This is a genomic window from Pseudomonas sp. dw_358, assembly GCF_018449655.1.
Lineage (GTDB): Bacteria > Pseudomonadota > Gammaproteobacteria > Pseudomonadales > Pseudomonadaceae > Aquipseudomonas.
Genome location: NZ_JAAVUX010000013.1, coordinates 115343 through 158840 on the forward strand (window position 1 = coordinate 115343; position 43498 = coordinate 158840).

44 protein-coding genes (1 of these 44 only partly in view) are annotated in these 43498 nt (G+C 63.3%); 21 read left to right on the forward strand and 23 right to left on the reverse strand.

The features are described 5' to 3' along the window. The 3 genes from modB to HB675_RS18545 all read left to right on the forward strand — a co-directional run. A protein-coding gene (modB, locus tag HB675_RS18535; protein ID WP_213880186.1) for a molybdate ABC transporter permease subunit crosses the window boundary here: on the forward strand, nucleotides 1-356 show its 3' portion. 325 nt of this gene lie to the left of the window's left edge; only the last 356 of its 681 coding nucleotides appear in the window; its start codon lies off the left edge, out of view; it ends in the stop codon at nucleotides 354-356. 3 nt (nucleotides 357-359) lie between these two features. Further along, the gene (gene modC / locus HB675_RS18540) at nucleotides 360-1448 is read left to right on the forward strand and encodes a molybdenum ABC transporter ATP-binding protein (protein ID WP_213880187.1); all 1089 of its coding nucleotides are present in this window, start codon (nucleotides 360-362) and stop codon (nucleotides 1446-1448) included. A 119-nt stretch (nucleotides 1449-1567) separates the two neighbouring features. Further along, complete coding sequence (locus HB675_RS18545; protein WP_345945779.1) at nucleotides 1568-2638, forward strand: nitronate monooxygenase; 1071 nt, start codon at nucleotides 1568-1570, stop codon at nucleotides 2636-2638. A 14-nt stretch (nucleotides 2639-2652) separates the two neighbouring features. On the opposite strand, the gene HB675_RS18550 is transcribed toward HB675_RS18545, so the two are convergent. After that, entirely contained in the window at nucleotides 2653-3708 is a 1056-nt protein-coding gene (locus HB675_RS18550; protein WP_213880188.1) for a HoxN/HupN/NixA family nickel/cobalt transporter, read from the reverse strand. 213 nt (nucleotides 3709-3921) lie between these two features. Here HB675_RS18550 and HB675_RS18555 point away from each other — a divergent pair, with 213 nt between their 5' ends. From HB675_RS18555 to HB675_RS18565, 3 genes are all read left to right on the forward strand, one after another. Next, complete coding sequence (locus HB675_RS18555; RefSeq protein ID WP_213880189.1) at nucleotides 3922-4758, forward strand: aldo/keto reductase; 837 nt, start codon at nucleotides 3922-3924, stop codon at nucleotides 4756-4758. 162 nt (nucleotides 4759-4920) lie between these two features. Continuing rightward, the gene (locus HB675_RS18560) at nucleotides 4921-5397 is read left to right on the forward strand and encodes a heme-binding protein (RefSeq protein ID WP_213880190.1); all 477 of its coding nucleotides are present in this window, start codon (nucleotides 4921-4923) and stop codon (nucleotides 5395-5397) included. Nucleotides 5398-5462: 65 nt separating this feature from the next. Then, nucleotides 5463-6422 (forward strand): DoxX family protein, encoded by a 960-nt coding sequence (locus HB675_RS18565; protein WP_213880192.1) that lies wholly within the window; start codon nucleotides 5463-5465, stop codon nucleotides 6420-6422. On the opposite strand, the gene HB675_RS18570 is transcribed toward HB675_RS18565, so the two are convergent. The 8 genes from HB675_RS18570 to urtA form a co-directional block, all read right to left on the reverse strand. Next, nucleotides 6358-6606, reverse strand: a complete 249-nt coding sequence (locus HB675_RS18570; RefSeq protein ID WP_213880193.1) for a hypothetical protein — start codon at nucleotides 6604-6606, stop codon at nucleotides 6358-6360. The genes HB675_RS18565 and HB675_RS18570 overlap by 65 nt on opposite strands. 86 nt (nucleotides 6607-6692) lie before the next feature. Beyond that, nucleotides 6693-7040 (reverse strand): zinc ribbon domain-containing protein, encoded by a 348-nt coding sequence (locus tag HB675_RS18575; RefSeq protein ID WP_213880195.1) that lies wholly within the window; start codon nucleotides 7038-7040, stop codon nucleotides 6693-6695. Nucleotides 7041-7103: 63 nt separating this feature from the next. After that, nucleotides 7104-8333 (reverse strand): formamidase, encoded by a 1230-nt coding sequence (fmdA, locus tag HB675_RS18580; protein ID WP_213880197.1) that lies wholly within the window; start codon nucleotides 8331-8333, stop codon nucleotides 7104-7106. Nucleotides 8334-8384: 51 nt separating this feature from the next. Continuing rightward, nucleotides 8385-9074: an urea ABC transporter ATP-binding subunit UrtE gene (gene urtE / locus HB675_RS18585; protein ID WP_213880199.1), complete on the reverse strand. Its 690-nt coding sequence runs from the start codon at nucleotides 9072-9074 to the stop codon at nucleotides 8385-8387. A 15-nt stretch (nucleotides 9075-9089) separates the two neighbouring features. Continuing rightward, nucleotides 9090-9848: an urea ABC transporter ATP-binding protein UrtD gene (urtD, locus tag HB675_RS18590; RefSeq protein ID WP_213880201.1), complete on the reverse strand. Its 759-nt coding sequence runs from the start codon at nucleotides 9846-9848 to the stop codon at nucleotides 9090-9092. After that, nucleotides 9845-11020, reverse strand: a complete 1176-nt coding sequence (gene urtC, locus HB675_RS18595) for an urea ABC transporter permease subunit UrtC (RefSeq protein ID WP_213880203.1) — start codon at nucleotides 11018-11020, stop codon at nucleotides 9845-9847. The genes urtD and urtC overlap by 4 nt, the downstream gene beginning before the upstream one ends. Nucleotides 11021-11028: 8 nt before the next feature. Continuing rightward, nucleotides 11029-11946 carry an urea ABC transporter permease subunit UrtB gene (gene urtB, locus HB675_RS18600; RefSeq protein ID WP_213880205.1) on the reverse strand — a complete coding sequence of 306 codons (918 nt, stop codon included), beginning with the start codon at nucleotides 11944-11946 and terminating at the stop codon, nucleotides 11029-11031. Between the two features lie 114 nt (nucleotides 11947-12060). Next, entirely contained in the window at nucleotides 12061-13308 is a 1248-nt protein-coding gene (gene urtA / locus HB675_RS18605) for an urea ABC transporter substrate-binding protein (RefSeq protein ID WP_213880207.1), read from the reverse strand. A gap of 225 nt (nucleotides 13309-13533) precedes the next feature. Here urtA and HB675_RS18610 point away from each other — a divergent pair, with 225 nt between their 5' ends. From HB675_RS18610 to HB675_RS18620, 3 genes are all read left to right on the forward strand, one after another. Next, nucleotides 13534-16908: an ATP-binding protein gene (locus HB675_RS18610; RefSeq protein WP_345945780.1), complete on the forward strand. Its 3375-nt coding sequence runs from the start codon at nucleotides 13534-13536 to the stop codon at nucleotides 16906-16908. After that, the gene (locus HB675_RS18615) at nucleotides 16901-17560 is read left to right on the forward strand and encodes a response regulator (RefSeq protein ID WP_213880209.1); all 660 of its coding nucleotides are present in this window, start codon (nucleotides 16901-16903) and stop codon (nucleotides 17558-17560) included. Before HB675_RS18610 ends, HB675_RS18615 begins: the two co-directional genes overlap by 8 nt. 89 nt (nucleotides 17561-17649) lie before the next feature. Further along, nucleotides 17650-18630: an aldo/keto reductase gene (locus HB675_RS18620; RefSeq protein ID WP_213880211.1), complete on the forward strand. Its 981-nt coding sequence runs from the start codon at nucleotides 17650-17652 to the stop codon at nucleotides 18628-18630. Nucleotides 18631-18838: 208 nt separating this feature from the next. Here the strand turns inward: HB675_RS18620 and HB675_RS18625 are convergent, their stop codons facing one another. The 3 genes from HB675_RS18625 to HB675_RS18635 form a co-directional block, all read right to left on the reverse strand. Next, entirely contained in the window at nucleotides 18839-19612 is a 774-nt protein-coding gene (locus HB675_RS18625) for an ABC transporter permease subunit (RefSeq protein ID WP_213880213.1), read from the reverse strand. Then, nucleotides 19609-20535, reverse strand: coding sequence for an extracellular solute-binding protein (locus HB675_RS18630; RefSeq protein WP_345945781.1), 927 nt, complete (start codon nucleotides 20533-20535; stop codon nucleotides 19609-19611). The genes HB675_RS18625 and HB675_RS18630 overlap by 4 nt, the downstream gene beginning before the upstream one ends. A gap of 87 nt (nucleotides 20536-20622) precedes the next feature. Continuing rightward, complete coding sequence (locus tag HB675_RS18635) at nucleotides 20623-21369, reverse strand: TerC family protein (protein WP_213880215.1); 747 nt, start codon at nucleotides 21367-21369, stop codon at nucleotides 20623-20625. A gap of 113 nt (nucleotides 21370-21482) precedes the next feature. Between HB675_RS18635 and nhaR the strand changes: the two genes are divergently transcribed. Beyond that, complete coding sequence (nhaR, locus tag HB675_RS18640; RefSeq protein ID WP_213880217.1) at nucleotides 21483-22382, forward strand: transcriptional activator NhaR; 900 nt, start codon at nucleotides 21483-21485, stop codon at nucleotides 22380-22382. A gap of 69 nt (nucleotides 22383-22451) precedes the next feature. Here the strand turns inward: nhaR and HB675_RS18645 are convergent, their stop codons facing one another. Then, entirely contained in the window at nucleotides 22452-22961 is a 510-nt protein-coding gene (locus HB675_RS18645) for a DUF1993 domain-containing protein (RefSeq protein WP_213880219.1), read from the reverse strand. Between the two features lie 130 nt (nucleotides 22962-23091). Between HB675_RS18645 and HB675_RS18650 the strand changes: the two genes are divergently transcribed. Then, on the forward strand, nucleotides 23092-23736 hold the full coding sequence (locus tag HB675_RS18650; RefSeq protein WP_213880221.1) for a DUF480 domain-containing protein: 645 nt from the start codon (nucleotides 23092-23094) through the stop codon (nucleotides 23734-23736). Here the strand turns inward: HB675_RS18650 and HB675_RS18655 are convergent, their stop codons facing one another. Further along, nucleotides 23737-24552, reverse strand: a complete 816-nt coding sequence (locus HB675_RS18655) for a shikimate 5-dehydrogenase (RefSeq protein WP_213880223.1) — start codon at nucleotides 24550-24552, stop codon at nucleotides 23737-23739. Nucleotides 24553-24724: 172 nt separating this feature from the next. Between HB675_RS18655 and HB675_RS18660 the strand changes: the two genes are divergently transcribed. The 3 genes from HB675_RS18660 (at nucleotide 24725) to pbpG (ending at nucleotide 26618) form a co-directional block, all read left to right on the forward strand. Continuing rightward, a complete protein-coding gene (locus tag HB675_RS18660) occupies nucleotides 24725-25063 on the forward strand; it encodes a hypothetical protein (protein ID WP_213880224.1) in 339 nt (112 codons plus the stop codon). Between the two features lie 171 nt (nucleotides 25064-25234). Continuing rightward, a complete protein-coding gene (locus HB675_RS18665) occupies nucleotides 25235-25414 on the forward strand; it encodes a hypothetical protein (protein WP_213880226.1) in 180 nt (59 codons plus the stop codon). A gap of 271 nt (nucleotides 25415-25685) precedes the next feature. Next, complete coding sequence (pbpG, locus tag HB675_RS18670; RefSeq protein ID WP_213880228.1) at nucleotides 25686-26618, forward strand: D-alanyl-D-alanine endopeptidase; 933 nt, start codon at nucleotides 25686-25688, stop codon at nucleotides 26616-26618. A gap of 43 nt (nucleotides 26619-26661) precedes the next feature. Here pbpG and HB675_RS18675 read toward each other — a convergent pair whose 3' ends face one another. Next, nucleotides 26662-27156, reverse strand: a complete 495-nt coding sequence (locus HB675_RS18675; RefSeq protein ID WP_213880230.1) for a hypothetical protein — start codon at nucleotides 27154-27156, stop codon at nucleotides 26662-26664. A 149-nt stretch (nucleotides 27157-27305) separates the two neighbouring features. On the opposite strand from HB675_RS18675, the gene HB675_RS18680 reads away from it, so the two are divergent. After that, entirely contained in the window at nucleotides 27306-27962 is a 657-nt protein-coding gene (locus HB675_RS18680; protein ID WP_213880232.1) for an HAD-IA family hydrolase, read from the forward strand. A 31-nt stretch (nucleotides 27963-27993) separates the two neighbouring features. Here HB675_RS18680 and HB675_RS18685 read toward each other — a convergent pair whose 3' ends face one another. The 4 genes from HB675_RS18685 to eat form a co-directional block, all read right to left on the reverse strand. Beyond that, the gene (locus HB675_RS18685; RefSeq protein WP_213880234.1) at nucleotides 27994-29622 is read right to left on the reverse strand and encodes a methyl-accepting chemotaxis protein; all 1629 of its coding nucleotides are present in this window, start codon (nucleotides 29620-29622) and stop codon (nucleotides 27994-27996) included. 96 nt (nucleotides 29623-29718) lie between these two features. Beyond that, on the reverse strand, nucleotides 29719-30516 hold the full coding sequence (gene eutC / locus HB675_RS18690) for an ethanolamine ammonia-lyase subunit EutC (RefSeq protein WP_213880236.1): 798 nt from the start codon (nucleotides 30514-30516) through the stop codon (nucleotides 29719-29721). A gap of 9 nt (nucleotides 30517-30525) precedes the next feature. Further along, nucleotides 30526-31920: an ethanolamine ammonia-lyase subunit EutB gene (locus HB675_RS18695; RefSeq protein ID WP_213880238.1), complete on the reverse strand. Its 1395-nt coding sequence runs from the start codon at nucleotides 31918-31920 to the stop codon at nucleotides 30526-30528. A gap of 3 nt (nucleotides 31921-31923) precedes the next feature. After that, nucleotides 31924-33282 (reverse strand): ethanolamine permease, encoded by a 1359-nt coding sequence (gene eat / locus HB675_RS18700; RefSeq protein ID WP_213880241.1) that lies wholly within the window; start codon nucleotides 33280-33282, stop codon nucleotides 31924-31926. A gap of 392 nt (nucleotides 33283-33674) precedes the next feature. Here eat and HB675_RS18705 point away from each other — a divergent pair, with 392 nt between their 5' ends. Continuing rightward, nucleotides 33675-34730, forward strand: a complete 1056-nt coding sequence (locus tag HB675_RS18705) for an AraC family transcriptional regulator (protein ID WP_213880243.1) — start codon at nucleotides 33675-33677, stop codon at nucleotides 34728-34730. Here HB675_RS18705 and HB675_RS18710 read toward each other — a convergent pair. Both HB675_RS18710 and HB675_RS18715 read right to left on the reverse strand, forming a co-directional pair. Further along, entirely contained in the window at nucleotides 34727-35215 is a 489-nt protein-coding gene (locus HB675_RS18710) for a GFA family protein (RefSeq protein ID WP_213880245.1), read from the reverse strand. The two genes, HB675_RS18705 and HB675_RS18710, sit on opposite strands and share 4 nt — an antisense overlap. A 63-nt stretch (nucleotides 35216-35278) precedes the next feature. Then, nucleotides 35279-36430, reverse strand: a complete 1152-nt coding sequence (locus HB675_RS18715) for an MFS transporter (RefSeq protein WP_213880247.1) — start codon at nucleotides 36428-36430, stop codon at nucleotides 35279-35281. Nucleotides 36431-36623: 193 nt separating this feature from the next. Between HB675_RS18715 and HB675_RS18720 the strand changes: the two genes are divergently transcribed. Continuing rightward, nucleotides 36624-38651: a mechanosensitive ion channel domain-containing protein gene (locus tag HB675_RS18720; RefSeq protein WP_213880249.1), complete on the forward strand. Its 2028-nt coding sequence runs from the start codon at nucleotides 36624-36626 to the stop codon at nucleotides 38649-38651. 173 nt (nucleotides 38652-38824) lie between these two features. On the opposite strand, the gene HB675_RS18725 is transcribed toward HB675_RS18720, so the two are convergent. Together HB675_RS18725 and HB675_RS18730 are read right to left on the reverse strand one after the other, a co-directional pair. Further along, the gene (locus tag HB675_RS18725) at nucleotides 38825-39763 is read right to left on the reverse strand and encodes a hypothetical protein (RefSeq protein WP_213880251.1); all 939 of its coding nucleotides are present in this window, start codon (nucleotides 39761-39763) and stop codon (nucleotides 38825-38827) included. 176 nt (nucleotides 39764-39939) lie between these two features. Continuing rightward, complete coding sequence (locus tag HB675_RS18730) at nucleotides 39940-40272, reverse strand: hypothetical protein (RefSeq protein WP_213880253.1); 333 nt, start codon at nucleotides 40270-40272, stop codon at nucleotides 39940-39942. 103 nt (nucleotides 40273-40375) lie between these two features. On the opposite strand from HB675_RS18730, the gene HB675_RS18735 reads away from it, so the two are divergent. The 4 genes from HB675_RS18735 (at nucleotide 40376) to HB675_RS18750 (ending at nucleotide 43425) form a co-directional block, all read left to right on the forward strand. Then, on the forward strand, nucleotides 40376-40912 hold the full coding sequence (locus HB675_RS18735; protein ID WP_213880255.1) for a DUF1003 domain-containing protein: 537 nt from the start codon (nucleotides 40376-40378) through the stop codon (nucleotides 40910-40912). A 66-nt stretch (nucleotides 40913-40978) separates the two neighbouring features. Further along, complete coding sequence (gene aroQ / locus HB675_RS18740; protein WP_213880257.1) at nucleotides 40979-41416, forward strand: type II 3-dehydroquinate dehydratase; 438 nt, start codon at nucleotides 40979-40981, stop codon at nucleotides 41414-41416. A 4-nt stretch (nucleotides 41417-41420) separates the two neighbouring features. Then, a complete protein-coding gene (gene deoR, locus HB675_RS18745; RefSeq protein WP_213880259.1) occupies nucleotides 41421-42185 on the forward strand; it encodes a DNA-binding transcriptional repressor DeoR in 765 nt (254 codons plus the stop codon). A 145-nt stretch (nucleotides 42186-42330) separates the two neighbouring features. After that, nucleotides 42331-43425 carry an enoyl-CoA hydratase/isomerase family protein gene (locus HB675_RS18750; protein WP_213880261.1) on the forward strand — a complete coding sequence of 365 codons (1095 nt, stop codon included), beginning with the start codon at nucleotides 42331-42333 and terminating at the stop codon, nucleotides 43423-43425. Nucleotides 43426-43498: the final 73 nt, after the last annotated feature.

Consider the following 43498-nt stretch of genomic DNA (forward strand, 5'->3'; position numbering starts at 1 on the left):
AGCCTTTGCAGAACGCCTTCAGCGCCATCGGTGAGCGCCCATTGGAGGTGGCGGCGACCCTGCGGGCCTCACCTTGGGATTGCTTCTTCAGCGTGGTCCTGCCGCTGGCGCGCCCCGGTTTCATCACCGCCGCCATCCTCGGCTTTGCCCATACCGTGGGGGAGTTCGGCGTGGTGCTGATGATCGGCGGCAACATCCCGGAAAAGACCCGCGTGGTCTCGGTGCAGATCTACGACCACGTCGAAGCGCTCGAGTACCTGCAAGCCCACTGGCTGGCGGCGGCCATGCTGGTATTTTCCTTTATCGTGCTGCTGGCGTTGTATTCCAGCCGCAGCCACCGATCCGCCTGGAGCTGACGGGTGCCCGACTCGATCAATGCACGACTGCAACTGACCTACGAACGCTTCGCCCTCGACCTGGACCTGCGTCTGCCCGGCCGCGGCGTCAGCGCCCTGTTCGGGCCGTCGGGCTCGGGCAAGACCACGGTCCTGCGCTGCCTCGCCGGGCTGGTCAAGGCCCCCCAGGCGTATGTCCGGGTCAACGGCGAGATCTGGCAGGACTCCCGCATCGGTGTATTCGTGCCGCCCCATCGCCGCCCCATCGGCTACGTATTTCAGGAGGCCAGCCTGTTCTCCCACCTGTCAGTGCGCCGCAACCTCGAATACGGCTGGCGGCGCATTGCCGGCCGCGAGCGCCGGGTGCAGTTGGACAGCGCCTGCGAGCTGCTGGGCATCACCCACTTGCTTGACCGCCAACCGCTGCACCTGTCCGGCGGCGAGCGTCAGCGTGTCGGCATTGCCCGCGCCCTGCTGACCAGCCCCAGGCTGCTGCTGATGGATGAGCCGCTGGCCGCTCTCGACAGTCAGCGCAAGGCCGAGATCCTGCCCTATCTGGAACGCCTGCACGACGAACTGGATATCCCGGTGGTCTATGTCACCCACGCCCACGATGAAGTGGCGCGGCTGGCCGATCATCTGGTCATGCTGGAGGACGGCAAGCTGCTGGCCAGCGGCCCGGTGGGCGCCACGTTCGCCCGCCTCGACCTGCCCACCGCGCTGCAGGACGATGCCGGGGTGGTGGTCCAAGGGCGAGTCAGTGGGTACGACCCTGCCTATCAGCTGCTGACCCTGACGCTTCCCCAGTGCACCCTGTCAGTCAAGGTCGCCCACACGATGCTGCCCATGGGCACACCGGTGCGTTTCAAGGTCCAGGCCCGGGACGTCAGCCTGAGCCTGTCGGGAGATGACCCGAGCAGCATTCTCAACCGCCTGCCGGTCACGGTCACCGCCACCCTGCCCGCCCACCATCCAGCGCATGTCATCGTGTCCCTCGACGCGGCAGGTACGCCAATGCTGGCACGCATCACGCGCTATTCCAGCGACGCATTGGGCGTGCAGCCGGGCAAGGTGTTGTGGGCGCAGATCAAGTCGGTGGCGTTGCTGGCGTGAGGCCTCTCTTTGCAACACCTCCCGGCACGGTGGGCTGCACGGCTTGTCGAACTACACCTTGTTTTGAGCGTTGCGCCATGAAATAACGGGCACCCGTTCACCCCTTCAGGAGCCGCACCGTGACCGCCCCGAGCTTGCTGCAACGCCTGGCCGTCCAGCACCCGATCATCCAGGCGCCCATGGTCGGCGTTTCCACCCCCGAACTGGCGGCCGCCGTCTCCAACGCCGGCGCCCTGGGCTCCATCGGCCTGGGCGCCAGCACCGCCGAACTAGGTCGCGTGCTGATTCACAGGACCCGGCAACTGAGCGAGCGCCCCTTCAACGTCAACCTGTTCTGCCACGCCCCGGCCCGCTTCGATGAGGCACGCAACAACGCGTGGCTGGCGCACCTGACGCCGCTGTTCGAGGAGTTCGGCGGCGAGCCACCCCAGGTATTGAAAGAGATCTACACCTCGTTTGTCGCCGACCCGGCCATGTTGCAGATGTTGCTGGAAGAACGCCCTGCCGTGGTCAGCTTTCACTTTGGCGCACCGCAGGCAGACTGGATCGCGCAACTCAAGGCCGCTGGCATCCTCACCCTTGGCTGCGCCACCAGCCTGGCCGAAGCGCGGATACTGGCCGAGCGCGGCATCGATGCCATCGTCGCGCAAGGCGCCGAAGCCGGCGGCCATCGCGGGGTGTTCGACGACCGCCCCGGCCAGGACTCACAACTGGGGCTGATTCCCCTTTTGCGGCTGCTGGCTACCCAGCTGGACCTGCCCATCATCGCGGCCGGGGGCCTGATGGACGGCGCCAGCATCGCCGCTGCTCTGCTGATGGGTGCCAGCGCCGTGCAACTGGGCACGGCCTTCATCCTTTGCCCTGAATCCTCCGCCACCCCGGCACACCGCGCCGCCCTGCTCGGCGCGCGCGGCCACGACACCCGTATCACCCCGAGCATCTCCGGCCGCCCGGCACGGGGCTTGCCCAACCGCCTGTACCTGGGACACCTGGCCACCGGCGTCCCGGTGGCGGCCGAATACCCGCTGGCCTACGATGCGGCCAAGGCGCTGCATGCCTTGGCAGCCCGCAAGGGGAGAAATGATTTCGCCGCCGAATGGGCGGGGCAAGGGGCACCGCTGGCCAGGGCGATGCCGGCGGCGGTATTGGTGGCGACGCTGATCGAGGAATACGGGCGGGCAAGAGCCTGATTGCCTCCATTGCCTCACCGCTCCACCTCGACCGCATCAAACCCTCTCACCCGATACCACAGCACCGAACCCACCCAGCTCGCGACAAAGATCCCCACGATGATGTACCCCAGCGTGCCGAAGTGGTCATTGAGCCGCGCCACGAAATCCCACAGTGGCCCCTGCAGTTGCAAGCTGTCGCCCAGCAGCCCCAGCGCTTCGATGCTGCCGATCACCAGGGCGACCAGCACCGAGACCAGGGTCAGGGTCATGTTGTAATAGATCTTGCGGATGGGCTTGAGGTAAGCCCAGCCGTAGGCACCCAGCATCAGGTGCCCGTCGAGGGTGTCCACCAGTGACATGCCGGCGCTGAACAGCAGCGGGAAGACCATGATCGACCACGGCGACAGGCCGGCGCTGGCCTGGGTCGCGGAAATGCCCAGCAGGGCGATCTCGGTGGCCGTGTCAAACCCCAGGCCGAACAGGAACCCCAGTGGGTACAGGTGCCAACTGCGGGTCACCAGGGCAAACAGGGGGCGGAAGATTCGCGCCAGAAAACCGCGGCTGGCCAGCAGCAGGTCGAAGTCTTCGTCTACGTAGCGACCGCCTTTGCGCACCGTGCGCCAAGCGCGGTAGATAGAGCGCAGGATCACCAGGTTCATCAGGGCGATAAGTAACAGGAACAGGGCCGACACCGAGGTCCCGATCACCCCTCCGACGGTCTTGAACTGCTCGAACCGCCCCTGCATTGCCGACGTCGCCAGCGCCACTCCCAGTGACGCCACCACCACCACCGACGAATGCCCCATGGAGAAGAAAAAACCGACCGCCACCGGCCGCTTGTTCTCCTGCATCAGCTTTCGCGTCACGTTGTCGATGGCCGCGATGTGGTCGGCATCCACGGCATGGCGCAGGCCAAAACTGTAGGCCAGCAATGAGGTCCCCAGCAGCACGGGATGCTCGTGGAATGCCAGGAATGCCCAGAGCCATGCACCGAGGTTAAGCGCCAGCAACACCCCATAGATCCCGAAGAGCCGGGTGCGCACGCCCGTGCTCGAATCGCCGAACACCTTTGCCAATTGAACCAGCATCCCATCCTGCCTCGAAAACCCTGCCCTGAGCAGTCTATCCGCTGCCGGTCCGAGGGACTATAGGCCCGTCTCCCTTGGCCAATCCCCTGCCATTGACGCATTTACCGCAAAATTTGCGCACCTTTATGCCGGCCTGCCGGAACTCGATTGGCCACACTGGCTTCTGAAACCCGCCTATCTACCACCGCCTCCAATAAAAAGGACCCTTTGACCATGAGCATTCCTGCCCTCACCCTCAACGACGGCACGCAGATTCCGGCCGTCGGTTTCGGCACCTGCAAACTCAATGGCTCACCCGGTGTGGACGCCATGCTGCGGGCCATCGACAACGGTTATCGCCTGCTCGACAGCGCCTTCGCCTACGAGAACGAAGGCGCCGTGGGTGAAGCCGTGCGCCAGAGTCCGGTGCCTCGCGAGCAACTGCGCGTGACCTCGAAACTGCCCGGCCGGCATTACGCCTACGTTGATGCACTGGCCTGCATCGAAGAGTCGCTGTACCGCACCCGTCTGGAGTTCATTGATCTCTATCTGCTGCATTGGCCCAACCCGCAGCAAGGCCTGTACCTCGAAGCCTGGAGCGCGCTGCTTGAAGCCCGCGAGCGCGGCTGGATCAAATCGGTGGGGGTGTGCAACTTCCTGCCCGAGCACCTGGAAAAGCTGATCGGCGACAGCGGCGTGACCCCGGTGGTCAACCAGATCGAGCTGCATCCGTATTTCCCTCAGCCCGAACAGTTAGCCTGGGACAAGGCCCACAACATCGTCACTCAGGCCTGGAGCCCGATCGGCCGCGGCAACGACGTGCAACGCGATCCGGCGTTGCAGGCCATTGCCGACGAACAGGGCCGCAGCATCGTTCAGGTGATCCTGCGTTGGCAGTACCAGTTGGGCACCGTGGCGCTGCCCAAGGCCAGTTCGGCCCAGCGTCAGCAGGAGAACCTGGCGTTGTTCGACTTTGAATTATCCGCGCAAAACATGGCCAGCATCGCTCGCCTGGCCCGTGCGGACGGACGCATCCTGGGGCAGGACCCGGCGAGCTACGAAGAGCTCTGATCGAACACCGGAACGTGCGCCGCCCGCGAGGAGGTCCGTGACACGCTCATCGCGGACTTCGCACACCCATACCCAAGCGAAGAAAATCGTTTGACTGATAATCATTAGCGTAACGACTATTTTCATGGTAGCGTTACCATTCAATCAATCGATAGGTTCCCGATGAAGACGATCTCCCTGCTGTTCGCCTCCCTGACCCTGTGCTCAACGGCTTTCGCCGCCACAGCACCCGCCTCGGTGGTCCCGCAGAACAACGTTTCCACCGCCGCCGCCCTGCAATTGGCGCAAACGGCTACGCAAATGGCGACCCAGCGCAACCAGAAAATCTGCATCGCGGTCACCGACGCCGACGGCCATCTGCTGGCCTTCACCCGCATGCAGGGCGCCTACGCCGGCTGCGTGGACGCGTCCATCGCCAAAGCCACTTCGGCGGCACGCTTTGCGATCAACACCATCACCTTTTACGACCTGGCCCGTAAGGAAAACCTCGCCATTGGCACCATCCCAGGCATCCTCCCGGCCGTGGGCGGTGTCGTGCTCAAATTCAATGGCGGCGTGGTCGGCGCCGTCGGCATCAGCGGTGACACCGACCTGACCGAGCAACAATTGGCCCTGGATGTGGCCGCTTCTTTTCATTGATCGCACGGATCTGCATCACGGGCTGACCCGCCCGTGATGCCTCGCCCGCCGCGCAAGGCCTTCCCATGAACCCGCCTACCCTGCCGCGCTTGCAAGCGGATGTCGTCGATGGCCCGTTTGCCCGCGACTACCGAATTCTCCAACCCACCGTCATGCCCCAATGGCTGGCCGTGCTGGCCATCGCTGCGGCCCTGGCTGCCTCACTGTATTGCAGCCTGGTGGACAACAGCCTGCCGGATTTCGCCGCTTGGTCCAGCACCCTCTGGCTGGTAGTGTCACTGGCATCGGCGCTGTGGATCACGCCTCGAGCGTTCACGCCCGGGTTTCTGATTTCGCTGTTGCCTTACCTGATCGCTTGGCGCGTCGCCGCCATGAACGACGCGCCGGTGCTGATGTGGGTGGCCAGCCTGGGCGCCGTCGTTCTGGCGCTGCAATTGTTCGACTGCATCGCCAGCGATTGGCGGCGCAACCGCGATCGCCCCGGCGCCTGGCTGGGGACGATGCTGTGGCAGATGACCTTGGTACGGATGTACTTCGGTCTCAATGAACTGGGACACGCCACTGAGAAGATCTTTGCCGGACTCGGCTCCTTTCACACCCTGGTGCATGGCTTCGAAGGTTTCGGCCTGACCCACACCGCGCCGCTCTTCGTGGTGCTGGGCGGCCTGACCGAACTGGCGTCGGCCATCGGCGTGGGCCTGGGGCTGCTGGCCAGGCTCGGCGGGTTTGTCAGCCTGGGTTATTTCCTCGTGGCCACGCTCGGCTTTGGCGGCGAATGGGGTCGCGGCTACGCCTGGGCTACAGCGGGCGGCGGTGGATGGGAATACGTGATGTTGGTGGTGGTGGTGTTTGCCAGCGTGATGATGACCGGCGCCGGCAAGTTCTCGCTGGACGGCTGGCTGCTGCAGCGCAAGCTGCTGCCCCAGTGGATGACGGTGCTGGCGGTGAATGCCGAAGGGCTCAGGACTGCCAGCCCGGAATCACTTTCAACTCCACATGCGAGCCCTTTGCCCGCAGCTCGTTGACGGCATACAGCACGATCATCTGGAACTGCGCCCGGTTGTTCAACTCCGCCTCGGACAGGTCTCGCTCGACCGAGGCGGGCACACCCGGATCACTGAGGCACAACAACACCCTTGAGCCTTGGTGATGCAGTTCATGCTTGATGGGCGGGTCCAGGCTGTCCAGTGCTTGCTCCAATGTGGCCATGACCATTCCCTCACTCGCACGGATCCGCACGGCGCGTACCCTCAGGGGAGTTTAGCCCAGCGGGCAAAAATACCTGGCCGGCAGGACTAATGGCTGATCATCCACGGCCGCCCCGCCGCCTTGGCCTTGAGCCCCTGAGGGTTGGCCAGGGTCGGTGCCAAGGGTTTGCTCGGCCCGCAACAACCACAACCACTGGGGTGGCGACGGCTTTCGCGAAACTGCTCGACGGTCTTCGGTTGGTGGGAGGCGCGCTCGTTGATTTCCAGGCTTTTGCGCGTGTTGCCGGCCATCGTCGCCAAGCCCGGGGCGCTGAGGATGGTGCGCGCGGCCGGCAGGGTGCAGATCGGACAGGCGCAGGGATCGTTGCGCGCATCCATCTTGCGCAGGGCGGTGAAATCACCGCAGGTGAGGCAGTCGTATTCGTAGACGGGCATGGGCTATGTCCTTGGAAATGAGTTGAATCCATCGCGGGCAACCGCGATGGCATCACCAACCTCTTACAGATCCGGCGCAATCGGCAGGTCGACACTGCCATCCAGGTGCTTGATCGGCCCGCTGGCAGTGGGGTTGATGTCGAACTTGAAGATGTCGGTCGGCAACCACAGGGTCGCGCAGGCATTGGGAATGTCGACGATGCCGCTGATATGCCCCTGCACCGGCGCCGAGCCGAGCAACGCGTAGCCCTGGGCCGGCGAATAACCGAACTTGGTCAGGTAGTTGATGGCGTTGAGGCAGGCCTGACGGTAGGCGACGTTGACGTCCAGGTAATGCTGCTGGCCCTGCTCGTCCACCGAGATGCCCTCGAAGATCAGGAAATTGTTGTAGTTGGGCACGATGGGGCTGGGCTTGAACACCGGGTTCTTGATGCCGTACTTGGCCATGCCGCCCTTGATCAGCTCGACTTTCATGTGTACCCAGCCGGCCATTTCAATGGCCCCGCAAAAGGTGATCTCGCCATCACCCTGGCTGAAGTGCAAATCGCCCACCGAAAGACCCGCGCCGTTGACGTAGACGGGGAAGTAGATTTTCGAACCGCGGGACAGGTCCTTGATGTCGCAGTTACCGCCGTGCTCTCGGGGCGGCACCGTGCGTGCGCCTTCATTGGCCGCCTTGTCCCGGGCCTCACCCTTGAGCTTGCCCATGTGCGCCGTGGGGGCCATCGGCGGGTTGGCCAGCGGCGGCACGCGAGTGGGGTTGGTGTCGATCAGTTCCTGCTCGCGACGGTTCCACTCGGCAAGCATCACGGGGTCGGGCAGGCAGCCGATCAGGCCGGGGTGGATCAGCCCGGCGAATTCCACGCCGGGAATGTGCCGGGAGCGGGTGAACATGCCTTTGAAATCCCAGATGGCCTTTTGCGCCGAGGGGAAGTGGTCGGTGAGAAAACCGCCACCGTTCTGCTTCGAAAAAAAGCCGTTGAAGCCCCACTGGGATTCGGCCTTGGCGCCGATGTCCAGCAGGTCCACCACCAGCAGGTCACCGGGTTCGGCACCGTGCACGCCCACCGGCCCCGACAGGTAGTGCACGGTGGAGAGGTCGACATCACGCACATCGCTGGCATCGTCGTCGTTCTTGATCGCGCCGGCGGTCCAGTCATAGGTCTCCAGGATGAAGTCGTCCCCCGGCTTGACCCAGCAGGCCATGGGAATGTCCGGGTGCCAGCGGTTGTGCACCTGTTCGTTTTCGGTCACAGGCTGGTTGAGGTCGACTTTGATCAGTGTTTCAGTCATGGCGTTGCTCCCTAGCAGTAAACACAATGGCGCGGTGAAAAGAACGACCTGTCACACCGACAGGTAACGGCTGATGGTGGCTTCGTCGACGTTGGCGCGGGTTTCCTCGACCACGAAGCGGCCTTTCTCGATGACCAGGAAGCGGTCGGCGATGTCGAGGGTGAACGACAGCACCTGCTCGGAGACCACGATGGTCAGGTTGCGCAGGGTGCGGATGTCCTTCAGGGTGCGGGCGATGTCCTTGATGATCGACGGCTGGATGCCTTCGGTGGGCTCGTCCAGCAACAGCACCTTGGGATTGGTCGCCAGGGCGCGGGCGATGGCCAGCTGTTGCTGCTGGCCGCCGGAGAGGTTGCCGCCCTTGCGGGTGCGCATGTCGTAGAGCACCGGAAACAGGTCGTAGAGGTCCTGCGGCACCACGCCTCGGGCCGAGGCCGGCAAGCCGGTCTGGATATTTTCCAGCACGCTCATGGCCGCAAAGATCATCCGCCCCTGGGGCACGTAGGCCATGCCCTCACCGACCCGGGCATGGGTTTCCAGGGTGGACACCTCGACGCCGTCCACCTGGACCTGGCCGCGCCACTGCGGCAGCACGCCCATCAGGCTCTTGAACAGGGTGGTCTTGCCCATGCCGTTGCGGCCCATGATGGCGACGATTTCCTGCTTCGCCACGTTAAGGTTCAGGTCGTGCAGAATCTGACTCTGGGCATAACCACAGGACAGCTGTTGAACGTTGAACATGAAACTGCCCCCTTGTTAATGGCCCAGATAGACTTCGATGACTTTCGGGTTGCTCTGCACCGACTCCATGCTGCCCTCGGCCAGCACCTTGCCCTGATGCAGCACGGTGACCTTGTGGGCAATGCTCTTGACGAATTCCATGTCGTGCTCGATCACCAGCACCGAGCGGCCCTGGCTGATGCGGTTGAGCAGTTCGGCAGTCTGCACCCGCTCGCTGACGCTCATGCCGGCCACCGGTTCGTCGAGCATCAGCAGGTCCGGGTCCTGCATCAGCAACATGCCGATCTCCAGCCACTGCTTCTGGCCGTGGGACAAGAGCCCGGCCTGTTGCTGCAGCCACTCGCCGAGAAAGATCTCGGCGGCCACCTGCTCGACCCGCGCCACCACCTCGCTGGTGCGTTTGAAGAACAAGGCGCCTAGCACCTTGCGCCCGGCCGGGTAGGACATTTCCAGGTTCTCGAACACCGAGAGGTTTTCGTAGATCGACGGGTTCTGGAACTTGCGTCCCACGCCGGCGCGGACGATGTCGTACTCGTGCATCTTGGTCAGCTCGCGACCGTCGAACTGAATGCTGCCACTGGTGGCCCGGGTCTTGCCGCAGATCAGGTCGAGCACCGTGGTCTTGCCGGCGCCGTTGGGGCCGATCACCACCCGCACCTCGTTGCGGTCGATATACAGGTTGAGGTTGTCGACCGCCTTGAAGCCGTCGAAAGACACGGTCAGGCCTTCGATGGCCAGCACCGGCTTGTTCATCTGGAAACCGACGGCGGTCATGGCTGCGTCTCCATGGAGTTGTGAGGCGTGGTGGGCAAGGTCGGCGCAGCGGCATCGGCCGGCAGTGGTGCAGGCACAACCACCGCAGGCTGGGCGCGCCGAGCACGGAACTTGCGCCATTGGGTATCCCAGACCCCGGCCAGGCCGTTGGGGAAATACATCACCACGGCGATAAACAGCCCGCCCATGAGGTACAGCCACAGCTCTGGAAAGGACTCGGAAAAATAGCTCTTGCCGTAGTTCACCAGCAACGAGCCATACACCGCGCCCAGCAGCGACATGCGCCCGCCCACCGCCGCGAAGATCACCATCTCGATGGACGGCACGATGCCAACGAAGGACGGCGACATGAAGCCCACCTGCAAGGCAAACATCGCCCCGCCGATGGCCGAGAACGCCGCCGCCACGCAGTACACAAAGACCTTGAAGCTGGCCACGTCGTAACCGGAAAAACGCACCCGCTCTTCCTTGTCGCGCATGGCCATCAGCAGCCGCCCGAGCTTGGAGGCGAGGATGAACTTGCCCAGCACGATGCAGCCCAGCAGCAGCACTGCGTTGACGAAGTACAGGTCCAGCTTGGCGCTGTCGCTGGTGATGTCCCAGCCCAGCAGGGTCTTGAGGTCGGTGATGCCGTTGACGCCGCCGGTCAGCCCTTGCTGGCCGACGATCAGCACCGTGAGGATCAGCGCAATGGCTTGGGTGACGATGGAGAAATACACGTCCCCCACCCGCCGTTTGAACATCGCCAGGCCGATCACCAGGGCCAGCAACACCGGCACCACGATCACCGCTGTCACCGTGAAAGTGAAACTGTGGAAAGGCACCCACAGTGCGGGCAAAGCCGTAATCTGGTTCCAGTCCATGAAATCCGGAATGCCGGGGGTGGACTGGATCTTGGTAGCCTCAGGGGTCGAGGCCTCCAGTTTGAGAAACATCGCCATGCAATAGCCGCCGAGGCCAAAGAACACCCCTTGGCCGAGGCTGAGAATCCCGCCATAGCCCCAGCACAGCACCAGCCCCACCGCGACGAAGGCATAGGTCAGGTATTTGCCGACCATGTTCAGCCGAAAGGCATCCAGGCACAGTGGGAACACCACCAGGATCAATGCCGCCAGAATCAGCAGGCCCACGGTGCCCTGGCGGCCACCGAGCAGTTTGTCGAGTGCATTCATGCAGGGCCTCACTTACGCAACTTGCTGGCGAACAACCCTTGCGGGCGCACCATCAGGATCAACACCACGGCCGACAGGGTCAGGACCTTGGCCATGGAACCGGTCATGAAGAACTCGGAAATCGATTGGGTCTGGGCGATGGTGAAGGCCGAGGCGATGGTGCCGAACAGGCTCGCCGCTCCACCGAAGACCACGGTCAGGAAGGTGTCGACGATGTACAGCGAGCCCGCCGTCGGCCCGGTCGAGCCAATGGTGGTGAACGCCGCGCCGGCCACACCGGCCACGCCGCAACCCAGGGCGAAGGTCATGCGGTCGACCTTTTTCGTGTTGATGCCCACCGCCCGGCTCATCACCCGGTTCTGCATCGTGGCGCGCACGTGCAAGCCCCAGCGCGAGCGGTACAGCAGCAGGAAGATCAGCCCGGTCATGAACACCGTGAGGACCATGGTGAATACGCCGTTGCGCGGGATGTCGATGGCGTCGGACAGACTGAACGAGCCCATCAGCCACTCCGGCGGCTCGGCGCTGACCTCTCGTGCGCCGAACACCGAGCGGAAGGTCTGCTGCATCATCAACGACAAACCCCAAGTGGCCAGCAGGGTGTCCAGCGGCCGGTGGTACAGGCGGCTGATCATGATCCACTCCACCAGCCAGCCCACCGCCCCGGCCACCAGGAACGACAAGGCAATGGCAAAGAAAAAGTAGTACGGCTGCATGGCCGGACAGTAAGTGGTAGTCAGGTGCGAGACCACGTAGGTGGTGTAGGCACCGATGGTAAGAAACTCACCGTGGGCCATGTTGATCACGCCCATCTGGCCGAAAATGATCGCCAGGCCCAGGGCCATCAGCAGCAGCACGCAGAACACGGACAGGCCGTTGAACCCCTGCATGGCGGCGATGGCGCCAAATTGTGATAGCCATTCCATAAAGGAGTCTCCGATGCCCATGAGTCTGGATTGGGTGCCAGCGTCGCCGCAGGAGCGAGCGTGCTCGGGAAGGGGCCGTACCCGGTTCCCGAGCAGGCTCGCTGCGGCCGTGGACTACTGATAACCCTTGGGAAACGGATTGGGCTCGATCAGGTCCGACTCGTGCACCACCTTGAACTGGCCGTCAGCCTGGACTTCGCCGATGCGCGCCTTGCTCCACAGGTGATGGTTTTCGTGGATCTTCACGTAGCCTTCCGGCGCGTTGGTCATTTCGATGCCCGGCGAGGCTGCAACCACTTTGTCGACGTCGAAGCTGCCGGCTTTTTCCACCGCCGCTTTCCACAGCCAAGGCCCCAGATAAGCCGCCTGGGTCACGTCGCCGATTACCGAGTTGGGGCCGTACTTGGCCTTGAACGCGGCCACGAAGGCTTTGTTGGCCGGGTTGTCGAGGGACTGGAAGTACTTCATGGAGGCGTAGAAGCCGACCATGTTTTCACCGCCGATGCCCAGCAGTTCATCCTCGGTCACGGACAGGGTGAGCAGGGTCTGCTTGTCGGCGGTCACGCCGGCGGCCTTGAGCTGTTTATAGAACGCCACGTTGGAACCACCGACCACGGCCGCGAAGACCACGTCAGGCTTCTTCAACTTGACCTTGTTGATCAGCGAGCCGAACTGGGTATTGCCCAGCGGGTAGTAGTCTTCGCCGACCACGGTGCCGTGCAGCACGTTTTCGATGTGCTTGCGGGCGATCTTCATCGAGGTGCGCGGCCAGATGTAGTCAGAACCGATCAGGTAGAAAGTCTTGGCGCCCTTTTCCTTGGCAATCCAGTCCAGGCTGGCAAGAATCTGCTGGGTGGCTTCCTGGCCGGTGTAGATGACGTTTTTCGACTGTTCCAGACCCTCATAGAAGGTCGGGTAGTACAACAGGCCGTTCTCTTTCTCGAACACCGGCAGGACCGCTTTGCGCGACGCCGAGGTCCAGCAGCCGAAGACCGTGGCGACCTTGTCGTTGACCAGCAGCTTTCGCGCCTTTTCGGCGAAGGTCGGCCAGTCCGACGCGCCGTCTTCCTGAATCACCTTGATCTGCCGGCCGAGGATGCCGCCCGAGGCGTTGATCTGGTCGATGGCCAGGCGTTCGGCCTGTATCGACCCGGTTTCGGAAATGGCCATGGTGCCCGTGGCGGAGTGCAGCTGGCCCACGGTGACGGTCGTGTCGGTCACGGCAAGGCCCGTGGTGTTGGCGTTGTCGGCCCGGGCGACCTGGCCCATCAGCGCGGCGGCGATCAGCGACAGGGCGGCGACGCCCTTGGCCACACCGTGCGGGAGAAACCGGCGACTGCCCCTCGTTATCGTTGAATCCATTGCTGCTGCTCCTGTGCGGTTGTGGCAGCAAGAATGGGACGGGGGAACTTTTTGCGGTATACGCACCATGACGTAGCGCCGTACGTCATTTGACATAGCGCCAGCCAAGCGAATTTGAGGCATTCTCGCGCTCGCGCTCCCGAGCAAGCTCGGCCCTGCAGGTGAGTACCGCCCTGCCGGGCCGAGCTTGCTCGGGAAGAAGCCACCTTGCTACAGGAGCCTTCCGTGACCCTCCCAGGTACCCAGCGCATCGCCAAGATTCGCCGCGACTACAACCGCTGGGTCGCCGACGAAAGCATGGAGGACTACGCCCTGCGCTACGCCCCCTCTTCGTTTCGGCGCTGGAGCGAAGGGCGCATCGTCAACACGGCCCTCAGCTCGGTGTCGTTCCTGGTACTGGAGGCCATCGGCGGCACGCTGGTGATGAACTACGGCTTCACCAACACCTTCTGGGCGGTGCTGGCGGTGGCGCTGATCATCCTGCTCACCGGCCTGCCCATCAGCTACTACGCCGCCCGCTACGGCGTCGACATGGACCTGCTGACCCGGGGCGCGGGCTTCGGCTACATCGGCTCGACCATCACCTCGCTGATCTACGCCAGTTTCACCTTCCTGTTCTTCGCCCTGGAAGCGGCAATCATGGCCCTGGCCCTTGAGCTGTACTTCCACATCCCGCTGGCCTGGGGCTATGTGCTCTGTTCGGTGATTATCATTCCGCTGGTGGCCTACGGTTTTACCCTCATCAGCCGCCTGCAGATGTGGTCGCAGCCGCTGTGGCTGGGGCTGCTCATCGTTCCCTACGGGTTCATCCTCTGGAAAAGCCCCGACACGTTGAGCGACTTCACCTCCTTCGCCGGCCGCCATGGCGAGGCCGGGACCTTCGACTTGCTGCTGTTCGGCGCAGCCTTGAGCGTGGTGCTGTCGCTGGTCACGCAGATCGGCGAGCAGGTCGATTACATCCGCTTCCTGCCGCAACGCACCGCCGACAACAACCTGCGCTGGTGGACCGCCCTGCTGCTGGCCGGGCCCGGCTGGATCGTGCCCGGCGCGCTGAAGCTGATGGCCGGTGCCTTCCTTGCGTTCCTGGCAATCGAGCATGAAGTGCCGGTGGGCCGCGCGGTGGAGCCGACGCAGATGTATCTGGTGGCGTACAGCTACGTCTTCCGCTCGCCGGAGTGGGCCATGGCCGCCATGGCCCTGCTGGTGGTGATCTCGCAAATGAAGATCAACCTGACCAATGCGTATGCCGGTTCGCTGGCCTGGTCGAACTTCTTTGCCCGCATGACCCACAGCCACCCAGGCCGGGTGGTCTGGCTGGTGTTCAACGTCGGCATCGCCCTGCTGCTGATGGAGATGGGCATCTTCGACGCCATCGGCGAGGTGCTCGGGCTATACGCCAACCTGGCCATCGCCTGGATCGGCGCGTTGGTGGCGGACCTGGTGATCAACAAACCATTGGGGCTGTCACCGCCCTACATCGAGTTCAAGCGCGCGCACCTCTACGACGTCAATCCGGTGGGGGTCGGTGCCATGGGCGTGGCGTCGCTGGTGTCGCTGCTCGCGCATTTCGGTGCGTTCGGCAGCCTGGCCCAGGCCGCACCGCCACTGTTGGCGTTGATTACCGCCCTGGTGACTTCGCCGCTGATCGCCTGGCTCACCGCCGGGCGCTATTACCTGGCCCGGCAGAGCGACAGCCAACTGCTCTACCCCACCGGGGCCACTGCCACGGTCACCTGCGGGGTGTGCAGCAATGCCTTCGAGCGACCGGACATGGCATGGTGCCCGGCCTATGCATCGCCCATCTGCTCGCTGTGCTGCTCGCTGGAGGTGCGCTGCGGCGATCAGTGCAAACCGCGCTCGCGCCTGCTGATGCAAGTGGAAGACTGGCTGGCGCGGCTGCTGCCCCAGTCTTTTTCGCGCAACCTGCACACTCGCCTGGCCCACTACATGGGCATTCTAGCGGTGCTGATCGCGCTGCTCTCCGGCGCACTGGCGCTGGTGTATACCCAGGTTACCCATAACCTGGCGCAAGAGTCCTGGCAGACCCAACACACCCTGACCCTGGCTTTTATCAAGGCGTTCATGGCCCTGTGCGTATTCGCAGCCGTGCTGGCCTGGTGGGTGGTCCTGACCCGCGAAAGCCGCCACGTCGCCCAGGAAGAATCCGAACGCCAGACCGCGCTGCTGATGCAGGAAATCGAAGCCCACGAGCAGACCGACCTGGCCCTGCAACGGGCCAAGGAAGCGTCCGAAGCGGCCAATGCCGCCAAGAGCCGCTACATCACCGGCTTGTCCCATGAGCTGCGCACGCCGCTCAACAGCATTCTTGGCTACACACAGATCCTGCAACGGGACGCCAGCACGCCGCCGCGCCAGCAGGAAGGGCTGGCGACCATACTGCGCAACAGCTCGCACCTGCTGTCGTTGATTGACGGCCTGCTGGACGTGGCCAAGATCGAGGCCGGCAAGCTGCGCCTGGAGCTGTCGGAAATCGCCTTCCTCGACTTCATCCAGGACCTGGAGCGGCTGTTCGCCCCGGCGGCCCGGGACAAAGGGCTGGACTTTCGCCTGCAGATCATCGGCGACCTGCCGCCCGTGGTGCGCGGGGACGAGAAACGCATTCGCCAGATCCTGATCAACCTGCTGGGCAATGCGGTGAATTTCACCGACAGCGGCGAGGTCTGCCTGCGGGTCAGCTACCGACGCCAGACCGCGACCCTGGAAATCATCGACAGCGGCATCGGCATTGCCGAGGACCAGCTTGAGCGGATCTTCCAGCCCTTCGAGCGCGGCGACACCGACCGCCAGGACAAGGGCGTCGGCCTGGGCCTGACCATCACCCGCATGCTCACCGCACTGATGGGCGGCGAGCTGTCGGTGAGCAGCGTGCCCGGGGGCGGGTCGCGCTTTCAGGTGCGCCTGTACCTTTCGCAAGTGCGCGTGCCCAAGGCGATCATCCACGCCGACCACGACCTGATCGGCTACGAAGGGCCGCCCCGGCTGGTGCTGGTGGTGGACGATCACATCGAACACCGCAACGTCATCAGCGGCATGCTCGTGCCCCTGGGCTTCAACGTCGCCCAGGCCGCCAACGGTCAGGAAGCCATCCGCCAGGTCTCATTGCTCAAGCCCGACCTGATTCTCATGGACCTGTCCATGCCGCACATGGACGGCTGGGAAACCAGCCGGCTGATCCGCCGCAACGTACATTGCTTGACCCCCATCGTCGTGGTCTCCGCCCATGCCAACGCACTGGTGGACGAGCGTGCCGAAAATGGCCTGGTCAACATCGACTATCTGGCCAAGCCCGTGCACTTGCAACACCTGCTGGACCGCATCCAGCATCACTTGCAATTGACCTGGTCACGCCGGGCCGCCGTTGCTCCCGTCAACGCGCCACCCGCACAGGCTCTGGCCCGCGGCGACCTGGAGCTGCTCAAGGAGCTGTGCGCCGATGGCGACATCATCTCGGTGCAGCAACAGCTGTCGCGCATGGCCGAGCACGGGCCGGACAGCGTCATCGCCCACCTGCGCGCGCTGGCCAAAGGCTTTCGCCTGGCCGAACTGGAGCGCACACTGACCGAGAGCCTCAATGACTGACCTCGCCAGCCCATCCAAGGGCACCATCCTGATCGTCGACGACGCCCCGGACAACCTGGCGTTGCTGTCTGACGCCCTGGATGACGCCGGCTACCGGGTGTTGGTGGCGCTGGACGGCAACAGCGCCCTGAACCGCATCCAGCGCCGGCGCCCGGACCTGATCCTGCTGGACGCCCTGATGCCAGGGCTGGACGGCTTCGATACCTGCCGGCGGATCAAGGCCAACGCCGGCAGCGCCGACATTCCAGTGCTGTTCATGACCGCATTGACCGAAAGCGAGCACGTGGTCAAAGGCTTCGAAGCCGGTGCCATCGACTACGTGACCAAGCCTATCGAATGCAACGAAGTGCTGGCGCGGGTGGCCTCGCATCTGCGCACCGCGCGCATCCTGCAATCGGCTACCGCACGCAAGGCCGCCCCGGCAAGCTTCGAAGACCCGGGTGTGCGACGCTTTCTCGGCACGCGCTTTCAACTCACCGAGCGGGAAGTCGAAGTGCTGCACTGGGTCACCTGTGGCAAGACCAACAAGGACATCGCCGATATTCTCGGCCTGAGCCCGCGTACGGTGAACAAGCACCTGGAGCACATCTACATCAAGCTGGGCGTGGAAACCCGCACGGCGGCCGCCTCGGTGGCATTACAAGCCCTGTAGGGCTGCGCACGCGCCTGCGCCGCTCGGGTTCGGCACAAAGCAGCACCTGCTATTGTCCATAGTCCTCTCAACCCGAAACGAGCCCCGCCATGAACTACTCCCGACTCGGTACCACCGGCCTGCAAGTCTCGCCCCTGTGCCTGGGCTGCATGACCTACGGCACCCCGGACCGTGGCAACCACAGCTGGACCCTCCCCGAAGAGCAGAGCCGCCCGCTGATCCGCCAGGCCGTGGAAGCCGGCATCAACTTCTTCGACACCGCCAACGTTTACTCCGACGGCACCTCGGAAGAAATCGTCGGCCGCGCCCTCAAGGAATTCACCCGCCGCGATGAAGTGGTGATCGCCACCAAGGTCCACGGGCGCATGCACCCCGGCCCCAACGGGGCCGGCCTGAGCCGCAAGGCGATCTTCCAGGAACTCGACAACTCCCTGCGCCGCTTGGGCACCGACTATGTCGACCTCTACCAGATTCACCGCTTCGACTATCAAGTGCCCGTCGAAGAAACCCTCGAAGCCCTGCACGACCTGGTCAAGGCCGGCAAGGTCCGCTACCTGGGCGCCTCGTCGATGTACGCCTGGCAGTTCGCAACGATGCTGCACACCGCCAAAGCCAACGGCTGGACCCGGTTTGCGACCATGCAGAACTACGTCAACCTGCTGTACCGCGAGGAGGAACGCGAGATGCTGCCGCTGTGCCAGGCCGAAGGCATTGGCGTGATCCCCTGGAGCCCGCTGGCCCGCGGTCGTCTTACCCGCCCGTGGGACCAGACCAGCGCACGGGCCGAGAGCGACCAGTTCGGCAAGAGCCTCTACCAGCAGACCGCCGACGCTGACCGCAAAGTCGTCGAAGCCGTGGCGGCCGTGGCCAGCCAGCGTGGCGTGCCGCCGGCCCAGGTGGCGCTGGCCTGGGTGCGCTCGCGGCCGGCGGTCAGTGCGCCGATTGTCGGCGCGTCGCGTGCCGGGCATCTGGAAGACGCGATTGCAGCACTGACGCTGACACTGAGCACCGAAGAGCTGGCGCAACTGGAAGCGCCCTACGTGCCCCATACGGTCGTCGGCTTCGCCTGAGTGGATGTCAACCTTTGCTCAAGCTGTGCCTGGCGCACCTGAAGCGCGAAGCGAAGATTCGCGAAAGCAACCGGCTGGGCACCGCTGATACGGAACGGTTCGACAAGGTATTGCGCGATAAAGGCTGGGTAGCATGGCGCCGATGGCGATGAATTCGGACCGGTGTTCGGGCGTGTAGCTCACTGCGTGGCGGGAATCAGCGAGTCGCTCAGAAACGGCCCTTGCCCGCCCATCGGGTCAGGCACCACAGCGGAAACGGCAGGGTCACCAACAGCAACAGCCACACCAGTGCATACACCGCGTCGACCCCGTCGTTCTGCAGGTTGACGAACAGCTTGACCGGGATGCCCTGAGGGAAATAGGCAAAGACCATGACGATACCGAATTCGCCGATGACCCGGCCCCAGACGATCGCCACAGCGGTGGCCAGGGCGCGGCGCGCCAGCGGCAGGGTCACCCGCCAGAAGCTCTGCCAGGCCGTACAGCCGAGGCTTCTCGAGGCTTCCTCCAGTTTGTGCGGCACGTCAGCGAAGGCCGCGGTCGCGCAAAGGACGAAATACGCCACGCCCCCGTAGAACTGCGCGACGATAAAGGCAGCCGCATTATTGGAGAGGGCCAGGCCCATTCGCCCGAGAAATTCGCCCAGCGTGGCGTAGGGCCCGAAGGTCGACACCAGCAGGATCCCCATCGCCAGCGGCGGAGTCAGCAGTGCGATCACCACCAGAGCTTGCACCCAGCCTTTGAGGGGGGACGCCGTGTGCGCCAACCAGAAGGCCAAGGGCACACCGAGGAGGACGATCAGCAGCATCGACAGGCTGGTCAGGCCCAGAGAGGTCCCGACAGCTTGCCAATCGCCGTACGCCAGGTGCAGCTCACCCCAGGAGGTTTGCTGCACCAGCACCACAAATGGCAGGGCCACCAGCACGCCGGCCGGCACGCCGATCCAGCCAAAATAACGGGCTGCGGGCCGGTGCGCCGTCATTTGTGCAGGGCTTCGCCTTTGGGCTCGCCGTAGCCATTCTGGCTGAACAGCGCCTGGCCCTGATCCGAGCGCAGGAAGTCGACGAAGGCCTGGGCCTGCTTGGGATCAGGGGCATTCTTCAGCACGGCGGCATAGAACACCAGCGGCTGCGCGGTGAACATCTGTGGCAGGCCGGCGCTGCCGGTCAGGGTCAGGATCACCGTGTCGTACCAGTCCTTGGCGTAGGCCGGGTTGCTCAGGTTGATTTCATCGGGCAGAGACACATAGGGCAGGTGGGCGGACCGCGTGGCGCTTTCATACCCCGATGCCGCGTCCAGTTGCCCGGCCTGCAAGCGCGTGAGCAAGCCGCCCTCCGCGTAGACCTGGGAAGGGTTTTCCACCGCTCCCAGCACGGCATCGCTCAAGCCCGGTTGGTTGTAGTACTTCTCGGCGAGCATGAAGGTGAGAAGGATGTTCTGGCCCTGAGGGTCGGTGCGGGCATCGGTGCGGCCGAACTTCAGGCCCGGCTGCTTGAGCACCTGCCACCAAGGCGTAACCGGATTGGCCTGGTTGCTGGCGGCCAGCGCGGCGGCGAACTGGCTCTTGGGGTTGTAGGCGATGACCATGCGCGTACTGGCCACCGGGACGGCCTCATCCACCAGCCCGGCCTTCTCGAGGACCTTGATCGGGCCCGGCGTGATCGAAACAAACACATTGGCCGTCGCCTTGCCGGCGGCAAGCAACTTGGCCAGGCCGTAGGCGCCTTCGCCCTGGCCCTGGTAATTGACGTGCTGCTGACTGGCAAAGGCGGGGCCGATGAATTTGTCCATCACCACGCCCATGGACCCGGCGTATGCGACGCGAAAGTCCTCTGCTGCCAGGCTGGCGGTCGACGCCGCCAGTAGCAGGCCACCCAGGGTCAGGGTCAATACTTGTCTGATCACAGCGACTGCCTCTTCTCTCGATATGTAGAACGGTACATAGCGAGCGATAGTAGCCGAGTGATGGCGAGGGCGTCCTGTGAAACCGCCTCAAGGTGCCGCGAGCTTTCGCTGCCGCGCCCGCCGGGTGAACATGTTCAATGCTTCGATGGCCGCCGAGAAGGTCATGGCGGTGTACACATAGCCCTTGGGCACATGCACGCCGAAGCCTTCGGCGATCAAGGTCATGCCGATCATGATCAGGAAGCCCAGGGCCAGCATCACCACGGTGGGGTTGGCATCAATGAACTTTGCCAACGGCTCGGCCGCCAGCAACATCACCAGCACCGCCACCACCACCGCGATCATCATGATCGGCAGGTGCGGCGTCATGCCCACGGCGGTGACGATGCTGTCGATGGAGAACACCAGGTCGAGCATCAGAATCTGGCAAATGGCGGCGGCAAAGCCGATGGCCATCTGGCCACCGACGCTGTCCTCTTCCTTGCTCACCGGGTCGACACTGTGATGGATTTCGCGGGTGGCCTTCCACACCAGGAACAGGCCACCGGCGATCAGAATCATGTCCTTCCAGGAAAACGCCTGACCCATGACTTCCACCACAGGCTCGGTGAGCTTGACGATGAACGCCACGGTGCTGAGCAAGCCCAGGCGCATGATCAGCGCCAGGCTGATGCCGATGCGGCGGGCCTTGGCCTGAAATTGCACCGGTAGCTTGTTGGTCAGAATCGAAATGAAGATCAGGTTGTCGATGCCCAGCACGACTTCCATCACGATCAAGGTTGCCAACGCCAGCCAGGCGGTGGGGCTGGCGGCCAGTTCCAGAAGATATTCCATGGGTGTGCAGCTCTGTCGAGGTGAATGCGTGAAGTCTAGACAGGTTTACACCTCCGTAAAATTCGTATTTATTGGCGCCATACTTCGGCCAAACCGAATAATTGGAGCGTACCGTGCTCAACTATCGCCAACTGCAGTACTTCTGGACCGTGGCTCGTGCCGGCAGCATCGTGCGCGCCAGCGAACAGCTGAACCTGACGGCGCAGACCATCAGCGGGCAGATCAGCCTGCTGGAGCAGAGCATGGGCACCGACCTGTTTCGCAAGGTCGGGCGTCAGCTGGAGCTGACTGAAGCCGGGCGCCGGGCCCTGCCCTACGCGGAGCAGATCTTCCAACTGGGCCATGAACTGGAAACCCTGTTGCGCGCACAACCCGGTCAGCAGCCCGTGGCCTTTCGCGTGGGCGTGGCCGACGTGGTGCCCAAATCCATCGTCTACCGCTTGCTGGCCCCGACCCTGGAACAGGACGAACCGCTGCGCATCAGTTGCCGCGAGGACAAGCTTGAACGCCTGCTGGCCGACCTCGCGATCCAGCGCCTTGATCTGGTGATCTCCGACAGCCCCATGCCCAGTCACCTGGACGTCAAAGGCGTGAGCCGGAAACTGGGGGAATGCGGGATCAGTTTCTTTGCCACCGCCGACCTCGCTGCCCGCCATCCAGGGCCTTTCCCGTACTGTCTGCACAACGCGCCGTTATTGATTCCCGGCCCGGAAACCATGGTGCGCAGCCGCCTGTTACGCTGGCTGGGGGATCTGCAAATCAGCGCACGCATCGTCGGCGAGTTCGATGACAGCGCGCTGATGCAGGCCTTCGGGCAATCGGGCAGCGGTGTGTTCATCGCCCCCAGCGTCATCGCCGAGGAAGTCTGTCGCCAGCTCGGCGTGGAACTGATCGGCCAGACCGAGGCGGTCAGCGAGGCCTTTTTTGCCATTTCGGTTGAGCGTAAGGTCAGCCACCCCGGCGTCAGGGCGATCACCGAGGGCGCCCGCCGCGATCTGTTCAGCGCCAGCTAGAACAGCGCCGAGGTCAGCGGACGCGAACGAGGCGTGGGGCCGGTCAGCCCCACGCCCGATCAAACCTGTTCAAGGCTTGCCGATGAAATCCATCTTGCCGATCTCGACGCCGTTGTGGCGCAAGATCGCGTAAGCCGTGGTCACGTGGAAGAAAAACTGCGGCAGGCCGTAGGTCAGCAGGTAGCTCTGGCCGGTGAAGCGTTTTTCCTTGGGGGTGCCGGGACGGGTGATGATCTCGCGACCTTCCTGACCATCGATCTGTGCCGGCTCGATGCTGGCAATGAAAGCCAGTACCTTGGCGATCAAGGCTTGCAGGTCGGCAAAATTCTTTTCGGCATCCGGGTAGGACGGCACTTCGACGCCGGCCAGGCGGGCAGTAACGCCCTTGGCGAAGTCCACGGCGATCTGCACCTGGCGCACCAGTTGAAACATGTCCGGATACAGGCGCGCCTGCAACAGGGCGTCAGGCTCGATCTTGCGCTCGCCGGCCTGAGCTTCGGCCTTGACGAGGATCGCCGACAGGCTGTCAAGCATCTGTTTGAAGACGGGAACGGAGGCAGCGTACAAAGAAATGCTCATGGGGATTCCTGAACGGGAAGGTTTTATAAGGAACGGACCGGCAGCGGCAGCGGCAGCGGCAGCGGCAGTCGATGCGCTTTTATTGCATACTCGCCCCTCAACAACGACCTGATCGCCGAGAGACCGCACCATGTCCGCCGAACACGATACTCCAGATGCCGCTCCACTCAATAGCACGGATGTCCGGGTCCTCGGCTCGTTGATCGAAAAACAGGCCAGCAACCCGGAAACCTACCCGCTGACCCTCAACGCGCTGGTGCTGGCCTGCAACCAGAAAACCAGCCGGGAGCCGGTGACCCAACTGACCCCCGGTCAAGTCGGCCAAAGCCTGCGCGGCCTGGAAAACCTCGGCATGGCACGCCTGGTCATGGGCAGCCGCGCCGACCGCTGGGAACAGCGCCTGGACAAGGCATTGGAGCTGGTCCCGGCGCAACTGACGCTGTTGGGCCTGATGTTTCTGCGCGGTCCGCAGACTGTCAATGAACTGCTGACCCGCAGCAACCGCCTGCACGCTTTTGAAGATGCCGCACAAGTGCTGCACCAGCTGGAACGCCTGATCGCCCGCGATCTGGCCGTGCACCTGCCGCGTCAGACCGGCCAGCGCGAAGACCGCTACAGCCACGCTCTCGGCGACCCGGCAGAGCAACAGGCGATTCTCGACGCCCGGCAGAACACCCCCGAGCGCAGCAGCGGCCCGGGGGTGTCCGCCGAACGTATCGAAGAACTGGAAGCGCGCATTGCCGCCCTCGAAGAGCGGCTGTCCCGGCTGGAGTGATCAGGTCCGGGCGTATTGCGCTGCGGCTTCCCGCTGGGCGTCAGTGGGCCGCACCCCGGTGTACAGGACAAACTGTTCAAGAGCCTGAATGGCCGCCACTTCGTAGCCGGTGATCACCGCTTTGCCCAATTGCCGCGCCAGACGAATGAAAGGCGTCTCGGCCGGCAAGGCGACCACGTCGAAAACCTGTTCGGCGGCTTCGACGACCTCGGCTGGAAACGCCAGGTCACCTGCCTGCGGCCCTCCTTCCATGCCCACCGGCGTCACATTGATCAACAGCGGCGCGCACAGGGTGCCCAGGGTAGCCTGCCAATCGTAACCACAAGCCTTGGCCAGCGCCGGGCCGGCCTCGGCGTTTCGAGCCACGATGACGCCGTTGCGAAAGCCGGCATCGCGCAAGGCACACGCCACCGCCTTGGCCATCCCGCCGCTGCCCAGCAGCACGAACCGCCGAGCGGGATCCACCGAATGGCTGAGCAGTAGCTGGCGTATTGCCATATAATCGGTGTTGTAAGCCTTGAGATGGCCGTCGGTGTTGACCAGGGTGTTGATCGAGTCGATCGCCTGTGCCGACGGGTCGAGTTCGTCGACCAGCGCAATGCAATCTTCCTTGAACGGCATCGACACCCCGCAGCCACGGATGCCCAAGGCACGAATACCGCTGACAGCGGCCGGCAGGTCGCCGGTGGTGCAGGCCTTGTAGTAATAGTTCAGGCCCAGCTGCCGATACAGGTGGTTGTGGAAACGCACCCCGAAATTTCCGGGGCGCCCGGCCAGGGATATGCACAGCACGGTGTCACGTGTGGGAGTCTGCAAGCTGATATCTCCTTAATATCGCTGTAGAATGGCTTTGACAAAGCCTTACACAAAATTTACCCAATGCTGGCAAAGATTCTTACAATTTCACTGTCATAGTGTTATCCCCGCGAACGTATTCGTGTCTATTGCAGCCACGAGCGCAGGGGAAGAAACACGAGGAACCATTATCATGATTCGTCAATTTCCCAAGATTGCCTTGCTTATCGGTGCCCTGGCCGTTGCAGGTCAGGCCAATGCCTGGGGCTACGGCTACCACGGTGGTGGTTACCATGGCGGCGGTGGACGCGGTGGTTACGGCGTAGGTGCCGCCTTGTTGGGTGCAGTGGTCGGCGGCGCCGTGGTCGGCTCCATTGTTTCCAACTCCGAGCCACGCCCGGTCTACGTGCAGCAGCCGGTCTACGTGCAGGCGCCGCCTCCACCGGTCTACTACCAACCGGTGTACGCAGCCCCGCCACCGCCACCAGGCTACTACGCTCCGCCTCCTGGCTATTACGGTCCCCGCTACTGAGTCAGCGGCCCTGTGAGGTCCGGGCTCCTCACGAGCCCGGAACGACCAATGGACTGCGTCGATTGTGACTATCGACAGTGACAATTTTTCCCGGCGCGAGCCGCACCTTATTCTGGATGCCATGACCTGACGCGCACGCTGCGCGAAGGATCCGGTTTCTGGAGGTGCCCCATGAGTACAGTTGCAATCATGTCCGTTGTTGGCAGTGCCGTTCCAAGGGCGTTGCGCGAGGCAGGTTTGCTGGCCTGCTGGTATGTGGTCAGGAATGGCAAGCCGGTCACCGGCCCGCTGACCTCACTGGTCCAGGCCAAGGCGGCCAAGGAGACTTTCAACAGCTTTCTGGCCTGCTGAATGATTTAGTGTGCGTTGCTCCGCACTTTCCCTTTGCCCCGCTCCGTGCGGGGCTTTTTGTGTCCAGTCGAATCATTACAGTAATAAATTGACAATCTCTTCGCTGAGACACATTATTTTTTCTTCAGAGAAATGTTAATCAGCTGCAGCGCCAATCGACACTGCACCCGGCTTCCACATAAAATGTAACGTTATTTTCGGCAATACCCTTTTTCAAGTCGGCGACTGATCCGTTTACCACGGCATATCCAATTTTTAGTGAGCACTACGTTTGAAAATTTCTCTTTCGATCTTGAGCCTGTTGCTGGTCATGACGGGCACTGCTGTTGCATCGAACGCCAACAAACACGAGAAGCCTGCTGCTGCCCACCAGCCGGCCCCGTTGAAGCTGGCGTCAGGCAGTGCGCTGTTGATTGATCTGCAAACCAATAATGTCATTTATGAAAACAAACCCGACACCGTGATGCCGATCGCGTCGGTGACCAAGTTGATGACGGCCATGGTGGTGCTGGACGCCAAGCAGCCCATGAATGAAGTGATCGACGTCGATATCAGCCACACACCGGAGATGAAGGGCGTGTTTTCGCGGGTCAAGCTGGGCAGTGAGCTGGACCGCAAGAACATGATGCTGATTGCCCTCATGTCCTCGGAAAACCGTGCCGCCGCCAGCCTGGCGCACCATTATCCGGGCGGCTATAACGCATTCATTGCGGCCATGAACGCCAAGGCGCGTTCCTTGGGCATGAGTCACACCCGGTATGTAGAACCCACCGGCTTGTCTACCCAGAACGTTTCGACGGCACGTGACTTGAGCAAGTTGCTGATCGCCGCTCGGCGTTATCCGATGCTCAGCGAGTTGAGCACCACGCGGGAAAAGACCGTGGCTTTCCACAACCCCAACTACACCCTGGGGTTTCATAACACCGATCACTTGCTCAGCAACAACAAGTGGGATATTCGTCTGACCAAAACGGGCTTCACTAACGAAGCCGGTCATTGCCTGGTGTTGCTGACCACCATGGGCGGTCGTCCGGTGGCCATGGTCATTCTCGATGCGTTTGGCAAGTACACGCACTTTGCCGATGCCAGCCGCCTGCGCAACTGGGTGGAAACCGGCAAGGGCGCCGGGGCACCCGCTGTGGCGCTGCGGTACAAGAGCGAAAAACATGCCTTGCGCAAGACCTCAGCCCAGGCTTCGGACTGAAAGCTGGCACCCGACGCGCTGACGCGTCGGGTGGCGACTCCTCTCACGCAGTGGTGTTGACCACTGAACCCGAGGTGCTCGACCCTTCTTCGGTCAGCGCTTGCAACAGCGAGGCCGAAGCGGTCTGCAGTGCGGCGCTGATGGACGCGACCTGAGTCGACGCTGCCGACACTTCGGCGGCCTTGGCATCCTGTGATTCCGAACTCGATTCAGCCTTTTGCATGGCTTGCTGAGCGGCCTGAAGCTGCTTTTGCAGGGCCGCAATTTCTTTTTGCAGCTCTTTTACGGTGTCGGAAGTGCTACTGCTGCTGTCGCTGGAAGACGAACCGCCACCCCCGCCCGCACCGCCACCGGCACCCGCCTGCTGAGTGCTGCCGGTTGCACCGGTGGACGACGTGCTGGTGGTGCCATCGGCGCTGGTGGTGGTACCGTCGGCATTGGTGGTGGTGCTGGACGCTGCCGTGTTGGAGGTTTTGACCGTGCTGGTCGTGGTGGTCGGGAGGGTCAATCCCGTTGAGATGTTACTGATGGTGCTCATGGGTCAGTCCTGTTGACGGAAGAGGTTCCTTTTCATCGACCCCGCGCCTGCCAACTTGAGATATATCGTGTATCAGAGGAGACACTTTCTGCTACGTGAAGGCTGTTGCCAGCCTCGTCCCTTTCCCCTCGCACTGCCTGGAATTCACCATGCTAGACGCCTTGTTGTTCGATCTCGATGGCACCCTGACCGCTACCGACGAGCTGCACCTGCTGGCCCTGCAACAATTGCTGGAAGAAGAAGGCCGGCTGTTCACCCGCCAGGAGTTCGACCTCCACGTCAGTGGCCGCGCCAACGCCGACCTGTGCCGCTACCTGTTTCCGGACCGGGACATCGGCTACCACCAGCTGTTTTCCGACCGGAAAGAGCAGCGCTTTCGCGACCTGTCGCCGACCCTTGAACCGATCCCCGGCCTGTTGCGTCTGCTGCAGCTGGCGCAAAGCCGCGAGATCGGCAGGGTGGTGGTCACCAATGCACCCCGCGCCAACGCCGACCATATGTTGGGCGCCCTTGGACTGGTTGAACATTTCGCCCATGTGCTGGTGGCCGAAGAGCTGGAGCGGGCCAAACCCGACCCCCTGCCCTACCTTACCGGCCTCGACCGGCTGGGGGCGAAGGCCGAAAACGCCCTGGCCTTCGAAGACTCGGTGCCCGGCCTGACCGCCGCCGTCAAGGCCGGGATCTTCACCGTGGCCCTGACCACCGGCCAGAGCCGCGAAACGCTGCTGGCGGCAGGGGCGCACCTGGTGATCGACAACTTCGATGACCCGCAGTTGTGGCAGGTGATCGAGCAGCGCCTGGGCTGAGCGGACATGACCTGTCGGCGTGAATGACGGTTCAAGCCCCGCTCAACCGCGCCGTCACCTCGTTGAGCTGGCCGGACAACTCATGCAGCCGGGCGCTGGCCTCTTCGGTGCGCTGCACACTGTGTTGGTTGGCGCCGGCGATGGTGGTGATCTCCGTCAGGTTGCGGGAAATGTCTTCGGCCACGGAGGTCTGCTCTTCCGCCGCCGTGGCGATCTGCCGGTTCATGCCGCGAATCGCTTCGACCGCCTGGGTGATCCGCTCCAGCATCGCCCCAGTCCGAGTGACCTGGGCCACGCTCTGCTCGCTCTGGGCCTGACCGTTGCCGATGGCCTTGGCGGCGTCGATGGCGCCCAACTGCACGGCATCAATGATCTGGTTGATCTCGCTGATGGATGACGCCGTGCGCTGGGCCAGGCTGCGGACCTCATCCGCCACCACGGCAAAACCACGCCCGGCCTCCCCGGCCCGGGCCGCCTCGATGGCCGCGTTGAGGGCCAGCAGATTGGTCTGCTCGGCGATGCCGCGCACCACCTCCAGCACCTTGCCCACCCGGCCACTGTCGGTTTCCAGTTGGCGGATGACCCCGGCCGTGGTGTCGATCGCCAGGCTCATCTGGGTGATCGCCGCCACGGTTGCTTGCATCACCTGCTCACCTTGCTGCGCCGATCGGTCCGCTTCGTCGGCCGCCTGTGCAGCGTCGATGGCGTGACGCGCCACTTCCTGGGCGGTAGCGGACATCTCGGTCATGGCCGTAGCCACCTGATCGGTGCGATGAAACTGCTCCTGGGTGCCCACCGACATCTGATGGGCAATCTGGTGCAGCTCCGAGCTGGCGCCATCCAATTGCTCAGCGTTGCGCTTGAGGCGGCCGAAGGTGTCGGCGAGAAAGTCGCGCAGGGTATTGGCGGCCAGGGCCAACTGGCCCAGTTCGTCCTGGCGGGTGCTGGCCACGCGCTCCTGCAAGCGCCCACGGCTGAGGTCGGCGACATAGGCGATCAGGTCGGTGATCGGCTGCACCAGGCGCTTGCTCACCAGCCACAGGCTCAACAGCCCGATCAGCACACCGGACACCAGCACCACCAGCAACCCGGCCCAGACCGTGCGCTCGGCGCTGGCACTGATCAGCGCCGAGCGATCGTCGCTGGCCTTGCGGACGTGAGCCACCAGCTCGCTCATACCCGCGCTGACCGCGCGATCGACTCCCTTGACCGCCTGATCACCCGCCGCCGGGTCGCCACCGGCCGCGACAAAGGCATCGCGGCCACGGCTGTATTCAGCCTCAAGGGTCTTGTGGGCGTCGCGCAGCGCCGCGATCTGCTGCTTGAGCGCCGGGTCGATATCCGCCTGAGTTGCCAGTTGCCCGAGGATGTCCTGTACCTGGCGGTAGCGCTCTTCGAACTGCCCCCAATACTTGTCGCGGTCAGCCGGGACCTTGCCGCGCAGCAGCACGTCTTTCCACTCCTGGACCTGAATCTTGAATTGCAGGTTGGCCTGATCGATCAGCTGCGAGGTGCGCAACGGCCCGTCGATCAGCTCGCGGTAGTCGCGCACGTTATTGGACAAAAAATTGAAACAACACAGGGCGATCAGCAGGATCGCCAGCAGACTGGCGCCGATGAGGCTCAGGATCTGGGCTTTGAGGGACCGATTGATGCGCATGGGGCGGCAGGCCTGGGCAGAGAGGATGCCTCTGCATCGGCCAGCCAGCGGGGTTCTTGAGCCAGCGCCAAGCACTGGCCAGTATTTTGCCCGGCGCTATTCCAGCAAGAAGTTGCCGGGCCGAGCGCCGCTGTCCAGCACCGGTACCTGCGCCTCGTCCTTGAGATTGACCCCGGACAACTGGCGCCGTGCGGCTTCGCGCATCAGGTACTGCAACTTGTGGGTGGCCATGGCGTAGCTCAAGCCCTCCAGGCGGATATTGGAAATGCAATTGCGCGAGGCGTCGTTCAAGCCGACCTTCGGCGCCCAGGTGAAATACAGGCCCAGGCTGTCCGGCGAGCTGAGGCCCGGGCGTTCGCCGATGAGGATGACCACCATGCGCGCGCCCAGCAGCTCGGCCACCTCATCGGCTACCGCTACGCGGCCCTGCTCCACCAGGCACACTGGCGCAAGGGTCCAGCCTTCGGCAGCCGCCATTTCCTCGATGCGTTGCAGCATCGGCAAGCTGTGGCGGTGAACGGCCAGCGATGACAGACCGTCGGCCACCACCAGCGCCACATCGTAATCGCCCTTGTGCTCGGCCAGCAGGGCCACCGAGCTGGCGTCCAGGCGCCGCCCCAGGTCCGGGCGTTGCAGGTAGGTGTGCCGGTCCGGCGCAGAACTGTGCAGGTCCAGGCAGGCGCGGCCGCGTTCAGCCAATCCCTGGCGCAGTGCCTCGCGCTCGAAGGGCAGGTGCACGGCGTCGCGGGCTTGGGCGTGGGCGTACTGGAAGTCCAGCTGCGCGGAAGTGGGCAGGCTGGTGCCGGCCCGGCCCAGGGCAATGCGCGCCGGGGTCAGGCGGCGCAGGGCATGCCAGGCGTCGGCGTGGCTGGGAGGCTTGGACTCGTCACTCATGCAACTTCCTCAGGTCAAATGGGCCAGGGCCCGGCTGAATGCAGGGGGCAGGCCGCGGGCCAGGTGCACGCCGCTGGAATCCTGACGAAGTATGTCCATGCGCGCCAGCCATTGCTCGAATTCCGGTGCCGGCTTGAGGCCCAGGGTCTTGCGTGCGTACAGGGCATCGTGGAACGAGGTGGTCTGGTAGTTGAGCATGATGTCGTCGGAACCGGGAATGCCCATGATGAAGTTGATCCCGGCCACCCCCAACAGGGTCAGCAGCATGTCCATGTCGTCCTGGTCGGCTTCGGCATGGTTGGTGTAGCAGATGTCACAGCCCATGGGCACGCCCAGCAGCTTGCCGCAGAAGTGATCCTCCAGGCCGGCGCGGATGATCTGCTTGCCGTTGTACAGGTATTCCGGGCCGATGAAGCCGACCACGGTGTTGACCAGAAACGGGTTGAAATGCCGGGCCACGCCATAGGCGCGGGTTTCGCAGGTCTGCTGGTCGACGCCATGGTGGGCGTTGGCCGACAGCGCACTGCCCTGCCCGGTCTCGAAGTACATCAGGTTGCGCCCGACCGTGCCGCGGTTCAGGCTCAGGCCGGCTTCGTGGCCTTCGCGCAACAGCTCCAGACTGATGCCGAAGCTGGCATTGGCCGCCTGGGTCCCGGCGATGGACTGGAACACCAGGTCCAGCGGCACGCCGCGCTCGATGGCGGCGATGGACGAGGTGACATGGGTGAGCACGCAGGACTGGGTGGGAATCTCGTAGCGCTGGATCACGCCGTCGAGCATTTTCAGCAATTCGGTAATGGCGCTGAGGCTGTCAGTGGCCGGGTTGATCCCAAGCATCGCGTCGCCGTTGCCGTACAGCAGGCCGTCCAGCAGGCTGGCAGCGATGCCGGCCGGGTCATCGGTGGGATGGTTGGGTTGCAGGCGCGTGGACAGGCGCCCATGCAGCCCTACGGTGTTACGAAAGCGGGTGACGACGCGAATCTTCTGTGCCACCAGGACGAGGTCCTGGATGCGCATGATCTTCGACACCGCCGCCGCCATTTCCGGGGTCAGGCCCGGCGCCAGGGCGCGCAGGCTGTGCTCGTCGGCATCGTCACCCAAAAGCCAGTCGCGCAGCCCGCCTACGCACAGGTGACTGACCGGGGCAAAGGCGACAGGGTCATGGCTGTCGATGATCAGCCGCGTGACCTCATCGTCCTCATAGGGGATCACCACTTCCTGCAGAAAACGCTTGAGAGGCACCTCGGCCAACGCCATCTGCGCTGCCGCGCGCTCGGCATCACTGCCCGCGGCCACCCCGGCGAGGAAGTCCCCCGAGCGAGCGGGACTGGCCTTGGCCAGCAGCTCGCGCAGGTTCTCGAAGCGCCACACCAACCCGCCTGCGGTGTGCACGAATCCACTCATGACTCAGGCACCTACCACGGCCGCTGCGGCCGGCGCACGGTTGAGCACCAGGCGGCAGAACAAGGCGCCAAACAGCATCAGGCCGAGGAACACCCCGCCGATCAGCAGGTTGAACCAGACCATCGCGACCAGGCACACCACCGCCAGCACCAGGGCGATGCCCGGGACGACCGGGAAGCCCGGGGCCATGAAGCTGCGCTCCAGGTTCGGCTCCGATTTACGCAGTTTGAACAGGGCGAGCATGCTGATGATGTACATGACGATGGCGCCAAACACCGACATGGTGATCATGGCGGCGGTCAGGGTCATGCCTTGCAGGTTGACCGAACCGTCACACAGCACAGCGGCAATGCCGATCACGCCGCCGGCGATGATGGCGCGGTGCGGGGTCTGAAAGCGCGACAGCTTGGCCAGGCCTTTAGGCAAAAAGCCGGCACGGGCCAGGGCGAAGAACTGGCGGGAGTAGCCGAGAATGATGCCGTGAAAGCTCGCCACCAGACCGAACAGGCCGATCCACACCAGCATGTGCATCCAGTTGGAGTTGCTGCCGACCACGGTCTTCATGGCTTGCGGCAAGGGGTCGTTGATGTTCGACAGGGCATGCCAGTCGCCGACGCCGCCGGCCAGGATCATCACGCCGATGGCCAGCACCACCAGGGTCAGGATGCCGCCGATGTAGGCACGCGGGATGGTGCGTTTCGGGTCCTTGGCTTCTTCGGCGGCCATGGCGGCGCCTTCAATGGCCAGGAAGAACCAGATGGCGAAGGGGATCGCCGCGAAGATACCGGACAGCGAGCCGAGGGTGAAGGTGTCGGAACCGGCCCAGCCGGCCAGCACGAAGTTGCTGAAGCTGAAGCCCGGGGCGACCACGCCCATGAACACCAGCAGTTCCAGCACCGCGAGTACGGTGACCACCAACTCGAAGGTGGCGGCGATGTTGACACCGACAATGTTGAGGATCATGAACACGAAGTACGCCCCGACTGCGGCCCATTTCGGGTCCAGGGTGGGGAACTGCACGTTGAGGTAGGCGCCGATGGCCAACGCGATGGCCGGGGGCGCAAAAACGAACTCGATCAGCGTCGCCATGCCAGCGATCATCCCGCCGGTCACGCCGAAGGCGCGAAGGCTGTAGGCAAACGGGCCGCCGGCGTTGGGGATGGCGGTGGTCAGTTCGGTAAAGCTGAAGATGAAGCAGGTGTACATCACGGCAACCATCAGCGTGGTCACCAAAAAGCCCAGTGTACCGGCGGTGCCCCAGCCGTAGCTCCAGCCAAAGTATTCGCCGGAGATCACCAGCCCCACGGCAATGCCCCACAGATGCAGGGTGCCCAATGTCGGTTTGAGTTGTGTCACAGTCATCGCGTTTGCACCTCGCAAGCTACCCGGTTGGCGCCAGGAACGACCCGCGCCCGGCGTTGACGAGAATAACCACTGCCTGACACGCAAGACTTGACCGGCCAACATCGCATTTGTCGTCTGCGGTCAACTTTAGATCACGGGGCACAGGTATGGGGCTTGATTGCAGCGCGATGCCCGAATGTGGGCGTTTTTATGGGCTCTCATGTCGTTATCTGACCCGCAGGACCGGGCTTGCTCGGGAATCGGCCACTCCGTTTTCTGTGGATACGCTCGGTGGGAGCGTTCCCGAGCAAGCGTGGTCCTGCCTGGGCACTCATCCGTCCTCACATGAAGAAACGGAATGACTCTTGCTTGAAATATTTTCATACGAACTTTCACGGTCATTCATTTCCATGAATCCAGCCCTTTTTCCAGCAGCACCCAACCCAGCCCCGGGGGCCAGCAACCGTGGCGTCCTGTCGGCCGCGGCCAACGGTCTGGAGGGCTTCATCACCCGTCACGGCGGTGACCTGGACCGGGTGTTCGGCCATGCCGGCATCGACCCTGAACAATTGCGCCACCCCACCCTGAGCCTGGCGCTGCCCAACTATTGCCAAGTGCTGGAAGAAGCCGCGCGCCAGACCGGTTGCGACAATTTCGGCCTGCGCTACGGCCAGCAATTCCAGCCCCAGGCCTTGGGCCTGCTGGGCTACGTCGGGCTATGCTCGGCGACGCTGGAAGACGCGCTGATCAATTTCGCCCAGGTGTTTCCCTTCCACCAGCACAGCACCTCGATCCGCCTTCTGGATCAAGGCGAGTGCTACCGTTTCGACTATCAAGTGCGCCATGGCGCCATTGTCGAGCGGCGCCAGGACGCCGAGCTGACCATGGGCATGGCGGTCAACCTGGTCCGTCACGTGCTTGGTCCGCAGTGGGCGCCCAGGGAAGTGGCCTTCGAGCACGCCCGGCCACAGCAATGGCACGAACATCGCGATGTTTTCGCCGCACCAGTGCGCTTTGACCAGCCGAGCAATTCGGTGCTGATTCCCAAGCGCGATGTGCAAGGTTTTGCCATGCCCGGGCATGACCCGGTCCTGTTGATGCTGGTCAAGGACGCCATTCGTCAACTGGGTGAAATCAACCACGGCCCGGACCTGCTTGAACAAGCCACCCAGGCCATCGCTGCAGCGCTGCCCTGCGGCGAGCCGGGCCTGGAAGCCATCGCCGGCGCCCTGCACCTGTCGGAGTGGGCCTTGCAGCGCAAACTGCGCGAGCACGGCCTGAGCTTCAGCCAACTGGTGGAACAGACCCGCCAGCAACTGGCGATGCGCTACTTGCGCCAGGGCACGCTGTCCATCAGTGATCTGGCGCCGTTGCTGGGTTATTCGGAAACCAGTGCTTTCTCCCGCGCATTCAAACGCTGGGTCGGCGTGAGCCCGCGGCAGTGGCGCAATACTGCGATCAACTAGCTGACCAGCCCGAGGCGTTCATGCCACTGGGCAATGGATTCTGTGGGGTACTGTTCGAACTGCTGGTCCTTTTTGCCCGCCTGCACCTCGACCCACGACGCCTTGGAGTCCAGCAGCAGGTGGGTGTGTTCCGGTGGCACCGGCAAGTCCGTGTCAATGGCGCTGGCGAAGGGGTGAATCAGCTCCGGCCATTCAGGGCTGAACAGCCATAGTCCGCTGCCACACAGATGACAGAAGTGCCTTTCGGCGGAGCTGGCGCTCACGTGCTCGCCTGATTGATCACGCATCTTCGCGTGATAGATAGTGATGTGCTGCCGGCCATGGACCTTCAGTGACTTGGCATCACCGCCCAGATTGATCGAGTAGCCACCCCCGCCCTGGGTCTTGCGGCAAATCGAGCAATAGCAACGCTGGTAGGGATAGGGGTGGACGCTGTCCAGGCTGAAGGTGACAGAACCGCAGTGGCAGGAGCCTTCAAGGTGCATGATCGTTCTCCGAGACGGATGATGGGTGTTCCTGAGTGGACCGCCCGCGTACCCCGCAGTTTCTCAACGTCCCAGCCGGCGCGACGACAGGGCCACGAACAGCAGCGCCACGATCAACATCCCCAGCGCGATGGGCAGGTTGCTCAGGTGCGCCACGCCGCCGATGGCGGCCGGCCCCACCAGAATCCCGGCGTAGCCCAGCGAGGTCATGGCCGGCACCGCAGTGCTCTGGGGCATCTCGGTCTGGCGGCTGACGGCGCTGTAGAACACCGGCACCAGGTTCGAGCAGCCCGCACCCAGCAAGGCAAAGCCCAACAGGGCCGCCGGCCAGAAGGGAATCAGCAAGGCGACCAGCAGCCCAAGGGCGGCGCACGAGCCGCCGTACAGGACCACGCGCACCCCGCCCAGACGACTGATCACCGCATCGCCCAACAGCCGGCCCAAGGTCATCGCCGCCGCAAAGGCTGCGTAGCCGAGGCCGGCGTAGGCTGGCTCCAGATGCCGCCAGGAGACCAGGAACACGCCGCTCCAATCCAGCATCGCGCCTTCGGCCAAAAACACGATGAAACACAGCACACCGAGAAACAGGACGATGCCATGGGGTACCGCGAACAAGGGGCCGTCGCGTTCGTTACCGTAGGGCAACAGGTGAGGCACGGCCTTGGTCATCACCGCCAGGGTCAGGACCACCACGCACAGCACCGCCCACAGCGGCGCCAGACCGAGGCTCAACAATGCCGTCATGCCCACCGCACCGACGATCCCGCCAAGACTGAACAGGCCGTGAAAGCCGGACATGCGCGGCTTGTCCCCGGCCCGCTCGACCATCAGCGCCTGAATGTTCATGGCACAGTCCAGCGAGCCCATGCCCGCGCCGAACAGCAGCACCGCTGCTGCCAGCCACGGCACGCTCGACAGGCTGGCCAGCAGCGGCAGCATCAGGCAGATCAACAGCCCCGCGCCCAGAATCACTCGTTTGCAACCCAGCCTCGCCGTCAAGTAACCGGCCAGGGGCATGGCAATGATCGAACCGCAGCCCAGCCCCAACAGCAGCAGGCCGAGGGTGCCATCGGCCAGATGCGCCCGTGCCTTGACCAACGGTACCAGGGGCGCCCAGCTGGCCATGGCGAAGCCGGCGATGAAGAAAGCGATACGGGTGGAGAGCCGGCCCTGCGGGCTGGCGGCAAGTGTGTCTGGAGCGGTGAACGAGGACATCGGCACAACCTTGTGTCGGTGAATATAAAGGCACGGCGGCAAATACCTGGGGACATCCGAATCTACCGAAGCCACGAACCGTCGCTACGTGAAACCATAAAGCATAGAGAACCCGAACAGAGAACTTGCGCCACAAATTTCGATCAGTTCAATAACGCCTTTAGGAGTGCCGTGACTTGTGTTCAGTTCAAATTTGAAACGCCCCCTATTCATCGCCGCCGCCCTCTTCAGCCTCAACCTTTACGCCGCAGCCGCCGCCCCGGCGTCGACCGGCGCCACGCCGGCCAAGGAAGTGCTGGTCAAGGGCGGATTGCTGGGCGCGCTGACTTCCGGCATCAATGGCCTGCAGGACAAACTCGACCTCGACCAGCACGTCATCGACTTCTGGCGTCTGCGCACCGTGCGCGCCGCCGATGAAGTCGACACCCTGGTCAGCCAGCATGACTCACGCTCGGTCATGAGCCTGATCGGCGACTTTGCCCTGCTGTCGGCCTGCTGGGCCGTGGTCTTCGGCGTGCTGCACACCCTTGGCCGCTGGCTCTGTCAACGCCTGCTCGGGCGGCGCCTGGTGCGCGAGCGGCCACGGGTGGCCGGCGTTCTTGGCTACCTGCTGCCGTATACCAGCCCCGCGCTGCTGTGTCTGCCGATCCTGCTGACCATCAGCCAGCACTTCGCCCCCTCGGTGGCCCGCGCTCTGGCGCTGTGTTTTGCCTATGCCACCGGCAGCGGGATCTTCTCCACCTCGTTGATCCTGTGTTTCGTCACCTTGTTCAACACCGGCCACAGGCACCTGGCGGTCAACATCCTGCGGCGCAAGACGCCCCTGCCGCTGTTCGCCATCGGCTTTCTCGCCGCGTTGAGCGACGCGCTGAACAGCCCGCAGATCGCCCATCAATTGGGTGGCAACATCACCGCCAGCGCGGCCGTGGTCACCGGGCTGATCGCCACCTTGATGTTTGCCGTACTGATCGTGCGGGTACGCCGGCCGATGGCTCACCTGATCCGCAACCGCGAGCTGCACAACCGCTTGCATCACCGCGCCGTGCAGGAGTCGCTGCGCCTGTTCTCCATGGTGTGGTACTTGCCCATCCTGCTGATGGTGCTGGTGTCCATCGTTCACCTGATCGGCGCCGGGGAAGGCAGCCAGGAAGCCTTGCAGAGCGCCCTGCTGACCACCGTGCTATTGGTGGCCACGGTATTTCTCGGGGTGATCCTGCAACACGTCTTCCGCGCGCCCTCGGCCGAACTCGGCCAGTTGCGCCCTTATCGAGAGCTGTTGCGCAGCTTGCTGCATGCCGTGTTGCGCATCGCCATGGCCATTGCCTTCACCGACCTGCTGGGGGAAATCTGGGGCGTCTCGATCTTCGCCTTCGCCATGGAAAACAGCCTGGGCCGCGCCATCAGCAACTCCCTGAGCAGCATCGGCATGGTCTTGCTGGTGACCTGGCTGCTCTGGGTGGTGCTCGACACCGCCATTCAGCAGGCGCTCAAGCCGGCGGTGGGCAAGCGCGCGCTGCGTGAACCCAGCACCCGGGTCAAGACCATCCTGCCAATGCTGCGCAACGCCATCAAGATCGTGCTGGTGGTGATCTGCGCCATCACCACCATGGCCAACCTGGGCATCAACGTCGCCCCGCTGCTGGCCGGGGCCGGGGTGGTCGGCCTGGCCATCGGCTTCGGCTCCCAGCAACTGGTGCAGGACGTGATCACCGGGCTGTTTATCCTCATCGAAGACACCATTGCCATCGGCGACTGGGTGGTGCTCGACTCCGGCCATGCCGGCACCGTCGAAAGCCTGACCATCCGCACCCTGCGCCTGCGCGACGGCAAGGGCTTCGTGCACTCGGTGCCGTTCGGCCAGATCAAGGCCGTCACCAACCAGTCCCGGCAGTTCGCCTATGCGTTCTTCTCCGTGCGTTTTACCTATGAGACCGACATCGACACGGCGCTCAAACTGATTCGCGATGTGGGCGACTCCATCAGCGAGGACATCCTCCTCAAACAAAACCTGCAAGGCCCGCTGCAGGTGTTCGGGGTGGACTCCATGGACCTCAACGGCATTGTCCTGACGGCGCAGTTCCGGACCATTTCCGGTGGCCAGTACGGGGTGGGCCGAGCGTTCAACGAGCGGCTCAAGAAGCTGGTGGACCAGCACGAAAATGTCGCCTTCGCCCAGTACTTCCCGCAACTGCTGCTGGGCAAGCCTGAGACCACGGCCTGATCGGTGCCCATGAAAAAGCCGCCGGTCTCGAAAGAGCGGCGGCTGGGGTCGTTGCGGGCTGGATCAGTGCATGAACAGTGCGATCAGGATGATGATCGGGATAGGCACACCGAGGAAGAACAGCAGAATCGAGCGCATGGTATTTCTCCTTTTATGACGTTCTTGTTCTGGGATCAGCGGACAGGGGTATGAGCAGTCGGTGCAGCGTAGTGCTGACCCAAATGATCAACATCGTGCCACTCGACCGCATCACGGCGACGACCACCATAGATAGCGGCGAAACTGGCGACAAACGCGCCGATCAATAGCGAAATGAAGGTCCACAACGAAGTCCAGGCGGCGACTTTGGTGGCGGTGTCGGCGGCTTTCTGCGTCGCCACCTTCACGTCTTCAGCGGCTTGATGCGCCTGACCATAAACCTGGTCGACCCGTTGTTCGGCCTGGCTCTGGGTCAGGTTGGTGCGCTGGGTGACCAGTTGTGCGAGGTAGGCACGGTCATCGGCGGTCAACTGGCCACCGGTGCCCAGGGTCTTGGCGAAGATGCGGGTGACGATGCCGTGGGAAGCGTCATCGCTGACGGGCGCCGGGCGATTGTCACGGAACAGCGAATCGACGAAGTAGCCGTACGGATCGCTGCTGGAGGCGCTGGCCACACCAACAGCCGAGGCTGCACCGGAGGCAACGCTGGCACCGGCCTGCACGCCGCCATTGATGGCACCGCCTGCCGAACTGACGATCAGCACAGTGGCAACCAGCGTGGCCACGGCCCAGGACAGAAAACCATGGGCGGTGTCGCGGAAATACACTTCATCGCCGTGCATGTTGGCCCACTTGACCCGCAGACGACCGGCCAGATAGCCCCCAAGTCCTGAGGCGACAATTTGCGTGAAGGCCAGCCAGACAATGGTCGATATGCCTAGCGTCTTGGCGCTGGCCCCCTCCCCGGCCCACGGCGACACCGCCGAAAAGCCCAGACCGAAGCCGAGCAGGATAAGGATCAGGGATAATGCGGCAGCACCGGCAGCGCCGGCAAAAATAGCCGCCCAGGACACCCCTGAGCGGCTTGAGCTTTCGGAAACGGCAGTGCGTAGTGCGTCAGCTTGAGTGATCATTTTTATGTGGCTCCCGGCAGTGAACAGCAAGTTTTCCTTTACATCCAAGGTGTTGCATCGGCTATGCCATTTATTGCAAAAAATTTACGCTATATTTATCAAACAGTTACGTCTCCTTCCTGCCAACGCCATCATGCAAACTGCCCGATACCTCGTCGGACGACGTGCGTTCTGCATCAACGCCCTTCGAAGCGTTCGCTGCGCTGCGCCGGGTAGAATTCACCGCTCAGCTGCTGGGCCTGCAAGCGAGCGCGCAGGGCCTGCTCGATGCCTTCAACCGCCTGCTTGTCCTCGGTATGGGGCACCTGCAACCAGATGCGCCGCAGGTTCTGTTCATGGGTGCCCTCGCTGAGCATGTCGTGGGTGACCACCGGGGTCCCGCGCCACAGGCACAAGCCGTCGTCGGTGTTGTCCGCCGCCAGCGCCGCATTGAGTGGCGCCACCCAGATCTCGCTGGCAGCACTGAAATCGGTGCGGGGGATGTCTACGGCCTTGATCACTACTTTCATGACGTCTCCTTTAAGTTGAGTGCACACTCAAGCTTGTGAAAGCGCCAACCTGCCGGGAGTTCAGACGGGTTCTGGCGTCACGACCCTCACTCAGGAACGCACCATGACACCCACGCCCCAAACCCCGCCCAGCATCGACCCTCTGCGCTTTCATCACCCCCACAACCACCTGTCGACCACCTTCGGCAACGACACCTTTGCCTTGAAGGCCGAAGCCTTCGCGCGGTTTTTCGGCACGCCTACCTTCCTCGGCGCACAGACCCTGATCGTGGTGCTGTGGGTACTGGCCAACGTCACCGGGCTGGTGAAGTTCGACGTGTACCCGTTCATCCTGCTCAACCTGGCGTTCAGCCTGCAGTCGGCCTATGCCGCGCCCTTGATCCTATTGGCACAGACGCGCCAGGCCGCACGGGACAAGGCCCAGATGGATGCCGATGCCCAGCACCGCGAGGACATTGCCAAGGCCAATGCCCAGCGCCAGGAATCCACGGCCGCCACCACCGAGCAACTGCTGGCCTTACTGGAGCAGAACACGCGCCTGACCGAACTGACCCAGCACCTGACCCAGCGGGTCGAGGCGCTGACCGTGGAAATGCATGAGCGCTTCATGGCCCAGTCACATAGCGAACGCCAGGACTGATGGGGTATATTCGCCGCCTCGCTCATCGGCGGCGATGCGCCCTTCATCTTTACGAGGATTACGCTCTTGGCTCACAAGATTCTGGTACTCAACGGCCCCAACCTGAACATGCTCGGTTTGCGTGAGCCCACGGTTTACGGCCACGAGACCCTCGCCGACGTGGAAAAGATGTGCGTCGAGGTCGGCACCGGCCACGGTTTCGACGTCGAGTGCCTGCAGACCAATCATGAAGGTGTGCTGATTGACCGTATCCACGCCGCCCGCGGCACGGTGGCCGGGATCGTCATCAACCCTGGCGCCTGGACCCACACCTCGATTGCCATCCACGACGCCCTCATCGCCGCTGAAGTGCCGGTGCTGGAAGTGCACATTTCCAACGTGCACAAGCGCGAAGAGTTTCGCCATCACTCCTACGTCTCCCGCGTGGCGGTCGGTGTGCTGGCCGGCTTTGGCACCCATGGTTATAAATTGGCCATCGACCATTTCGGCAAGCTGCTGAAGTAAGCACGTGGACGCCAGGAAGACCGACCGCATCCAGCTGATCCTGCAGGCGCTGCAAGAGCAAAAGGCCATTCACTTGCGGGAAATGGCCGCGCTGCTGGAGGTCTCGGAAATGACCTTGCGGCGCGACCTGGGCCGCCACCCTGAGCAATTGCGCCTGCTGGGTGGCTATATCACCCGTACCCAGGACGAGCCCGAGCCTGGCAGTTACAAGGTCAGCGAGCAGGACGCGCGCCACGTCGAGGAAAAACGCCGCATCGGCAAGTTGGCGGCCGCCTTCATTCAGCCGGGTGATACGGTGTTCTTCGATTGCGGCACGACCATTCCCTTCGTGGTGGATTTCATCCCCGACGACCTGGAATTCACCGCCGTGTGCAACTCGCTGAACGTGTTGCTCAAACTGCAGCATAAGCCCCAGTGCAGCATCGTTCTCTGCGGCGGCACCTTCCACCGCAAGAGCCAAGTCTTCGAAAGCCACGCCGAAAGCAGCATTCTCGATGGCGTGCGCCTGACCCTGGCGTTCATGTCGGCGGCCGGGGTGAGCCTGGATTTCGGCCTGACCTGCTTCAACTTCCACGAGGTAGAGGTCAAGCAAAAGGTGCTGCGCCAGGCGCGCCACTGCCTGCTGCTGGCCGATCACTCCAAGTTCGACGCCGTGCGCACCGCGCATTTCGGCACCTTGAGCGATTTTCACTGCGTGGTCAGCGACAAGAAAATCCCGCCCGCCTACCGCGAAGCCTTTGCCGCCAATGGCACCCAATTGGTGGTGTGAGCCGCTGGGCGCCATTCATTGCGATTCAGCGAACCAACCCCCCTGCGCCCGAGTCTACTACTCTGGTAAAGCGGCCTCGGCCTTGTTGCGCCACCCGGCGGCCGTCACTGCCCAGAAAATTCATAAAGAACAGGGAGTTGAAGCAATGTCTGGAAAGGGTCAAGCCTTCGCAGAGCACACCCCGCCGTGGCCCGAAGGTCACGTGCTCATAGAGGTGCACAATCACGTCGGCCATCTGGTGCTCAATCGGCCGGCCGGGCTCAACGCCTTGACCCTGGACATGGTGCGGACCCTCAAGACCTGCCTCGATGACTGGGCAGTGGATCCGCACATCAAGGCGGTCTTCCTGCGCGGCAGCGGCGACCGGGCCTTCTGCGCCGGGGGTGACATTCGCTCCCTGTACGACAGCTACCAGACCGGCGACAGCGTGCACACCGACTTTTTCGTCGAAGAATACGCCCTGGACCTGACCCTGCACCATTACCGCAAGCCGGTCATGGTGCTGATGGACGGCCTGACCCTGGGCGGCGGCATGGGCCTGGCCCAGGCGGCGGACCTGCGCATCGTCACCGAGCGCAGCCGGCTGGCGATGCCCGAGGTGGGCATCGGGTACTTTCCCGACGTGGGCGGCAGTTATTTCCTGCCCCGCCTGCCTGGGGAGCTGGGTATTTACCTCGGCGTGACCGGTGTGCAGATTCAAGCTGCCGATGCCCTGTACTGCGGCCTGGCCGACTGGCACATCGCTTCGGACCGGATCGCCACGCTGGAGGAGCGCCTGGGGCACATCAGCTGGACGGATTACCCGCTCAAGGACCTGCAAGGCGTGCTTGCCCGGCTGGGCGTGCAGGTGCTCAGCCACCCGCCGCTGGATAAACTGCGGCCGGCCATCGACCATTTCTTCGCCCTGCCCGACATCGCCAGCATGATCGAGCAACTGCAACAGGTCAGCGTCGCCAACAGCCAGAAATGGGCGCGGGCCACTGCCGAACTGATGGGTGGCCGCTCGCCACTGGCCATGTCGGTGACCCTGGAAATGCTGCGTCGGGGTCGGCACATGTCACTGGAAGAGTGTTTCGCCATGGAACTGCAATTGGACCGCCAATGGTTCGCCCAAGGCGACATCATCGAGGGTGTGCGAGCACTGCTTATCGACAAGGACAAAAACCCGCGCTGGAACCCGCCGACGGTGCAGCAGTTGAGTCGGGGGCAGGTGGAGGCTTTTTTTGATTGGGTGGGGTAGGTGTCGGGAGATCGACAGCAGGTACAACGCAATGTCTCAACCGCTGTTGCTGTTAGCTGTTGCTCTGGCTCTG

What these genes read in the sequence shown, in the direction of transcription:
- HB675_RS18635 (WP_213880215.1), bottom strand. Translation starts at nt 21,369, where the DNA reads ATGGAATATCTTCTGGAACTGGCCGCCAGCCCCACCGCCTGGCTGGCG.
- urtA (WP_213880207.1), bottom strand. Translation starts at nt 13,308, where the DNA reads ATGGATTCAACGATAACGAGGGGCAGTCGCCGGTTTCTCCCGCACGGT.
- HB675_RS18570 (WP_213880193.1), bottom strand. Translation starts at nt 6,606, where the DNA reads ATGGCCACATTGGAGCAAGCACTGGACAGCCTGGACCCGCCCATCAAG.
- HB675_RS18625 (WP_213880213.1), bottom strand. Translation starts at nt 19,612, where the DNA reads ATGACGGCGCACCGGCCCGCAGCCCGTTATTTTGGCTGGATCGGCGTG.
- HB675_RS18615 (WP_213880209.1), top strand. Translation starts at nt 16,901, where the DNA reads ATGACTGACCTCGCCAGCCCATCCAAGGGCACCATCCTGATCGTCGAC.
- eat (WP_213880241.1), bottom strand. Translation starts at nt 33,282, where the DNA reads ATGACTGTGACACAACTCAAACCGACATTGGGCACCCTGCATCTGTGG.
- HB675_RS18675 (WP_213880230.1), bottom strand. Translation starts at nt 27,156, where the DNA reads ATGAGCACCATCAGTAACATCTCAACGGGATTGACCCTCCCGACCACC.
- HB675_RS18685 (WP_213880234.1), bottom strand. Translation starts at nt 29,622, where the DNA reads ATGCGCATCAATCGGTCCCTCAAAGCCCAGATCCTGAGCCTCATCGGC.
- HB675_RS18560 (WP_213880190.1), top strand. Translation starts at nt 4,921, where the DNA reads ATGAAGACGATCTCCCTGCTGTTCGCCTCCCTGACCCTGTGCTCAACG.
- HB675_RS18735 (WP_213880255.1), top strand. Translation starts at nt 40,376, where the DNA reads ATGACACCCACGCCCCAAACCCCGCCCAGCATCGACCCTCTGCGCTTT.
- HB675_RS18660 (WP_213880224.1), top strand. Translation starts at nt 24,725, where the DNA reads ATGATTCGTCAATTTCCCAAGATTGCCTTGCTTATCGGTGCCCTGGCC.
- urtC (WP_213880203.1), bottom strand. Translation starts at nt 11,020, where the DNA reads ATGAATGCACTCGACAAACTGCTCGGTGGCCGCCAGGGCACCGTGGGC.
- HB675_RS18710 (WP_213880245.1), bottom strand. Translation starts at nt 35,215, where the DNA reads ATGCACCTTGAAGGCTCCTGCCACTGCGGTTCTGTCACCTTCAGCCTG.
- HB675_RS18730 (WP_213880253.1), bottom strand. Translation starts at nt 40,272, where the DNA reads ATGAAAGTAGTGATCAAGGCCGTAGACATCCCCCGCACCGATTTCAGT.
- urtB (WP_213880205.1), bottom strand. Translation starts at nt 11,946, where the DNA reads ATGGAATGGCTATCACAATTTGGCGCCATCGCCGCCATGCAGGGGTTC.
- HB675_RS18750 (WP_213880261.1), top strand. Translation starts at nt 42,331, where the DNA reads ATGTCTGGAAAGGGTCAAGCCTTCGCAGAGCACACCCCGCCGTGGCCC.
- HB675_RS18680 (WP_213880232.1), top strand. Translation starts at nt 27,306, where the DNA reads ATGCTAGACGCCTTGTTGTTCGATCTCGATGGCACCCTGACCGCTACC.
- HB675_RS18705 (WP_213880243.1), top strand. Translation starts at nt 33,675, where the DNA reads ATGAATCCAGCCCTTTTTCCAGCAGCACCCAACCCAGCCCCGGGGGCC.
- HB675_RS18715 (WP_213880247.1), bottom strand. Translation starts at nt 36,430, where the DNA reads ATGTCCTCGTTCACCGCTCCAGACACACTTGCCGCCAGCCCGCAGGGC.
- HB675_RS18665 (WP_213880226.1), top strand. Translation starts at nt 25,235, where the DNA reads ATGAGTACAGTTGCAATCATGTCCGTTGTTGGCAGTGCCGTTCCAAGG.
- HB675_RS18575 (WP_213880195.1), bottom strand. Translation starts at nt 7,040, where the DNA reads ATGCCCGTCTACGAATACGACTGCCTCACCTGCGGTGATTTCACCGCC.
- HB675_RS18695 (WP_213880238.1), bottom strand. Translation starts at nt 31,920, where the DNA reads ATGAGTGGATTCGTGCACACCGCAGGCGGGTTGGTGTGGCGCTTCGAG.
- HB675_RS18645 (WP_213880219.1), bottom strand. Translation starts at nt 22,961, where the DNA reads ATGAGCATTTCTTTGTACGCTGCCTCCGTTCCCGTCTTCAAACAGATG.
- urtE (WP_213880199.1), bottom strand. Translation starts at nt 9,074, where the DNA reads ATGTTCAACGTTCAACAGCTGTCCTGTGGTTATGCCCAGAGTCAGATT.
- HB675_RS18565 (WP_213880192.1), top strand. Translation starts at nt 5,463, where the DNA reads ATGAACCCGCCTACCCTGCCGCGCTTGCAAGCGGATGTCGTCGATGGC.
- HB675_RS18620 (WP_213880211.1), top strand. Translation starts at nt 17,650, where the DNA reads ATGAACTACTCCCGACTCGGTACCACCGGCCTGCAAGTCTCGCCCCTG.
- HB675_RS18650 (WP_213880221.1), top strand. Translation starts at nt 23,092, where the DNA reads ATGTCCGCCGAACACGATACTCCAGATGCCGCTCCACTCAATAGCACG.
- fmdA (WP_213880197.1), bottom strand. Translation starts at nt 8,333, where the DNA reads ATGACTGAAACACTGATCAAAGTCGACCTCAACCAGCCTGTGACCGAA.
- HB675_RS18725 (WP_213880251.1), bottom strand. Translation starts at nt 39,763, where the DNA reads ATGATCACTCAAGCTGACGCACTACGCACTGCCGTTTCCGAAAGCTCA.
- HB675_RS18550 (WP_213880188.1), bottom strand. Translation starts at nt 3,708, where the DNA reads ATGCTGGTTCAATTGGCAAAGGTGTTCGGCGATTCGAGCACGGGCGTG.
- HB675_RS18555 (WP_213880189.1), top strand. Translation starts at nt 3,922, where the DNA reads ATGAGCATTCCTGCCCTCACCCTCAACGACGGCACGCAGATTCCGGCC.
- urtD (WP_213880201.1), bottom strand. Translation starts at nt 9,848, where the DNA reads ATGACCGCCGTCGGTTTCCAGATGAACAAGCCGGTGCTGGCCATCGAA.
- eutC (WP_213880236.1), bottom strand. Translation starts at nt 30,516, where the DNA reads ATGAGTGACGAGTCCAAGCCTCCCAGCCACGCCGACGCCTGGCATGCC.